The organism is Xenorhabdus sp. TS4 (assembly GCF_014467265.1).
Taxonomy (GTDB): domain Bacteria; phylum Pseudomonadota; class Gammaproteobacteria; order Enterobacterales; family Enterobacteriaceae; genus Xenorhabdus; species Xenorhabdus ehlersii.
In genome coordinates, this window is record NZ_NKHQ01000008.1 from 1 (window position 1) to 56,342 (window position 56,342).

Annotated in this window: 59 protein-coding genes; 31 read left to right on the top strand and 28 right to left on the bottom strand. The window is 45.4% G+C overall.

Going from position 1 to position 56,342, the window contains the following annotated elements:
* Positions 1-339 precede the first annotated feature (339 nt).
* From Xets_RS05775 to Xets_RS05830, 12 genes are all read left to right on the top strand, one after another.
* The gene (locus Xets_RS05775) at positions 340-2,742 is read left to right on the top strand and encodes a primase-like DNA-binding domain-containing protein (protein WP_187651314.1); all 2,403 of its coding nucleotides are present in this window, start codon (positions 340-342) and stop codon (positions 2,740-2,742) included.
* 509 nt (positions 2,743-3,251) lie between these two features.
* Positions 3,252-3,995 carry an Hcp family type VI secretion system effector gene (gene tssD, locus Xets_RS05780; protein WP_255430569.1) on the top strand — a complete coding sequence of 248 codons (744 nt, stop codon included), beginning with the start codon at positions 3,252-3,254 and terminating at the stop codon, positions 3,993-3,995.
* A 4-nt stretch (positions 3,996-3,999) separates the two neighbouring features.
* Entirely contained in the window at positions 4,000-5,202 is a 1,203-nt protein-coding gene (locus Xets_RS05785; RefSeq protein WP_187651315.1) for a hypothetical protein, read from the top strand.
* 2 nt (positions 5,203-5,204) lie between these two features.
* Positions 5,205-5,588 carry a hypothetical protein gene (locus tag Xets_RS05790; protein ID WP_051862875.1) on the top strand — a complete coding sequence of 128 codons (384 nt, stop codon included), beginning with the start codon at positions 5,205-5,207 and terminating at the stop codon, positions 5,586-5,588.
* A gap of 136 nt (positions 5,589-5,724) precedes the next feature.
* The gene (locus Xets_RS05795; protein ID WP_187651316.1) at positions 5,725-6,879 is read left to right on the top strand and encodes a phage major capsid protein; all 1,155 of its coding nucleotides are present in this window, start codon (positions 5,725-5,727) and stop codon (positions 6,877-6,879) included.
* 38 nt (positions 6,880-6,917) lie between these two features.
* Positions 6,918-7,466 carry an HK97 family phage prohead protease gene (locus Xets_RS05800; RefSeq protein WP_187651317.1) on the top strand — a complete coding sequence of 183 codons (549 nt, stop codon included), beginning with the start codon at positions 6,918-6,920 and terminating at the stop codon, positions 7,464-7,466.
* A gap of 2 nt (positions 7,467-7,468) precedes the next feature.
* Positions 7,469-8,686, top strand: coding sequence for a phage portal protein (locus tag Xets_RS05805; protein WP_187651318.1), 1,218 nt, complete (start codon positions 7,469-7,471; stop codon positions 8,684-8,686).
* Entirely contained in the window at positions 8,683-9,015 is a 333-nt protein-coding gene (locus tag Xets_RS05810; RefSeq protein ID WP_187651319.1) for a phage head closure protein, read from the top strand. The genes Xets_RS05805 and Xets_RS05810 overlap by 4 nt, the downstream gene beginning before the upstream one ends.
* A complete protein-coding gene (locus tag Xets_RS05815) occupies positions 9,015-9,311 on the top strand; it encodes a head-tail connector protein (RefSeq protein ID WP_187651320.1) in 297 nt (98 codons plus the stop codon). The genes Xets_RS05810 and Xets_RS05815 overlap by 1 nt, the downstream gene beginning before the upstream one ends.
* A complete protein-coding gene (locus Xets_RS05820; protein WP_187651321.1) occupies positions 9,311-9,745 on the top strand; it encodes an HNH endonuclease in 435 nt (144 codons plus the stop codon). Before Xets_RS05815 ends, Xets_RS05820 begins: the two co-directional genes overlap by 1 nt.
* Before the next feature lie 128 nt (positions 9,746-9,873).
* Positions 9,874-10,227: a phage terminase small subunit P27 family gene (locus tag Xets_RS05825; RefSeq protein WP_187651322.1), complete on the top strand. Its 354-nt coding sequence runs from the start codon at positions 9,874-9,876 to the stop codon at positions 10,225-10,227.
* Positions 10,224-11,885 (top strand): terminase large subunit, encoded by a 1,662-nt coding sequence (locus Xets_RS05830; RefSeq protein ID WP_187651323.1) that lies wholly within the window; start codon positions 10,224-10,226, stop codon positions 11,883-11,885. Before Xets_RS05825 ends, Xets_RS05830 begins: the two co-directional genes overlap by 4 nt.
* A gap of 601 nt (positions 11,886-12,486) precedes the next feature.
* On the opposite strand, the gene Xets_RS05835 is transcribed toward Xets_RS05830, so the two are convergent.
* A complete protein-coding gene (locus tag Xets_RS05835; RefSeq protein ID WP_187651324.1) occupies positions 12,487-13,395 on the bottom strand; it encodes an HNH endonuclease in 909 nt (302 codons plus the stop codon).
* A gap of 543 nt (positions 13,396-13,938) precedes the next feature.
* Here Xets_RS05835 and Xets_RS05840 point away from each other — a divergent pair.
* Positions 13,939-14,196, top strand: coding sequence for a helix-turn-helix transcriptional regulator (locus Xets_RS05840; RefSeq protein ID WP_187651325.1), 258 nt, complete (start codon positions 13,939-13,941; stop codon positions 14,194-14,196).
* 334 nt (positions 14,197-14,530) lie between these two features.
* Here the strand turns inward: Xets_RS05840 and fis are convergent, their stop codons facing one another.
* The 9 genes from fis to Xets_RS05885 all read right to left on the bottom strand — a co-directional run bounded on the left by fis (position 14,531) and on the right by Xets_RS05885 (position 22,220).
* Positions 14,531-14,827: a DNA-binding transcriptional regulator Fis gene (fis, locus tag Xets_RS05845; RefSeq protein ID WP_010847912.1), complete on the bottom strand. Its 297-nt coding sequence runs from the start codon at positions 14,825-14,827 to the stop codon at positions 14,531-14,533.
* Positions 14,828-14,834: 7 nt separating this feature from the next.
* Positions 14,835-15,818 (bottom strand): tRNA dihydrouridine synthase DusB, encoded by a 984-nt coding sequence (gene dusB, locus Xets_RS05850; RefSeq protein WP_099130858.1) that lies wholly within the window; start codon positions 15,816-15,818, stop codon positions 14,835-14,837.
* Positions 15,819-16,102: 284 nt separating this feature from the next.
* Entirely contained in the window at positions 16,103-16,984 is an 882-nt protein-coding gene (prmA, locus tag Xets_RS05855) for a 50S ribosomal protein L11 methyltransferase (protein ID WP_099130857.1), read from the bottom strand.
* Positions 16,985-17,010: 26 nt separating this feature from the next.
* The gene (panF, locus tag Xets_RS05860) at positions 17,011-18,456 is read right to left on the bottom strand and encodes a sodium/pantothenate symporter (RefSeq protein WP_099130856.1); all 1,446 of its coding nucleotides are present in this window, start codon (positions 18,454-18,456) and stop codon (positions 17,011-17,013) included.
* Positions 18,446-18,688 (bottom strand): YhdT family protein, encoded by a 243-nt coding sequence (locus Xets_RS05865; RefSeq protein ID WP_099130855.1) that lies wholly within the window; start codon positions 18,686-18,688, stop codon positions 18,446-18,448. The genes panF and Xets_RS05865 overlap by 11 nt, the downstream gene beginning before the upstream one ends.
* Positions 18,689-18,788: 100 nt before the next feature.
* Positions 18,789-20,138, bottom strand: a complete 1,350-nt coding sequence (gene accC / locus Xets_RS05870) for an acetyl-CoA carboxylase biotin carboxylase subunit (RefSeq protein ID WP_099130854.1) — start codon at positions 20,136-20,138, stop codon at positions 18,789-18,791.
* Between the two features lie 13 nt (positions 20,139-20,151).
* Positions 20,152-20,610, bottom strand: a complete 459-nt coding sequence (gene accB / locus Xets_RS05875) for an acetyl-CoA carboxylase biotin carboxyl carrier protein (RefSeq protein ID WP_099130853.1) — start codon at positions 20,608-20,610, stop codon at positions 20,152-20,154.
* A 27-nt stretch (positions 20,611-20,637) separates the two neighbouring features.
* Positions 20,638-21,090 carry a type II 3-dehydroquinate dehydratase gene (aroQ, locus tag Xets_RS05880; protein WP_099130852.1) on the bottom strand — a complete coding sequence of 151 codons (453 nt, stop codon included), beginning with the start codon at positions 21,088-21,090 and terminating at the stop codon, positions 20,638-20,640.
* A gap of 155 nt (positions 21,091-21,245) precedes the next feature.
* Entirely contained in the window at positions 21,246-22,220 is a 975-nt protein-coding gene (locus Xets_RS05885) for an MDR family oxidoreductase (protein ID WP_099130851.1), read from the bottom strand.
* A gap of 462 nt (positions 22,221-22,682) precedes the next feature.
* Here Xets_RS05885 and mreB point away from each other — a divergent pair, with 462 nt between their 5' ends.
* The 10 genes from mreB (at position 22,683) to Xets_RS05935 (ending at position 34,388) form a co-directional block, all read left to right on the top strand.
* Positions 22,683-23,726, top strand: a complete 1,044-nt coding sequence (gene mreB, locus Xets_RS05890) for a rod shape-determining protein MreB (protein ID WP_010847922.1) — start codon at positions 22,683-22,685, stop codon at positions 23,724-23,726.
* A 108-nt stretch (positions 23,727-23,834) separates the two neighbouring features.
* Positions 23,835-24,836 carry a rod shape-determining protein MreC gene (mreC, locus tag Xets_RS05895; protein WP_099130850.1) on the top strand — a complete coding sequence of 334 codons (1,002 nt, stop codon included), beginning with the start codon at positions 23,835-23,837 and terminating at the stop codon, positions 24,834-24,836.
* Entirely contained in the window at positions 24,833-25,321 is a 489-nt protein-coding gene (gene mreD / locus Xets_RS05900) for a rod shape-determining protein MreD (protein WP_099130849.1), read from the top strand. The genes mreC and mreD overlap by 4 nt, the downstream gene beginning before the upstream one ends.
* Positions 25,322-25,399: 78 nt before the next feature.
* Positions 25,400-25,987, top strand: a complete 588-nt coding sequence (locus Xets_RS05905) for a nucleoside triphosphate pyrophosphatase (RefSeq protein WP_099130848.1) — start codon at positions 25,400-25,402, stop codon at positions 25,985-25,987.
* Positions 25,984-27,453 (top strand): ribonuclease G, encoded by a 1,470-nt coding sequence (rng, locus tag Xets_RS05910; protein WP_099130847.1) that lies wholly within the window; start codon positions 25,984-25,986, stop codon positions 27,451-27,453. Before Xets_RS05905 ends, rng begins: the two co-directional genes overlap by 4 nt.
* Before the next feature lie 86 nt (positions 27,454-27,539).
* Positions 27,540-31,352 (top strand): AsmA2 domain-containing protein YhdP, encoded by a 3,813-nt coding sequence (yhdP, locus tag Xets_RS05915; protein ID WP_187651326.1) that lies wholly within the window; start codon positions 27,540-27,542, stop codon positions 31,350-31,352.
* Entirely contained in the window at positions 31,349-32,197 is an 849-nt protein-coding gene (gene nit1, locus Xets_RS05920) for a deaminated glutathione amidase (protein WP_099130845.1), read from the top strand. Before yhdP ends, nit1 begins: the two co-directional genes overlap by 4 nt.
* An 18-nt stretch (positions 32,198-32,215) precedes the next feature.
* Positions 32,216-33,661 (top strand): metalloprotease TldD, encoded by a 1,446-nt coding sequence (gene tldD, locus Xets_RS05925; protein ID WP_187651327.1) that lies wholly within the window; start codon positions 32,216-32,218, stop codon positions 33,659-33,661.
* A gap of 39 nt (positions 33,662-33,700) precedes the next feature.
* Complete coding sequence (locus Xets_RS05930) at positions 33,701-34,114, top strand: ribonuclease domain-containing protein (protein ID WP_099130843.1); 414 nt, start codon at positions 33,701-33,703, stop codon at positions 34,112-34,114.
* Positions 34,115-34,118: 4 nt separating this feature from the next.
* On the top strand, positions 34,119-34,388 hold the full coding sequence (locus Xets_RS05935) for a barstar family protein (RefSeq protein WP_099130842.1): 270 nt from the start codon (positions 34,119-34,121) through the stop codon (positions 34,386-34,388).
* 200 nt (positions 34,389-34,588) lie between these two features.
* On the opposite strand, the gene Xets_RS23660 is transcribed toward Xets_RS05935, so the two are convergent.
* A complete protein-coding gene (locus Xets_RS23660) occupies positions 34,589-34,927 on the bottom strand; it encodes a hypothetical protein (protein ID WP_370588208.1) in 339 nt (112 codons plus the stop codon).
* A 91-nt stretch (positions 34,928-35,018) separates the two neighbouring features.
* Positions 35,019-35,558, bottom strand: coding sequence for a ribosome biogenesis factor YjgA (yjgA, locus tag Xets_RS05945; protein WP_187651328.1), 540 nt, complete (start codon positions 35,556-35,558; stop codon positions 35,019-35,021).
* Between the two features lie 198 nt (positions 35,559-35,756).
* Between yjgA and pmbA the strand changes: the two genes are divergently transcribed.
* Entirely contained in the window at positions 35,757-37,100 is a 1,344-nt protein-coding gene (pmbA, locus tag Xets_RS05950; protein WP_187651329.1) for a metalloprotease PmbA, read from the top strand.
* Between the two features lie 50 nt (positions 37,101-37,150).
* On the opposite strand, the gene rnk is transcribed toward pmbA, so the two are convergent.
* The 13 genes from rnk to Xets_RS06015 all read right to left on the bottom strand — a co-directional run bounded on the left by rnk (position 37,151) and on the right by Xets_RS06015 (position 47,600).
* The gene (gene rnk / locus Xets_RS05955) at positions 37,151-37,561 is read right to left on the bottom strand and encodes a nucleoside diphosphate kinase regulator (RefSeq protein ID WP_187651330.1); all 411 of its coding nucleotides are present in this window, start codon (positions 37,559-37,561) and stop codon (positions 37,151-37,153) included.
* A gap of 205 nt (positions 37,562-37,766) precedes the next feature.
* Positions 37,767-38,999 carry an alanine racemase gene (gene alr / locus Xets_RS05960; RefSeq protein ID WP_099130838.1) on the bottom strand — a complete coding sequence of 411 codons (1,233 nt, stop codon included), beginning with the start codon at positions 38,997-38,999 and terminating at the stop codon, positions 37,767-37,769.
* Between the two features lie 449 nt (positions 39,000-39,448).
* Positions 39,449-39,721 (bottom strand): PTS phosphocarrier protein NPr, encoded by a 273-nt coding sequence (gene npr / locus Xets_RS05965; protein WP_074020590.1) that lies wholly within the window; start codon positions 39,719-39,721, stop codon positions 39,449-39,451.
* A 17-nt stretch (positions 39,722-39,738) separates the two neighbouring features.
* Positions 39,739-40,590: an RNase adapter RapZ gene (gene rapZ / locus Xets_RS05970; protein ID WP_099130837.1), complete on the bottom strand. Its 852-nt coding sequence runs from the start codon at positions 40,588-40,590 to the stop codon at positions 39,739-39,741.
* A 40-nt stretch (positions 40,591-40,630) separates the two neighbouring features.
* Complete coding sequence (ptsN, locus tag Xets_RS05975; protein WP_187651331.1) at positions 40,631-41,098, bottom strand: PTS IIA-like nitrogen regulatory protein PtsN; 468 nt, start codon at positions 41,096-41,098, stop codon at positions 40,631-40,633.
* A gap of 179 nt (positions 41,099-41,277) precedes the next feature.
* A complete protein-coding gene (gene hpf, locus Xets_RS05980; protein ID WP_099130964.1) occupies positions 41,278-41,565 on the bottom strand; it encodes a ribosome hibernation promoting factor in 288 nt (95 codons plus the stop codon).
* A gap of 38 nt (positions 41,566-41,603) precedes the next feature.
* Positions 41,604-43,043, bottom strand: a complete 1,440-nt coding sequence (rpoN, locus tag Xets_RS05985) for an RNA polymerase factor sigma-54 (protein ID WP_099130835.1) — start codon at positions 43,041-43,043, stop codon at positions 41,604-41,606.
* 69 nt (positions 43,044-43,112) lie between these two features.
* Positions 43,113-43,838, bottom strand: coding sequence for an LPS export ABC transporter ATP-binding protein (lptB, locus tag Xets_RS05990; protein ID WP_099130834.1), 726 nt, complete (start codon positions 43,836-43,838; stop codon positions 43,113-43,115).
* Between the two features lie 6 nt (positions 43,839-43,844).
* A complete protein-coding gene (lptA, locus tag Xets_RS05995) occupies positions 43,845-44,393 on the bottom strand; it encodes a lipopolysaccharide ABC transporter substrate-binding protein LptA (protein ID WP_099130833.1) in 549 nt (182 codons plus the stop codon).
* Complete coding sequence (lptC, locus tag Xets_RS06000; RefSeq protein ID WP_187651332.1) at positions 44,374-44,967, bottom strand: LPS export ABC transporter periplasmic protein LptC; 594 nt, start codon at positions 44,965-44,967, stop codon at positions 44,374-44,376. The genes lptA and lptC overlap by 20 nt, the downstream gene beginning before the upstream one ends.
* Positions 44,968-44,986: 19 nt before the next feature.
* Positions 44,987-45,550 carry a 3-deoxy-manno-octulosonate-8-phosphatase KdsC gene (gene kdsC, locus Xets_RS06005; protein WP_099130832.1) on the bottom strand — a complete coding sequence of 188 codons (564 nt, stop codon included), beginning with the start codon at positions 45,548-45,550 and terminating at the stop codon, positions 44,987-44,989.
* Positions 45,551-45,618: 68 nt separating this feature from the next.
* Positions 45,619-46,587: an arabinose-5-phosphate isomerase KdsD gene (gene kdsD, locus Xets_RS06010; protein WP_099130831.1), complete on the bottom strand. Its 969-nt coding sequence runs from the start codon at positions 46,585-46,587 to the stop codon at positions 45,619-45,621.
* A 35-nt stretch (positions 46,588-46,622) separates the two neighbouring features.
* Positions 46,623-47,600 carry a calcium/sodium antiporter gene (locus tag Xets_RS06015; RefSeq protein WP_187651333.1) on the bottom strand — a complete coding sequence of 326 codons (978 nt, stop codon included), beginning with the start codon at positions 47,598-47,600 and terminating at the stop codon, positions 46,623-46,625.
* Positions 47,601-47,831: 231 nt separating this feature from the next.
* Between Xets_RS06015 and mlaF the strand changes: the two genes are divergently transcribed.
* The 7 genes from mlaF to murA all read left to right on the top strand — a co-directional run bounded on the left by mlaF (position 47,832) and on the right by murA (position 52,693).
* The gene (gene mlaF, locus Xets_RS06020; RefSeq protein ID WP_099130829.1) at positions 47,832-48,635 is read left to right on the top strand and encodes a phospholipid ABC transporter ATP-binding protein MlaF; all 804 of its coding nucleotides are present in this window, start codon (positions 47,832-47,834) and stop codon (positions 48,633-48,635) included.
* Between the two features lie 10 nt (positions 48,636-48,645).
* Positions 48,646-49,428 (top strand): lipid asymmetry maintenance ABC transporter permease subunit MlaE, encoded by a 783-nt coding sequence (mlaE, locus tag Xets_RS06025; protein ID WP_099130962.1) that lies wholly within the window; start codon positions 48,646-48,648, stop codon positions 49,426-49,428.
* Positions 49,429-49,432: 4 nt separating this feature from the next.
* Positions 49,433-49,945, top strand: coding sequence for an outer membrane lipid asymmetry maintenance protein MlaD (gene mlaD, locus Xets_RS06030; RefSeq protein ID WP_099130828.1), 513 nt, complete (start codon positions 49,433-49,435; stop codon positions 49,943-49,945).
* A gap of 33 nt (positions 49,946-49,978) precedes the next feature.
* A complete protein-coding gene (mlaC, locus tag Xets_RS06035) occupies positions 49,979-50,608 on the top strand; it encodes a phospholipid-binding protein MlaC (protein WP_187651334.1) in 630 nt (209 codons plus the stop codon).
* A gap of 1 nt (position 50,609) precedes the next feature.
* Positions 50,610-50,963, top strand: a complete 354-nt coding sequence (gene mlaB, locus Xets_RS06040) for a lipid asymmetry maintenance protein MlaB (RefSeq protein WP_187651335.1) — start codon at positions 50,610-50,612, stop codon at positions 50,961-50,963.
* Between the two features lie 155 nt (positions 50,964-51,118).
* Positions 51,119-51,373 (top strand): BolA family iron metabolism protein IbaG, encoded by a 255-nt coding sequence (ibaG, locus tag Xets_RS06045; RefSeq protein WP_074020576.1) that lies wholly within the window; start codon positions 51,119-51,121, stop codon positions 51,371-51,373.
* 57 nt (positions 51,374-51,430) lie between these two features.
* Positions 51,431-52,693: a UDP-N-acetylglucosamine 1-carboxyvinyltransferase gene (gene murA, locus Xets_RS06050; protein ID WP_099130825.1), complete on the top strand. Its 1,263-nt coding sequence runs from the start codon at positions 51,431-51,433 to the stop codon at positions 52,691-52,693.
* Positions 52,694-52,771: 78 nt separating this feature from the next.
* Here murA and degS read toward each other — a convergent pair whose 3' ends face one another.
* The 3 genes from degS to zapG form a co-directional block, all read right to left on the bottom strand.
* Complete coding sequence (gene degS, locus Xets_RS06055) at positions 52,772-53,836, bottom strand: outer membrane-stress sensor serine endopeptidase DegS (RefSeq protein ID WP_187651336.1); 1,065 nt, start codon at positions 53,834-53,836, stop codon at positions 52,772-52,774.
* 89 nt (positions 53,837-53,925) lie between these two features.
* A complete protein-coding gene (locus Xets_RS06060; protein ID WP_099130823.1) occupies positions 53,926-55,305 on the bottom strand; it encodes a Do family serine endopeptidase in 1,380 nt (459 codons plus the stop codon).
* Positions 55,306-55,619: 314 nt separating this feature from the next.
* Positions 55,620-56,018, bottom strand: a complete 399-nt coding sequence (gene zapG, locus Xets_RS06065) for a Z-ring associated protein ZapG (protein WP_099130822.1) — start codon at positions 56,016-56,018, stop codon at positions 55,620-55,622.
* Positions 56,019-56,342: the final 324 nt, after the last annotated feature.

Here is a 56,342-nt window from a genome sequence, read left to right on the forward strand (position 1 = left end):
CGAATTGCTAGAAAACTTCTTTCTCACACGTTGGGTATTTTTGCCAATTTTAAACAAGGTAAAAGTCAACGCGACTGGCTTCAACAAGCCAACGTTATAAGATGTTAAAGTCGAGCATCGCGTTAAATTATTAAATTGCATTGTATACAGGAAATCCGACCCATTAGGTCAGGCTTCATTTCGTGCGGGATTATGTACCTCTTTATATGAGGTTATTCTTGAACAGGCCAGCCAACACTGTTCGGAAGAGTTACACGATTTGCTTTCACTGGCCTGTGATATTAATCAGGAAGTCTACTATTCGCTTTATGCAGCGGTTAATGGTGAGGACGAGTGATCATGAGTCAGGGAAATAATAATCAGAAAAGCCGCCCATTAGATGTTATTCGAACAGTGAAGACATCAGCCATCAATCGTTGGCAAAGCCTGTTGCCTGCTTGTGGTGTTGATATTCCGGCAAAAGGCAAACACGGCGCTTGCCCAATCTGCGGCGGCACAGACCGTTTTCACTTTATGGATGATAACCATCATGGCGATTGGCATTGTCGCCAGTGTGATGAGCCGAGTTACGGTGATGGGCTGGATTTGGTGGCAAGAACCAAAGGGATCACGGTCTTTGCAGCGGCTAAGCTGGTGGCGAATGTGTTGGTAATGCCTTTACCTGAACCAAAGCCCACCAAAGCACAACCACGAACAGTGAAATCTATTGCTGAACGCATCGCAACAATGCTCGCTACAGCTATTACGGGCGAATCTCAATATCTGGTGAAAAAGGGGCTGCAATGCCCCAATCAACGGTTATTGAAAGATGGTGCTTTATTGCTGGTGACTCAGATGCTGGACGGCACAATCACGGGTGCGCAGACCATCAAGCCAAACGGTGAAAAACGACTTGTTTCAGGGACTCAGAAGAAAGGCAGTTTTATTCCCGTGTCAGAGATTACCGGAACGCCCGATACCTTTATCATTGCTGAGGGTTATGCAACGGCGTTAACTGTCAGTCAGTTACATGAGGGCATGGTACTGGCGGCCATTGATGAAAGTAATTTACTCACGGTTGCCGGGCTGGTCAGAGCGCAGTGGCCAGACGCAAAAATTATTCTTGCCGCTGATAATGACTGGCATGAGCAAGGCGAACAGGACAAAAACGGTAGGCTAAAAAAGAATGTCGGCAAGATAGCGGCAGAAAAGACCGCTATAGCGATTAACGGCTGGGTAACACTACCGCCTACGGAATTAAAATCTGATTGGGACGATTATCGCCAGCATCACGGCATTAAGGCAGCAAAGCAGGCATTCAGTAACGGATTATATCAGGTTGGGGAGAAAAAACTCATGGAAGCAGAAGCGGTGGTTATTCACGAAACGAAGCCAAAGAAGACCAATAACAATCTGGCACAAATGGCAGCCAGCCAGCGCGGGGCACTGTTGGTTGAGTATTACGGAAAAATAGCGGTCAATCCTGAAAGTGAAATGGCCTATCGTTATAACGGTGCAACATGGGAAAGCGTGCCGGATAGCGAACTGCGCCGCGCAATGGTGGCAATCTTCGACCAGCACGAAACACCTTACAGCCCGAACGGCATTAATAACGCGATCAGTGCGATGAAATTACAAATTCCTGTCATTGGTGAACCGAAACGGGAGTTAATCGGATTCAGTAATGGTATGTATGATTTATCTGTACAGGCGTTTAAACCCCACGCCCCTGAGCATTGGCTCATGAACCATAATGGGATAGCATTCACAGAATCGGTAGCCGGGGAAAATATCCGGCAACATGCCCCACATTTCTATCAATGGCTGTCTCATGCGGCTGGAAATAATGATGAAAAAATGGCGCGTATCAATGCGGGTTTATTTATGATCCTGGCAAACCGTTATGACTGGCAGCTATTTATTGAAGTGACAGGCGAAGGTGGTAGCGGCAAAAGTATTTTTACGTATATCGCCACTTTATTAGCGGGCGAACACAATACCGCCAGTGGCAATATGAGAGCACTGGATGAAGCCAGAGGGCGTTATCAGTTTGTCGGGAAGAGCCTGATTACATTGCCTGATCAGGTTAAATATGTCGGTGAGGGCGCAGGCATCAAGGCAATTACAGGCGGCGATCTGATTGAAGTTGACGGGAAATATGAAAAACAATTTTCCACCATTATTAAAGCCGTGGTATTAGCCACCAATAACGAACCGATGAGCTTTACAGAACGTAATGGCGGGATTGCACGGCGGCGGGTGATATTCCCGTTTAATATTCCGGTCAAAGAATCAGAAAAAGACCCGGAATTATCGGAGAAAATCAGCCGGGAACTGCCTGTGATTATCCGTCATTTATTGAACAAATTTGCCGACCAGAATAAGGCTAAAAAGCTGCTACAGGCGCAACGCGATTCTAACGAAGCACTCTTGGTGAAAAGTAACTCCGACCCGCTGTACAATTTCTGTGCTTATTTGGTCTCATTGGGGAAAGAGTTAGGCATGAAGATGGGGAATAAAAACATTCATCCCAGAGCGCTCAGAATCTACCTTTACCATGCCTACTTGTCGTTTATGGAAGCCTATGGGTTTGACAGGCCACTCACATTAACGAAATTCGGGGATTCCCTGCCGAAAGTGATGCAGGAATATAAGAAGGATTACCGGAAATTCAAAACCAAAAAGGGCTATTATTACAATGTGGATTTAACGGATGAGGCGAATGAATGGCTTCCGGCTGTTCCTGAACAAACTGACAAATAACCTGCCTATATAAACTTTTTATGCTTAACTGTGCAACCTATGCACCAATAATCATAATTAATTGAATTTAAATATAAAAACAGGGTTAATAGTTATTTTTTAACTATGCACCAACTATTCACCCTGTTCATTTTTCTGAATAATTAAAGGAGCATAGTACGGATAGTAGATGGATACCGTCTCCACCGTAAAAAATCATTTATTTTCAATTTATTAACTGATTTTTGGATAGGGTGCACAGTTGAAGGGAGTAAAAAGATTTTCAGGGGACTACCTTTGGCAGGTAAATAAAAGCCAGACAAATCAGAGAAAGCATACGCAGTGCATCAGTTTTATTTTTTGGTACTACCTGAAATTTAAATGATGTAATTGTCTGATTTTGTTTAATAATAGATGTTAATCACAATTTCATTGATGGATTTTTGCTCACACTAGAATCTATAAACAATTCTGTTGTATCCTGTTTCATTCATTCGATATTTATCGGAAGTCAGATCACAGGAGACAAGATGTCACACGTTATCTACTTATCACTAAAAGGCAAGAAACAGGGATTAATTTCAGCGGGATGTTCAACGCCCGAATCCATCGGAAATCGCTATCAGACAGGCCGGGAAGACGAAATACAGGTACTGAGTGTCAGCCATTCAGTGAGCCGCGACCAGAATGCGCATCATCACCCGGTCAGCTTTACCAAACCCATTGATAAATCCTCACCGCTGTTAGCAATGGCAATCGACGGAAACGAATTGCTGGAAGCACGCTTTATGCACTACCGGACAAGCCCAATGGGACAACTGGAACTCTTTTACGAAATTAAACTAACAGGCGCAACGATTGTTGATCTTGCCTATAATTATCCCCATTCCATTAATGATAACGGTGCAATCCCCCATGAAGTGGTGATGCTCGATTACAAATCGATATCATGTAACCATATTGCCGCGGGGACTTCGGGTTACAGTATTACCCAATTAGCCGGGCGTGAAGAAGGCAGGCCGTTATTGTCTGGGTTCACGAGTGTGAAGCCGCTTAAACAGCCATTGGTTGAAGAAACATCCTCAAAACCCTCTAAACATCACGTCCGCTATCGTTTTACGGATGATAACGGCAATCTTTTAGCCGAACATAAGTATCGTGTTTGCCTGCCGGATGGTCAGGTAAAGGAAGGCAAGACTGATAAACAAGGTTATACTCAATGGCATCTCACTGATGACAAAAAGAATCTTGAATTTCATATTTTAAAGGATTAATACCATGCCAACTTATAGCGTTTACACTCAAATTAAATCGAATGTACCTGCTGAAAAATTGTTTTACGATTTAATTATTTTTCGTCAAGATGCAGAAGGAAATCATCATATATTACTGGATGTTGAAAAAGCGCAATTGCAGAGTAATTATGAAACTCAAAAACATATTACTCAGGAAACAGATGATGATCTTTCTGTAATTTATATTATGCAAATTATGCTTTACCGTAAACACGGTTCAAATACGATTCAGGCATTGCAAGCCCCTTTTAAAAAAATGTATACGCTGGGTGAATTTGTAGCAGGTAAAGCCTGTTCGGATAACAAACGAGAAAATGCCTGCTATTTTGAAAGTACGGCTGAAACAAAACCCGTCAGCGATGGCGATAATACGATTGAATTAAAAATTACTATCCCTGAAAGAGTATTTATTGCAAAAGAATATCCAGTTGGTCACGAAAAAGATCCATTTGAAAAAAGTAAAATTGAATCGGAAATTCAGGATAGAATTGCAAAAAAAACTTATCCAAGGCAAGGATGGGCTAGTTTATGTGGCCCAGCGGCATTTTTTTATTGCTTACAGAAGGATAGGCCAGATATTTATGAGCAATCTGCCCGTGAGCTATGGAAATATGGCAAGACTAAAATAGGTAGATTAGAAATTAAACCGGGTGATGGTTGCCGCCACCCTAGCGGTTCTTTCTATAATAATGGAGCACCAACAATTTCAGGTTTAGATTGGATAACATTAGCGAGCTTAAGAGACTCAGAAAATGCTATTTTTAGCTATAATCAAGTTGAAGCTGAAACAGCGGGAGTTACAATGTGGGGGAAATTAACCGAATGGTTTGAGAAAGCAGGTTATGAGAAAATTTTTGATAATATAAGTATTTTTTCCCATAGTAATATCAATGACATAATAACTTTAAACGATTATATAAGAAAAGAGTATATTGTTGTAAGTTTAATCTCGGTTGGAATGCTAAACGGATCAGCTGGTGAAACTTCAGGTAAAAATCATTGGATTGTATGGGAAGGTGAAGTTAGCTCAAAAGGAAAGTCAATAAACCTAGATAGTGAAAATGAAATAGTTAATTTAAATATGTTTACTTGGGGAGGGATTAGTGAGCGAGTTAAACCTAATAATAATTTAAATTATTTTTTAAAACATACATTTGGAGGGTTGGTTTTTAAACCAATAAAATAAAAATGAGAAATATTTTTTTCATTATATCCATCTTACTTGTTTCTGCTTGTACAAGACAAACTGTTTCCATTTATCCTAATGGAAACTATTTAAAAGATGCTCAGGTAGGAGTTCCATATAATGAAATAATAAACATACCGGGTGTTATAGATATGGGTTTTTCAGCCAAAATAACACCTTCAAACTCAGGTCTAACATGGAATCCTAGCGATTATACAACCCCTGTTCTGCCAGCAACAGAAAAAGACTATAGCCGTATTCAAATTCAAGGAATGCCTATACATGCTGGAGAAATAACTATAAAAATATCTGGTGGTGTTTATGGCAATATGTTTACAAAAGTAGGTAAATTTAATAAAACCTACACAATAAAAGTGAAAGAATGATTTTTATTATTAGAATGGCGATTTACATCGCCATTTCTATATTTGTATGCTTGCTCAACAGAATCATAATTCTTCCTTATTATTTTCATGATGTTAAAAGTTATTTACTGAAAAAATAACTATTCTGAAAAACACCATGAAAAAACTACTCGAATTACGTCAGCAAAAAACCGATTTAACCAACCAAATGCGCTCGCTGCTTACCAAAGCCGAAAACGAAAAGCGCTCTCTGACTGCCGATGAAACCAAACAGTTCGACGAGCTGCGCAATCAGTCTGATGCGCTCAGTGCGGAAATTACCCGTTATGAGGCATTATCTGACGAAGAACGCAGTCAGGCAGGTAAAACCCAGCCGACCAGCAAGAACCTCAGTAATGACGAATTGCGTCACTATATTCTGACCGGAGAAACCCGCACTTTGTCTACGGGCGTTCCGTCAGAGGGCGGCTATACCGTTATCCCTGAACTGAATAAGCAGATCATGCAGCAATTGGCTGATGAATCTGTCATGCGCCAAATCTGTACGATTAAAACCACACGCAGCAACGAATATAAGCAATTAGTTTCGGTCGGTGGTGCGGCGGTGGCACACGGCGAAGAAGGCAAGGCACGTGGCGAGACAACCACACCGAAGATGGAAGAAGTGAGCATCAAGCTGTTCCCTATTTACGCTTATCCCAAGACCACCCAAGAGATTATCGATTTTAGCGATGTAGATGTTCTGGGCTGGCTGACCTCAGAGATTGCCGATACGTTCGTGGATACCGAAGAAACGGATCTCGTGAGTGGTGACGGTAGCAAGAAAGCGAAAGGCTTCCTGTCCTATCCCCGTGACACCCAAGCCGACAAGGTGCGTGATTTTGGCACATTGCAAAAACTGGAAGCTACCACGCTTGAGGCTGATAGCCTGATTGATCTTAAGTTCCTGCTTAAGAATAAATACCGCAAGAATTCTGTATGGGTGATGAACTCCAATACTGCCGCCCAAGTACAGAAGCTGAAAAATGGCAATGGCGATTATATCTGGCGTGAGCGTCTGCAAGCGGGTGATCCCGATATGTTGTTGGGCTTGCCTGTCCATTACCTCGAATTTATGCCGGATGAGGTGATCGGTCTGGGTGACTTCAAACGCGGTTACTTCATCGTTGACCATCAAACGGGCATCCGTACCCGCCCTGACAATATCACTGAGCCGGGATTTTATAAGGTACACACCGATAAGTATCTGGGTGGCGGTCTGGTGAACTCCAACGCAATAAAGATCCTTGAAGTTAAAACCGCGTCGAAATAAGCGAAAGGGGCGAAAGTCCCTTTTTGGGAGTCCATAGGATGAATAACGATTTTGAAATTCGCACCGCGTCTCTGTCTGCTGCTGATAAAAAGCTGGTGGGCTATGTGATTAAGTGGAACAGCCGCTCCCATGTTTTATGGGATGAATTTGTGGAACAGTTTGCCCCAAATGCTTTTAGCGCCAGTTTAACTTCGGGGGCTGATGTCAGGGCACTGTATGAACATGATCATATGAACCTGTTAGGCCGCACCACGTCCGGTACGTTGCAGTTGACCAAAGATGCCACCGGATTACGCTTCGAGTTAACCCCGCCTGATACGCAGTTGGGGCGTGATGTACTGACTTTGGTTGAACGGGGTGATATTTCCGGTATGTCCTTTGGATTCAGGGCGCTGAAAGATCAGTGGGATGTTGGACAAGAGCCGTATCTGAGAACCGTTTTAGAGGCCGAACTGCGGGAAATCACTATCACCAGCTTACCCGCCTACCCTGAAAGCGGGGTGGAGATTGCCAAGCGTTCGCCGAATGGGGTTAAGCCCTGTGATGCTGATTTGCGTCATTACTGGCTGCAACTGTCCGAGGTGTGATTATGTGGCCTTTTAAGCGAAAAGACACGGAAACCCGCAGTATGAGCATGGATGAATTTCTTTTTCTGGCGGGCGCGTCTAACACCAAATCGGGCGAGCATGTTTCACCGTCTACGGCGGAGGGCTTACCTGCGGTAATGAATGCCGTTACGGTGATCAGTGAGGCGGTGGCGACTATGCCTTGTTACCTGTATCGGGTTCAGCACCAGAACGGCAAAGAATCCCGCGAATGGCTCAGTGATCACCCCGTAGATTATTTGCTGAATGAGTGCCCGAATGACTGCCAGACCCCGTTTCAGTTTAAGCGAACCCTGATGCGTCATTGCTTACTCAATGGTAATGCTTATGCGGTAATCGTCTGGGGACGGGACGGTCAGCCGCAATCTCTACACCCTTATTCGCCGTCGGCGGTTGTACCGCAACGGTTATCCGATCATCGGTTCGCCTACACCATCACCGAACCTTATAGCGGCAAGGTGAAAACTTGCCTACAGGAAGAAATCCTGCATTTACGCTATGCCACCGAAGACGGCTTTCTTGGACGCTCGCCTGTCACCATCTGCCGTGAAACTTTAGGTCTGGGACTGGCACAACAACGCCACGGCACCAGCATCATGAAAGACGGCATGATGGCGGCAGGGGTAATTAAATCCGCTGACTGGCTGGATGGCGCCAAGGGCGCTAAGGCACTGGAAGCGCTCGAACGTTATAAAGGCGCACGTAATGCAGGCAAAACACCTATCCTTGAAGGCGGGATGGACTACCAGCAATTAGGCATGAGTAACCAAGATGCCGAGTGGTTGGCTTCCCGTCGCTTCACGATTGACGATATCGCCCGTATGTTCAACGTCAGCCCGATCTTTCTGCAAGAGTATTCGAACAGTACCTACAGTAACTTTAGCGAAGCGTCCCGCGCCTTTCTGACCATGACCATGCGCCCGTGGCTTGCCAACTTTGAGCAACAAATCAAATCGGCTTTGCTGGTGGCGTCACCAAAAAGCGGCATCCGCTACCAAGTCGAATTTGATACCGCCGACCTGCTGCGAGCCAATCCGAAAGAACGCTTCCAGAGCTATGAGACAGCGATTAAGTCGGGGGTCATGTGCCCGAATGAAGCCCGTGAACGTGAGGGACTCTCTCCCCGTAAAGGTGGAGATGAATTTAGTCAGGCATGGAAGCAAACGGTAGAAATCAAGAAACAACCGGAGGGTAAGAAATGAGGGCAGGCAGATTGAGGCATCGGGTGACTATCCAGAAATCCGAGCAGTCACGCGCCCCGTCAGGGCAGGTTATTGACAAGTGGGTGGATGCCGCCACCGTCTGGGCAGAAGTGAGGGAGATTAGCGGGCGTGAGCGTTTGGCATCCGGTGCCGTGTTCTCTGAGGCCACTGTGCGTATCTGGATGCGTCACCGTGATGACGTGACCACCGCTAATATTATTCTCTATGACGGGGCTAACACCAGAGGAACCGCTTTTGACATTGTGGCGGTTATCCCTGATGCGAAACACACCCGCTTAGAGTTGCTTTGTAAAGGCGGTGTTTTCTAATGGCTGAAATCCCTTTAAATGAAATCAAACAGCATTGCCGGCTGGATGAAAGCGACACGCTTGATGATATCTTGTTAATGGGCTATGCCGAAGCCGCGCTGGAAGTTAGCCAGCAACATATCGGCAAACGGTTTGATAACGGGTTGGCTTTTACCCCTGCTATTAAGGTGGGCTGTCTGCTTTATATCGGTTTGCTGTATGAGAATCGGGAGATGGCAACGGATGCCGATCTTAAAGAGGTGCCTTTCACCATTAAATCATTGTGGTCTGTCTATCGTGATGTGGGAGTTTACTGATGCCGTGGCAACCTTTAAAGCGCTGTAGCTATCCTAATTGCCGTGAGCGTGTGAAGTCAGGCCGCTGTGAACAACACCAACGGGAAGCCAGACGGCAGCAGGACAAACAACGGGGAACCCGAACCCAACGAGGCTACAGTAACCGATGGGGACGCTACCGGCTGCAATATCTGAAAGCGAATCCGTTATGTGTCCACTGCCTACAGCAAGATATCTATGCCTCTGCAACGATTGTGGATCACATTGTCCCGATACAGGGTGAAGCTGATGTGTTGTTCTGGCCTGCATCCAACCATCAATCGTTATGCCAGCCCTGCCACAACCGCAAGACCGTCCAGACAGATCCTATCACCAAAGCGAAGCGCAAACAGGGTATCTATCAGGAACGGGCAGCAGAAGCGGCAAAGCGTCGCAGTTGGTTAGTCGCAGAATAATAACAAATGAAATAGTGGGTGGGGGTATCAAAAATGACAAACGCGCTTCTCAGCGGAACCGACCCCCTCCTCTAATTTTTACGCACGGCAATTTTTTTGAAAATAAATCACAAGGAACAGAGAACATTATGGCAAGAGCACCCAAACCGCCCACTTATTTAAATGATATCGCCGGCAGTCAATGGAAGGCCAAAGGTAAAATTTTAAGTGAGCGGGAAGACCTGAATGCCGCTGACTGGAACAATTTAGAACTCTACTGCGTGAACTATGCCATTTACCGAAAAGCCGTGGCAGACCTTGATATTAGGGGATTTAGCATCGTCAACAGTCAGGGCAGTGAAAGCCGTAATCCCTCATTGAGCGCCAAGGCTGATGCCGAAAAAATCATGATAAAAATGTCGTCGTTGCTTGGCTTTGATCCGGTTTCACGGCGTAAAAATCCGATAGAAACGGAGGAAGAAGACGAGTTAGACCGCTTATGAATGCATGGGAGCAGTATGCTTTTGATATCCAAAACGGTAAAATTTTGGCCTGTAACCGACTAAAACAAGCAGTGAAACGCTACTATAACGACCTGAATCACCCGCTTTATACGTTTGATTCTGAGGTTGTGGCGCGTTTTATTGCCTTCTCCCGTCTCTGTCCACATGTCAAAGGCCATTTACGCGGTAAACCGATAATCCTTGAGCCGTGGCAGCAATTCGCTTTTGCTAACCTGTTCGGCTTCAAGGTAAAGGCTACTGGCCGCAGGAAGTACCGCAGCGCTTATATTCAGGTGCCACGTAAAAATGCGAAATCCACCGTTGCCGCGATATTGGCGAATTGGTTCTTAGTGATGGAGTCAGGCCAGCAGGATATTTACACTGCCGCCGTGAGCCGTGATCAGGCGCGTATCGTGTTTGATGATGCCCGCCAGATGAGTTTGTTATCAAAGCCGCTGAAAAAGCGGCTATCTATCCAGCAACATAAAGTGACCTACCAGAAAACCAATAGCCTGTTAAAGCCACTGGCAGCCAAAGCCGCCACCATTGAAGGGACAAACCCCAGCCTTGCCATTGTCGATGAGTACCATTTGCACCCCGATAACGCGGTGTACTCTGCCCTTGAATTAGGCATGGGCGCACGCCCCGAAGGCATTCTGTTTGCCATTACGACAGCAGGCAGTAACGTTATCTCAGCCTGTAAACAGCACTATGATTATTGCTGTCAGATATTGGATGACGAAGAACAAAATGAATCCCTGTTTGCCCTGATCTACGAGCTGGACGACGAGAACGAGATTGATGATGAGCGGCTTTGGGTGAAGGCCAATCCCAATCTGAATATTTCCGTAGACACTGCCTCATTGCATGACACCATCCAAAAAGCCCGTGGCATACCCTCGCAATGGACAGAGATGTTAACCAAGCGCTTTAATATCTGGTGTCAGGGGGAAACGCCGTGGATGGGTGAGGGCGCTTGGAAAGCCTGTCAGACTGATTATAATGAAAGCGACCTGAAAGGACTGGAGTGCTACGCCGGACTGGATTTATCGTCAACGGGCGATATCACCAGTGTGTGTTACACCTTTCCTGTGGATAATGAACTGTTATTACTGACTCGTCATTACCTACCCGAAGCCCAGTTGCAGAATCCGGCCAATAAGAATCGGGCTGTTTATCGTCAATGGGCGCAAGCAGGCTGGATATGCACCACGCAAGGCGACTGCATTGATTATGACCGTATCCGTGATGATATTCTCAAAGACAGCCAGCACTTTGATATCAGGCTGGTGGGCTTTGACACATGGAACGCCACGCACCTACGCACCCAATTGCAGGGCGCGGGGCTGGATGTTGAGCCGTTCCCGCAAACTTATATGCGCTTTAGCCCTGTGGCTAAATCTGCCGAAGTGTTCGTTAACCGTAAAGTTATTCGTCACAACGGCGATCCGGTGCTGGCATGGGCAATGTCCAATGTGGTGATGGCAACCGACGCGAACGCTAATATCAAACCGAATAAGAAGAAATCAGCGAATAAAATCGACCCTGCTATTGCGTTTCTGATGAGCTTTGGTACATGGCAGAATGAGCATGAAGACTTTGCGTTTATATTAAATGAAGAACAGCAGCAAAGACTGGATATCTTTGATGGGGTTTAGATAACTAATTGATTTTTTAATTCCTGAGCAGTATAGGAATTAATGAAATCAAATGTTCAGAAGGTTAGATATCACACACCTTTTTGGGGTTAGTCGCTACTTTATCTGACCGCGTGTTCTGTAGAAAAGAGCGACTAAATCTGACAGTCAGCTTGAGCGAGGAGCAGACATTTACGTCTATCTTAGGGACTTCATTAAACACAACGTAATACACTCTTCGCGGCTACTTGTTACATTTTTTCTCTATCAAACAGCAGTTGCTCTATTGTTTTGTATATAGCTGCCCACGTACCGTCTAAATTGGCATAAGGAATCAATTTATATTCCTCTTTAGCCGATGATGCGGTCTTTGTTCCACTGTGAGATAATTATAACCAATCTCCTATAATGAGGGAGATTTAATCTCGAGGGTTTAATTACCCGTCGCTTGCGACGCATAAAATTAAGCTGAACGATGCGAAGCGGATGATTTCATATTAATACCCCGCTGATTGTGGCGGGGATGTTTATTTATGGCAGTCTTACTGAGAGATAGGTGGGCTTTAACTCGTGCTTTGTGAGAATTAGAGCGAATCGAATACTTGTCTCTAGCTACTCTTTGTTAGAGTCTTGCATAGAAAGCTTCGATAAATTCGTTGCTCGGCATGCCAACCACATATGGAGTAATATTTACTATCTTTGCTGTTATATCTACGCTATTAACGAATGCAATGCCTGCAAAATCATTTTGGCCAGAGCTAGGGCGAAACTGGCAGAATGCAGTGCTAGTAGTCACCCAACGCTTATCAATAAAAGCAACCACTTTGTAGTCTCCAATCTTAGTGTAAATATGGGGATCTTTTTTCAAGTCGCTTTTAAATATTGTTGTGTAATCGGATAAGCAGTTGGGCATGTGTATGTTTTTTGTCCTGAAACGGCGGTCAAAACTTATGTACATTCCTTTTATAAGGGAAGGCTGCGTGAGTGCAGTCTCAATTGGCACAGCTTTTAATTCCACCATGCTTAAAAGTTTACTAAAGCCACCCATTAGGCCATTTAGCTCCCAGCCTAACTCATGTAATGCTTTAATTCGGCCATAGCGCGAAAGATCTAGCGAATACCCATATCTAGAACATAACAAAGAAAGTCGTGGTACGTTTATGTAATACATCTGGTGGAGCTTGGTATCCCATACAGGATTACTGGCCAGATTTTCAGAAATCCAATTTTCATGTGATTTTTTTATTTCTAGTAATCTATCAACAGGGTAAGAACTTGGGTTATCATCAATTACCTTGTGATGCATAAGACAGAGCAGAAGCAAGTTTCTTTCAGAATTTCTTGCTGATAGGGTAAGATCGGATATTCCTCGTGGGCCGTCTTTTTTTTCTGCAACTATATGTGCAACTTCGCCAACTAAATGGGTCAGTTCTTTGGCTTCATCATTTAGCAATAAGTCTTCTCTGCAAATAGAGCACTTACCTGCAGCTTTAGACCAAATCACTTTTTTTAACTTCTCTGATACTGGCACACGGCCTCCATGCCTTTAACGTTGGTAACATATGTATTTTTGTAGTGACAGCGAAATTGTAATAAAACAATCTCCTAACCTAACTTGGTTATGTAATTCTACATTAAATAAATATTTGGATATGAAAAAGTAATAGGGTTGCTTTTTTCTCATTCACTTCTCTACAAGTTTCATCACAATTTCTCATAATGGCACTGAGCTGACTGTCATATTTGCTTGAATCCAGAGTAGCAAGGGTATCAGATCTCATCCGGACAGAACATAACGCAAAAAGTTAAGTGTTTATACTGATTCGCTTATTGAGTCCGATAAACCAATCAGTTAAAGTAGCCCCGCCATTGGCAAAATCCGATGGTCAAGGTTTCGCAGCCTTGTAAAGAGTCATCCACTGGTAGGAATTTTCTACCAGTGTGTCTGCTATCGTCCTTTCAATGGCGGTTCAGACAGGGGAGGCTTCGGTCTCGCCGGACGATGACTCCCGGTACTGCGAACCCTGTCTTGAATCGCCACCATCAATATTAATTAATGGAAGGGATAGCAGGAATGTTCAATACCAAAAACGACTGGCATCAAGCTGATATCATCGCTGCATTACGTAAACGCGGTACAACCTTAGCGGCTGTTTCTCGTGAATCTGGCCTCAGTTCATCTACACTAGCAAATACGCTCAGCAGACCGTGGCCTAAAGGCGAATGGATAATTGCTAACTATCTCGAAATACATCCCTCTGAAATCTGGCCTAGTCGGTATTTTGATATGTACGGGCAGCTTATTGAGCGCAAGGTTCGGGATAAATCATAAAAATAATCAGTTCCATTTGAAAGTCATCGGGAAGATAGCTGTAACGGGGTATCTTCTCACTGTAATAACATTCTCTTCTGACACTCCAATAACTTTTGACGAAACCCATCGAAATTTCTTCACAAGGTTGCCCGAGTCAAATGTACTGACCTAATCACTAGCAACGAGTTTCACCAATAGCGCTTCATATCAACATTATTGATGTTCTCATCTTATACAGCGCTTATAGATTCGTTCAGTGAACCATGTATAAACATTTGTATAAACAAAAACAAAAAAAGCACTTCCCCTAAAAGAGAAAGTGCTTTTATAACAACATGATCTAAGACTAGGATCAGTTCATGCCGTATTTTTTCAGTTTCTTACGCAGAGTACCACGGTTGATTCCCATCATCAGCGCTGCGCGAGTCTGGTTGCCACGGGTGTATTGCATCACCATGTCCAACAGTGGCTGTTCTACTTCAGCCAGTACCAGCTCATACAGGTCATTAACATCTTGACCGTTCAGTTGAGCAAAATAGTTCTTCAGTGCTTGTTTAACTGAATCACGCAGAGGTTTTTGAGTTACCTGATCTTGTGAATTTACAGTAGCAACGGTTAGTACATCAGAATTTACGCGTTGTTCGAACATAGTTCTGTCAGCTCTTTTCTTTATTTACGCAAAAATTTTCGAAGTATGCCTTCAACGCCTCCAGCTGTTCGCTGGCATCCTCTATGGCGTTGAATGTGCGCCGAAACTGGTCATCAGGGGCATGTTCCTTGAGATACCAAGATACATGCTTGCGTGCAATACGAACTCCTTTGCCTTGACCGTAAAAATCATGCAGTTCTCGTACATGCTCGCTCATGAAGCACTGCACTTCGCCAAGAGGCATCGGTGGCAGCAATTCTCCTGTTTCCAGATAATGCTGGATTTCCCGAAAGATCCAGGGTCTTCCCTGAGCAGCACGGCCTATCATCAGGGCATCAGCCCCGGTGTATTCAAGCACTGCTCTGGCTTTTAGCGGGTCAGTAATGTCGCCATTGGCAATAATTGGAATGGCAACAGTCTGCTTAACTGTCCGAATATTGTCGTACTCGGCCTCACCATTAAACAGGCAAGCTCGTGTCCTGCCATGTATCGTAAGAGCCTGAATACCACAACGTTCGGCCAATTGGGCAATTTCTACACAGTTACGTTCTTCCGGTGACCATCCTGTGCGGATCTTCAAAGTGACAGGCACATCAACTGCATTGACTACCGCAGAAAGGATTTTTTCAACCAGTTCTGGATAACGCAGTAATGCAGAGCCTGCCAGCTTACGATTCACCTTCTTAGCTGGGCACCCCATATTGATATCGATGATCTGAGCGCCATTAGCGACGTTAATTTTCGCTGCCGCCGCCATTTCATCGGGATCACTGCCGGCTATTTGTACAGAACGCACTCCGGGTTCATCGCTATGAACCATACGCAGCCGAGATTTATCCGTCTTCCAAACCTGGGGATTGGAAGAAAGCATTTCTGAGACTGTCATTCCTGCTCCCATCTGGTAGCAAAGAGATCGAAATGGGCGATCTGTTATGCCTGCCATAGGGGCTGCAATAAGACAGTTTTTCAACTGGTATTGTCCGATACGCATAGACGAAGAAAGAGTGGTCAACTGTGACTAAGGGCGCGTATATTACGCATTTTTCACAAGATATGAAAGGCCAAACTTTGAGCGAATCGACATTTATAACGGATTTTTTCCAGTTGATTTTTTTAAATTTGGTTAATTACTGTTAAATAACAGATGGTTACATGTTATTGCTGAAATTTGTTATTACTGATATTTCTAATCATAAAGAGAGCGGATTACCACTAATTGACCTCCTGGGTGATCATTTTAGTGGATAATCTCGCTTTTCAATAGGCATTGGTTGATTATTTTTTAATCCCTGTGATGCGACACCATTCTTCTTGTTCAGCTATTGGATCGATAATGAATTCATTGTCATAGGCTTGGGCTACCCCTTCAGCCTGACTGGCCAGAACACCGGACAAGCCCAATAATCCACCAGATTTAGGCAGTGAGCCGATGACAGGGGCAAGTTCGCGCAGAGGACCCGCCAGAATATTGGCAATCACGATATCGCATTCGAAGTCTTTAGGTTGATCTTTAGACAGGTAGAGGGTTAATTGGTCAGATACACCGTTGCGTTCGGCGTTATCCCGGCTGGCTTGAATAGCTTGTGGGTCAATATCAATACCGATGGCGTGTTTCGCGCCTAGTTTCAGGGCTGCGATAGCCAATATGCCTGAGCCACAACCAAAATCGATTACGGTTTTACCTGTCAGGTCAAGGCCATCCAGCCATTGCAGGCAAAGGGAGGTAGTTGGGTGAGTACCTGTCCCGAAGGCCAGACCAGGGTCAAGCATAACATTAACGGCGTCTGGTTCGGGCACTTCGCGCCAGCTAGGGCAGATCCACAGACGTTTACCGAAGCGCATAGGGTGGAAGTTATCCATCCATTCTCGCTCCCAATCTTTATCTTCCAGTTGTTCAATTTTGTGAATAAAACCTTTGCCTAGTTGTGGAAGTTGTTCCAATTGGCTAACAACCGCTTTCATATCCATTTCAGCGTCATACAGGCCGATAACATCGGTATCACCCCATAAACGCGTCTCGCCCGGCAGAGGCTCAAAAATAGGCGTATCATGGCTATCCTGAAAGGTGACTGATACTGCGCCACTTTCCATAAGCTCATCGCCTAACGCTTCCGCTTGTTGTCCCGTGGTGTTTAATCTTAATTGTATCCAAGGCATAAAAAATTCTCGTTTTGTAAATCACGTTATTGTGTGAAATGTAATCGTTTAGAGCAAGCCACGCCGAATTTATTTCCTATCCAAAATGCCAGTAAACTCAGTAATAGCGATGGCACGATAGGATGAAAACCAAGAAGCTGAATGTTGAAAGTTGCCAGCAAAGTATAACTTGCTGCCCCTGTCAGCATTGAGCTGATCGCTCCTTGGGCATTGGCTTTTTCCCAATATAATCCCAGAACCAGTGGCCAGAGGAAAACGGCTTGCAGTCCACCAAATGCCAGCAAGTTCAGCCAGATAATCATCTCTGGTGGGCGCCAGGCTGCCAGCAGCAGTAATGCCCCTAGAAATAGAGTGGAATAACTGGAGATGCGTGACAGTTTTTTCTCCTGGCTGATCTGGTGTGGAAACAGGTTTAAATAGAGATCTTTGACGATAGTGGCCGAAGATTGTAGCAGTTGGGCATTGATGGTGGACATAATCGCAGCCATTGGTGCAGCCAGAAAAATGCCGGCAGCAACAGGAGGCAGTACCGTGATCATTAAGGTTGGGATCACTTGATCGGGGATCGTCAGATCAGGAATGATGGCTCGGCCAAGGGCACCGGCAAGGTGCATACCGAACATCAGGAATGCCATCACGATCGTGCCAAGCACAATACCACGGTGAACGGCCTTACTGTCTTTATAAGAGATACAGCGCACTGCGGTGTGTGGCAGCCCAACGACACCAAAGCAAACCAGTACCCAGAAAGACGCCATAAATGGCCCTGTGAGGATATTATCGACGCCATAAGGAGAAACCAGGTTTGGGTCAATAGTGCGCAGTGTCGTCACTGCTGCTGATAATCCGCCAGCTTTATAGATAATGCCTGCCAGTAATAACGCCGTTCCCAGCAGCATCACCAATCCTTGTAAGGCATCATTGAGGACACTGGCCCTAAAACCGCCAAATGCGGTGTAGAGGGCAATGGAAACGCCAAAAATCAATAATCCCGTATCGTAAGGGATACCGGCGGCTGTTTCCAGTAAACGAGCACCGCCAATGAATTGTACTGTCATGGCCCCGATAAAGGCGACCAGCAAGCTTATACTGGCAAACCAGACCAGAAAGCGGCTCTGATAGCGTGCATATAGCATGTCATTGAGGGTGACTGCATTGTAACGGCGGGCTAGGATAGCAAATTTTTTCCCCAGTACGCTAAGCGAGAGCCATATCGCGGGCAATTGGATCAGTGATAATAACACCCAACCGATACCATACTTATAAGCGGCGCCAGGGCCACCAATAAAGGAACTGGCACTGATATAGGTTGCGGTAATGGTCATTGCCAGTACAAATCCCCCCATTGAGCGGTTGCCAAGAAAATACTCACTGAGGAATTCACCTGTTTGTCGGCGGCGATAAGCATAGATTGAGAGTATGAACACTAATGCCAGATATCCCACGAGAGGCAGAATGACTTCACTTTGCATCACTATCCTCCAGTGGAATATCTTTGAATATAAATTTCACCATCAAGTAGCAAAGGATGATAAATAAGGCAGGTAGCAGCAGGCAAGCCAGTTCAAACCAGCGAGGTAGTCCAGTTAAGCCAATGGCATCACTGGGTAAATACGCACACAGTAGCCAACCAACAAGATAAGCTAGCGTCAGGAATACTGCCCAACGTGCTTCTTTGTGGGATTGAACAAATCGTCCGTCCATCTGTTCTCCGGGTAATTTACATGGAACTATAAAAAATCCCACCTATAAAAGATGGGATTTTATTCAAAGCAACAAACGCTAAATAAGCGTCAAAGAAACCTTACTTATCATGTAAGCCCAATTTCTTTTCCAGATAGTGGATATTGGTTCCGCCTTTCTGGAAGTTCTCGTCATTCATAATTGCCAGTTGTAGATCGATATTGGTCTTGATGCCATCAATGATCAATTCGGCCAGTGCGTTCTTCATACGTGCAATTGCCTCTTCACGGGTTTCGCCGTAAGTGATCAGCTTACCGATCATGGAGTCATAGTAAGGCGGTACGGTATATCCCGCATAGATGTGGGATTCCCAACGCACACCAAATCCACCTGGTGAGTGGAAATGGGTGATCTTGCCCGGACTTGGCAGGAAGGTTTTCGGATCTTCTGCATTGATACGGCATTCGATCGCATGACCTTTGATTTCGACATCTTCTTGTTTGATGGACAGTGGCAAACCAGAGGCGATACGCAGCTGTTCCTTAATCAAGTCAACGCCAGTGATCATTTCAGTCACTGGATGTTCAACCTGAATACGGGTATTCATTTCAATAAAGTAGAATTCGCCGTTTTCGTACAGGAACTCAAATGTACCCGCTCCGCGATAGCCTATTTCGATACAGGCATTGGCACAACGTTCACCAATGCTGCGGCGCAGTTCTGGTGGAATACCGGGAGCTGGCGCTTCTTCCACCACTTTCTGGTGGCGGCGCTGCATGGAGCAGTCACGTTCAGCCAGATAGAGCGCATTGCCCTGACCATCAGCTAAGACCTGAATTTCAACGTGACGTGGGTTTTCAAGGAATTTCTCCATATATACCATGTCGTTGTTGAAAGCTGCCTTGGCTTCTGCACGGGTCATGGCGATGGATTGTTCCAGATCTTTGTCGCTGCGTACGACGCGCATACCACGACCGCCACCACCACCCGATGCCTTGATGATCACCGGATAACCGATGCGATTTGCAATGGTTTTGTTTTTCTCGGCATCGTCACCCAATGGGCCATCAGAGCCAGGAACGCAAGGTACGCCCGCTTTTTTCATGGCGTTGATAGCGGAAACCTTATCCCCCATCAAACGGATGGTGTCCGCTTTCGGGCCAATGAAAATAAAGCCAGAACGCTCGACCTGCTCGGCAAAGTCGGCGTTTTCAGACAGGAAGCCATAACCCGGATGGATTGCCTGTGCGCAAGTGATTTCCGCCGCAGAGATAATGGCAGGAATATTCAGGTAACTTTTTGCTGAGGCGGCCGGACCGATGCAGACGGTTTCATCCGCCAGCAGGACGTGCTTCAGGTCACGATCTGCCGCAGAGTGCACAGCTACGGTTTTGATCCCTAGTTCCTTACAGGCTCTCAGGATACGCAGTGCAATTTCACCGCGGTTAGCAATGACAATTTTTTCAAGCATGGGGTGCGCCTCGTTATTCGATGACGACCAGTGGCTCGTCGAATTCAACAGGTTGACCGTCTTGAACCAAAATCGCTTTCACTACGCCAGTTTTGTCAGCTTCGATCTGGTTCATCATTTTCATCGCTTCAACGATGCACAGGGTTTCACCCTGATTAACATGTTGGCCGACTTCAATGAAAGGTTTCGCATCTGGGCTTGGGGAACGGTAGAACGTACCAACCATCGGAGAGCGAACCGTGTGACCGCTGATTTCAGCAGGTTTGTCAGCGGCGACTGGCGCTGCTACTGGTGCAGCGGCCTGTACTGGCTGTTGAAAAGGAGCAGAAATATATTGCTGAGTCACAGGTATTGTCGTGGCTGTTGTTGCCCGGCTGATGCGTACTGACTCCTCACCTTCAGAAATTTCCAGTTCAGAAATGCCAGATTCTTCAACCAGCTCGATCAATTTTTTTATCTTACGAATATCCATGAGTGTGGTTCCGTACTTTTAAGTCAATTAGTTGGATGTTGACAAGCGGTTGACCGCTGCCTGTAATGCGAAACTATAACCATTCGCCCCCAATCCGCAGATGACGCCGACTGCAATATCTGAAAGATATGAGTGATGGCGGAATGGTTCGCGGGCATGCACGTTGGAAAGGTGAATCTCAATAAATGGGATACCTACCGCCAGAAGTGCGTCGCGCAATGCCACGCTGGTATGCGTGTATGCCGCAGGGTTGATTAAAATAAAATCTGTATTGCCCCGTGCAGAATGAATTCTCTCAATCAGTTCAGATTCTGCGTTGGATTGCAGATGGGATAATTCAGCCCCCGATTGCTGAGCTTCTTGTGACAGTTTGTTAACGATGTCATCAAGCGTTAACTTGCCGTAGGTCTCTGGCTCTCGTGTTCCCAACAGGTTCAGGTTAGGGCCATTCAAGAGTAAAATGCGAAACTTGTCTGCCATTGTGCGGGTATCTCCGGCAATCTGTCAACAATCGACCAAGATAACTCGATGTCAACGGTTTGTCATCTCTTTCTGATAGCTAGAATTGTAAATTTGACGATAAAGCCCGACATTATAAACATATCGTGGCATTTAGCAGCTAAATACTGGTCTTATCAGCGCACTTTCACGACCGTTCTGCCCGTAATTTGATTGTTTATCAACTTATTGGCGTGTTCGAGCACCTGGTCTAATGTAATTTCATTAGCTGCTTGCTGATAAAAGGAATCTGGTAGTAGCGCTTGCAAACGCTGCCAAATGGCAGGACGTTTCAAAGCAGGAACAGTGACAGATTCCACACCCTGTAAACGAACATTACGCAGAATAAACGGCATTACGCTGGTGAGTAGTTGACTGTCACTTGCCATGCCACAGGCGGCTACTGTACCGTTGTAACGCATTTGTGCCAGCAAGGTAGCCAATACTGTGCCACCAACGGTGTCTATCACACCGGCCCAGCGCTGTTTTTCTAATGGACGTGATGGCTGGTTGAAGTCACTGGCGGGCAATACCGCTTTCGCTCCCAGCGAGATCAGGTAATCTTGACTGTCGGGTTTGCTGCTAATTGCAGTGACGGAATAACCCAGTTGTGACAGTAAGGTGATCGCCGTACTGCCAACACCACCACTGGCTCCCGTCACGGCGATTTCTCCGCTTTCTGGTGTGATGCCCCCTTGTTCTAACGCCATGACACATAACATGGCAGTAAAACCCGCTGTGCCGATGATCATTGCTTGTCGGATACTTAATGCGTGCGGTAAGGGTGTTAGCCATTCACCAGAGACTCTCGCTTGTTCTGCCAGCCCACCCCAGTGCGTTTCTCCCACACCCCAGCCAGTCAGCAAAACATGTTGTCCGACGTGAAAACGGGGATCTTCGGAATGATGGACAACACCAGAAAAATCGATCCCTGGCACCATCGGAAATTGGCGGATAATTTTCCCTTTGCCGGTGATGGCAAGGGCATCTTTGTAATTGAGTGTTGACCAATGGATATCAACGACCACATTACCCGATGGTAATTGAGATACATCAATATCTTGAATAGATGCAGATAATGTTTCGTGTTGTTCCAGTAATAAAGCTTTCATGATTATCCTCTCTTGATAGGTATCTATCTGACATTATTACCTGTTTAGCATTACCACGATTCTGGTATTACCACAATTTTGCATCATTACAATTTTGCGTTACTACAATATAGATAAAACCTATATAGATAAAACCTGATGTACTGAAATGGGAGGGCAACAATGTTGTGATATTTCACCAAATTCATCTATTGTTTTTATAATTAATGAACTATTTCATCTTGGGACTTTCTTTGTCATGTTGTTTTTTGGTGTATTCGCTGAATTAACCCATTTTTATGCAGTTTTTTTCTGCTCCGTTAGAGAAAAGTAACGTAGAATATCGTATTTCTGATGTGAATAACGTGGCCACTTTTATTGAAGTAGTAAAAGTAGTTAATTATGCGCCTTGTCGCTGCTTCATGTGGTTGGTAGAGTAGACGGACAATCTCCGTCCCCAGCTTGCAGGATTATCCTTTCGTTATGTTAAAGAAATTTCGTGGCATGTTTTCCAACGATTTGTCCATTGACTTGGGTACTGCCAATACCCTTATTTATGTCAAAGGCCAAGGAATAGTATTGGATCAACCTTCTGTTGTTGCTATTCGCCAGGACAGAGCCGGTTCACCAAAAAGCGTTGCAGCAGTAGGGCTGGAAGCAAAACAGATGCTGGGACGTACTCCGGGTAATATTGCCGCTATCCGTCCCATGAAGGATGGGGTCATTGCTGATTTTTATGTTACCGAAAAGATGCTACAGCATTTTATCAAGCAGGTTCACAATAACAGTTTCATGCGTCCAAGTCCGCGCGTGTTGGTTTGTGTGCCTGTGGGTGCGACGCAAGTTGAGCGTCGTGCTATCCGTGAATCCGCCCAAAGTGCAGGAGCGCGGGAGGTATTTTTAATTGAAGAACCTATGGCGGCTGCTATCGGTGCTGGTTTGCCGGTTTCCGAAGCAACGGGTTCAATGGTCGTTGATATTGGTGGGGGAACCACTGAAGTTGCTGTTATTTCCCTTAATGGGGTTGTTTATTCTTCTTCTGTACGTATTGGTGGTGACCGTTTTGATGAAGCCATCATTAACTATGTTCGCCGCAATTATGGTTCCCTGATTGGGGAAGCAACGGCAGAGCGCATCAAACATGAAATTGGTTCTGCCTATCCAACGGATGAAGTACGTGAAATCGAAGTGCGTGGTCGTAACCTGGCCGAAGGTGTACCGCGCAGCTTTACTTTGAATTCCAATGAAATTCTTGAAGCTCTGCAAGAACCATTAACGGGTATTGTGAGTGCAGTGATGGTCGCTCTGGAACAGTGCCCACCAGAATTGGCCTCCGATATTTCTGAACGAGGCATGGTGTTGACTGGCGGTGGTGCTTTGCTGCGTAATCTTGATCGTCTGCTGATGGAAGAAACCGGTATTCCTGTCATTGTTGCTGAAGATCCACTGACCTGTGTTGCCCGTGGTGGTGGCAAGGCACTGGAGATGATCGACATGCATGGTGGCGATCTGTTCAGCGAAGACTAAAAGTCATTCTGCGAGCTGGGAGGTGGACGTGTTTTATTGGGGCCTCCTTGCTGATTGTGCCGGAGTTTTATCATTTATGAGACAACACAGCTCGACAATACGCCATTTATGAAGCCGATTTTTAGCAGAGGGCCTTCTCTGCAACTACGACTCTTTTTTGCTATCATTATTGCCATTATTTTGATGGTGGTAGACAGTCGCCTTGGTATTTTCAATAAAGTCCGTAGCTACATGGATACGGCTGTGAGTCCTTTTTATTTTCTTGCCAACGGGCCGCGTCAGTTTTTGGACAGCATCTCAGAATCTTTTGTTAGCCGCAATCATCTGGAGCTGGAAAATAGAACCCTGCGTAATGAATTGCGTTTACAGGACAGCAAATTGCTGCTGTTGGGGCAACTGAAACAAGAAAATTCCCGTTTACGTGAATTGCTGGGATCGCCGCTGCGTCATGATGAACATATGATGGTATCGCAGGTGATTTCCGGGGGGATGGACCCATACCGCGATCAAATTGTCATTGATAAAGGGGCGAAGGATGGCGTGTACGAAGGGCAGCCGGTTATCAGTGATCGAGGTGTCGTGGGTCAAGTAACTGCCGTGAGCCAGTTGAGCAGCCGGATATTGTTGATTTGCGATCCCTCTCATGCAATTCCTGTGCAGGTACTGCGTAATGACACTCGTGTTATCGCGGGTGGAGCAGGGTGTACGGATGATCTCCTGCTGGAACCTTTACCAAGTGATACAGACATTCGCGTAGGTGATGTATTGGTGACATCGGGGTTGGGAGGGCGTTTTCCTGAAGGTTATCCTGTGGCTGTAGTCTCTTCTGTCAAAATTGATAACCAGCGGGCTCATGCGGTAATTCGTGCCCGTCCATTGGCTGAACTGCGGCGCTTGCGCTATTTACTCCTATTGTGGGGAGTTGATAACGATCCCTCTGAACCATTGCCACCTTCGGAAGTATACCGCGCTGCCAATGAGCGTTTGATGCAGATGTTACCGCAAGTGTTGCCAAATCCATCAAATGAGTCGCCGCAGTTGCTGGCACCAAAATCGGCAGAAGTGTCAGCGGAAAAACCGACATTACCAGCTACAGGAAATCGTCAATGAGTCAATACCATAGCCAAGGACTCTGGGTTATTTGGTTATCTTTCCTGATTGCAATAGTGCTACAAATTATGCCGTGGCCGGAGCAGTTTTTTATGTTTCGGCCAACCTTACTGATGCTGTGTTTAGTTTATTGGTTGCTTGCGCTTCCCCATCGTGTCAGCGTTGGTACTGGCTTTGTCTTGGGGATTATTACTGATCTGTTGCACGGAAGTATTTTGGGAGCATATGCTCTGGCATTTAGCATTATCAGTTTTCTGGTCGCATTCAAATTCCAGCTTATCCGCAATATGGCGCTTTGGCAGCAAGCTCTGGTTGTGGTCGGACTTTCGACATTGATGAACCTCTGCGTTTTTCTGATCCATACCCTGTTACTCAAGACACTCTTTCATCCAGAAGTATTCTGGAATGGGGTGGTCAATGGTATTCTCTGGCCTTGGCTATTCTTATTAATGCGGAAAATCCGTCGTCAATTTTCAGTCCGTTAAAGTGGGTTTGTGTATTTAAAAAGCAAAGGTATATAACAAAAAATAGCTGATGGGATAGACTCCTAAGGATTATTCGCGATGAAAACCATTTATTTAGCTTCTGGCTCCCCAAGACGGCATGAGCTGGTGGAATTATTGGATTTTAATTTTGAAATCCTGGCACCTCAGGTCGAAGAAAAATGGCGTGAAGGAGAGTCTCCTCAGCAATATGTTACTCGATTAGCCAGAGAGAAAGCACAGGCTGGTGTAGCCATTGCATCACACGATTACCCCGTTCTGGGGGCTGATACCCTTGTTGTATTGAACAACCGAATTTTGGAAAAACCGCGAAATCAGCAACACGCTGTGGAAATGCTTAACAGTTTGTCTGGTCAGTGCCATCAGGTCATGACGGCTGTTGCTTTATCGAACAATCAACATACCTTGAGTGAGATAGTCATTACAGATGTGATATTCCGCCAGTTGTCCCAACGGGAAATACAGGAATATATTGCAACTGGGGAGCCAATGGATAAAGCCGGTGCTTATGGCATTCAAGGTAAAGGCGGTTGTTTTGTCAGAAAAATTAATGGCAGTTACCACGCTGTTGTCGGCTTACCACTGGTGGAAACGTATGAATTAATCACACGATTTTTAGCGTTAGCTGATGGGAAGGACTATTCATGACAGCAGAGTTATTAGTCAATATAACACCATCCGAAACGCGGGTTGCTTATATTGATGGCGGTATCTTACAAGAAATTCATATTGAGCGGGAAGCCAAAAGGGGCATTGTCGGAAACATTTACAAAGGGCGTGTGAGCCGGGTTTTACCGGGTATGCAAGCGGCTTTTGTCGATATTGGGCTGGAAAAAGCGGCTTTTTTGCATGCTTCGGATATCGTGCCTCATACTGAGTGTATTGCCGGCGAAGAGCGGAAGAATTTCCATGTCAGGGACATTGCTGAATTGGTGCGTCAGGGGCAGGATTTACTTGTTCAGGTAGTGAAAGATCCTCTGGGGACAAAAGGTGCCCGTTTGACAACGGATATTACTTTACCGTCACGTTATTTGGTGTTTATGCCTGGCGCATCGCATGTTGGTGTTTCACAGCGCATAGAGAGTGAAGAAGAACGTGAGCGCCTAAAAAGCATCGTCATGGGGTACTGTGATGAGTATGGGGGTTTTATTATCCGCACGGCCGCTGAAGGCGTGGGAAAAGAAGAACTGGCACAGGATGCCGAATTTTTGAAGCGCCTGTGGAGTAAAGTGATTGAACGTAAGAAACGCAATATCACCAAAAACAAGGTCTATGGTGAATTAGCGCTGGCGCAGCGTGTTTTACGTGATTTTGTTGGTGCTTCCCTTGATCGCATCCGGGTCGATTCCCGCCAAACATTTCTCCAATTGCAGGAATTTATTGATGAATATATTCCTGAAATGAACGCTAAACTGGAACATTATCAGGGAAATCAACCGATATTTGATCTGTACGATGTGGAAAATGAAATTCAACGGGCGCTGGAACGTAAGGTGGAATTAAAGTCTGGTGGCTATCTGATCATTGATCAGACAGAAGCCATGACAACAATTGATATTAATACCGGTGCTTTTGTTGGGCATCGCAATTTAGAAGAGACTATCTTTAATACTAATATTGAAGCAACACAGGCGATCGCCCGACAATTAAGGCTCCGTAATTTGGGCGGTATCATTATCATTGATTTTATTGATATGGGTAATGAAGAACACCGTCGCCGTGTATTAGCTTCCCTGGAACAGGCATTAAACAAAGATAGGGTGAAAACCACCATCAATGGTTTTTCACAATTGGGTTTGGTTGAGATGACGCGCAAGCGTACACGGGAAAGTATCGAACATATCTTGTGTGATAATTGTCCAACCTGTCAGGGACGTGGAACGGTAAAATCCGTCGAAACCGTCTGTTATGAAATCTTGCGTGAAATTGTTCGGGTCAATCGCGCAATTAATGCTGATCGTTTTCTGGTTTATGCCTCTCCAGCCGTAAGTGAATCCCTGAAAGGGGATGAGTCTCACGCATTGGCCGAGGTGGAAATTTTTGTGGGTAAACAGGTCAAAGTGCAGACAGAACAGCGTTACAGCCAGGAGCAATTTGACGTCATTATGATGTAATACAAGCCGTTAGTTTGTGAGGGCTTATCTGTAGTCTGTAGAAGACGGTTTGCAAAGAAATAGCGCTGGCAACCAAGGAGAAATGCGTGAAGCGACTGCCGGGGATACTATTAGCGACAGCCGCAATAGTCATTATCATTGTGGCTTTGCTTGTCAGCGGGTTGCGTTTCTTCCTGCCACACATCAATGAATATCGTCAGCAATTAGTCGAAAAAATTGCTGACGTGACAAACATTCCTGTCAATATTGGTTACATAAAAGGTCATTGGGAACCTTTTGGTCCTAGTCTGGAAATCCGTGATATCAGCGCGAAAACGGCAGATGCCGATATTCATGCTAAAAAGGTCATACTTTCTTTGGATGTCTGGCGTTCACTGTTACAACGGCGCTGGCATTTTCGTGATCTGTCCTTTTACCAGCTTCAGGTAAATTACGATAAGTCTCTGTTTGGAGCAGAGGGCGAAAACAGGTTTTCTCAGCCGGATAGCCTCTCTGCCTTGTTTCTTGAACAATTCAATCATTTTGATTTGCATGACAGCCGATTGACCTTTTTGACGCCATCGGGTGAAAAAGCGGATTTGCTATTACCGCAGCTAACCTGGTTGAATAAAGATAATCGCCATCGGGCACAAGGCAGCGTAAGCCTCTCTTCGATCAATGGGCAAGAAGGTATTGTTCAGGTGAAGCTTGACCTGAAAGATAGTGATGGGGTTCTGGATAATGGCACAATTTATTTGCAGGCCGATGACATCGACATGCGACTGTGGTTAAGCCATTGGTTGAGGGATAACACAGGGTTGGATAATGCCCATTTCAGTTTAGCCAGTTGGATTACCTTGCAGAATGGGCGAGTTGATAGTGGACGTTTGCAGTTTAGGCACGGTGGAGCTAATTGGCATGTCGAAAATGAAAAACATCAGCTTGACGTGCATGACTTCCTTGTGCAAATGCGTCGCCAGGGTGAAGGGTGGTTGTTTGAAGTCCCAAATCTGGCACGCCTGAAAACTGACGAGCAACAGTGGCCTGAAGGGAAGCTCGCGACACTGTATGTTAAGCAGTCACAGCAATATCAGGGTAATGATCACTGGCGTATTCGTGCTGAAAATATCCAGCTTGAATATTTAAACGGGATATTACCGATACTCTCTTTTGTGACACCGGATATTGTTAAGGATTGGCAGCATCGGCAGCCGAAGGGGGTGATTGACGATTTTGCTCTCGATATCACACCAGCGCTTCCCGATGATATGGGAATTCGCCTGAAATGGCGGGATGTAAGCTGGTTACGTTGGAAGGAACTGCCTTCAATTAACCATTTCAGTGGCAGGTTAGAGGGAAATAAGCAGCGGGGAAAGCTCAATCTTGCACTGAAAAACAGCACCATTGATTATGGCAATATGTTTCAGGCTCCGCTTGAGATTACCAGCAGCGAAGGGCAGGTATCTTGGGAAAATGATCAAAATGGCATGAAAGTCTGGAGTCAGGGGTTGGATTTGCAGGCCAAGTCGCTGTGGCTCAATGGAAATTTCCATTACCTAAAACCTCACAACAAACCACCTGTTTTGGCCATGTTAGCGGGAATTCGCGCCAATGACCTGGGTGAAGCATGGCGTTATTTCCCCACGCCACTGATGGGGGAATCTCTGACAAACTATTTGACCGCTTCCTTGATTAAGGGAAAGGTCGATAATGCGACCCTGATTTTTCAGGGTGATCCTCATGATTTCCCGTTTAGACAGAACAATGGTCAATTTCAGGTATTTGTACCGCTGCGCCATGCCACCTTTCAATATCAACCCGATTGGCCGGCTTTGTTTGATTTGAATATCGATCTGAATTTCCAGAATAACGGATTGTGGATGCTGGCACCGAAAACGCATTTGGGAAAAGTGGAGGCGACTGACGTCTCAGCAGTGATCCCAGATTACGGTAAGCACAAGCTGTTTATTGATGCGGCACTCTCTGGAGACGGAAAGAGTATCCACGATTATTTCAACCACAGCCCGATGGCAGATACGATTGGCAGCGCACTAGATAACTTACAACTTAATGGCAGGGTGGATGGAAAACTCCATATGGATATTCCCTTGCAGCATGGGAAAGTTGTGGCAAGCGGAGAAGTGGTGCTGAAAGATACCCATCTGTTCATCAAACCATTAAATAGCGAAATGGCGCATCTCAATGGCAAATTTCGCTTTGACAATGGTAACTTAAAAAGTGAGACATTATCTGCTAATTGGCTAGGAAATCCCTTGTCTCTGAAGTTTTCTACCCAGGATTTACCAAAACATTATCAGGTTGATGTGAAACTGGATTCACATTGGGCGGCGAAGACATTACCGGAACTTCCGACGGAGATTCGCAACCAACTATCTGGAACGCTGAATTGGCAGGGGGACGTCAATGTAACTCTACCTTCTGGTGAGACAAAGAGTGATGTTAAATATCGTATTGCAGTTAATGCAGATTTGTCACATTTGTACAGTAAATTACCCATATTGGACACAAAATCTCTGCGGGAATGGAATAAGATTAATCTCCATGCTGAAGGTGATATGAACCAACTCCAGATCAAAGGATTAATGGGCAAGCGATATGCTTTCAATACCCAGTGGAGGCTGGAAGAAGCTCATGCCAAATTGCAGCGAGGTATTTTGCAGACCGATAATATGGGTATTCCTGCTCTGCCGAAAAAATCATTGTTGGCCTTAAACTTGCCTGCCATTGATGGTGAAAAGTTATTGGCGCTGCTTGAACTTCTGCATTGGAAGCCCTCGAAAGATAATGGTTCGCTGTGGCCAAGCTTATTTGCAATTTCATTGCCTGCATTGGATCTTGCCGGACAGCGTTGGAATCAACTCACATTCAATGTTATGCAACAAAACGGTGAAGTAACCGTGAATGCACAGGGGAAAGAGATTAATGGCAACCTTCTGATTGAAAAGCATAAACCGATGCGGGCATCAATCAATTATCTTTATTACGATCCTCTGTTTGCGACAGATTTGTCGGTTGATGACAAAAGGCTAATGTCAGATAAGGTGCCAGTGCCCCATTATGCTTTGAACAATTGGCCTGCATTGGATGTCAAATGCGCAGAGTGCTGGGTTGCTGGATTAAAACTCGGCAAAGTATCTGGATCGATCAGGCCAGAAGGCGATTCTCTGATTTTGACCAATGGGCAAATGGAAAACAGTGCTGGAAATCTGACATTATCTGGGCGTTGGTATGAAAACCATACCGGCAGTTATAGCCATATCAAGGGACAGTTATCGGGAGAAAAATTCGATGATATGGCCGCTTATTTGGGCTTTATCGTTCCGATTGTGGATGCGCCTTTCAAATTTGATTTCAATTTGAAATGGCAAAATGTCCCGTGGCAGCCAGATCTCAAAACGCTGAACGGCACGCTGATTGGAGACATGAAAAAAGGTGCCATCGCCAAATTGGGCGGTGGCAGGGCTGGGCAATTATTCAGACTTATCAGTTTTGATGCGTTGTTGCGTAAATTACAGTTGGATTTTAGTGACACATTCAGTGATGATTTCAACTTTGATTCCATTCGTGGTGACGCAACGGTAAAAAATGGGGTCGTGTATACCGATAACTTTCTTATTGATGGATTGGCAGCGGACATCAATGCTACAGGGCGGACAGATTTAGTTCATCGCCAGATCAATATGGCACTGGTCATTACGCCAGAAATTTCGACAACGGTGGGAGTCGCAACGGCCTTTGCCGTCAATCCTGTGGCTGGCGCGGCAATTTTTGCCGCAACAAAAGTACTGAGGCCCCTTTGGAGCAAGATATCGGTGATTCGCTATCGGTTAACGGGCAGCCTCGAACAGCCTAAAATTGATGAAGTTATACGTCAGCTTAAGGAGAATAAAGGGCCATGAAAAACGCCAATGTTGCACTTTTACAATTATGCAGTGGAACGAATGTCAAACACAATTTAGCGCAAATTGAACAGCAGATTAAGCAATTACCAGAGACAGTAAAACTGGTTCTAACACCAGAAAATGCGCTGTTATTCGCTGATGCCGATACCTACCGCGCACATGCAGAAACGCAGGGTAGTGGACCATTGCAACAGGCGGTGAGTGAAATAGCACAACGTTACGGTGTTTGGCTGTTGATTGGCTCTATGCCGTTGATCAGTCGGGAAGATCCCACTCGTATCACTAGCAGTAGTTTGCTGTTTGATGATCAAGGCGAAATCCAGGCACGTTACGACAAAATCCACATGTTTGATGTCAATATCAACGATGAACACGGTGCCTATAATGAATCCACGATTTACCAGCGTGGGGAACATATAACTGTTGTTGATACACCTGTTGGTCGCCTGGGGATGACTATCTGTTATGATCTGCGTTTTCCTGGACTTTTTCAGGCATTGCGTGAACAGGGCGCAGAGCTTATCTCCGTCCCTGCTGCTTTCACCCGCTTGACGGGTAAGGCGCATTGGGAACCCTTGCTGAGAGCCCGTGCTATCGAGAATCAATGTATTATTTTGGCACCGGCACAGGTTGGTGTGCATGGTACTCGCAGGACATGGGGACACACAATGGCGGTAAATGGCTGGGGCGAAATTATCAAGAAAAATCCTCTGACTGTCAGCGCATTACAGCTTAATATCCGTCGGGATAGTTTGGCTCACATGCGTGAGCAGATAAAAGTGGTGAAACACAATCGCTTCCGTCCACAACTGACTTCTTTGATAAAAAAGAATACAAATTAAGATAAAAGAGTAATCAATATGAGTTTAACTTATGTCAGTGAACATTTACTGGCTGCGAATAATTTGAATCATCAAGACTTATTTTCGGTACTGGGTCAATTGTCGGAGCGTCGTCTGGACTATGCCGATCTCTATTTCCAAGCCAGTTATCATGAAACATGGGTATTGGAAGACCGCATCATCAAAGATGGCTCCTATAATATCGATCAAGGTGTGGGAGTTCGCGCGATCAGTGGAGAAAAAACAGGTTTTGCTTATGCAGATCAAATCACATTGAATGCGTTACAGCAAAGCGCTCAGGCTGCGCGCAGTATCGTACGGGAAGCGGGTAATGGTATCTCGCATACGTTAGGTGCTGTGACGCATAAGGCACTTTATCCGGCAGCTGATCCTTTGCAGAGCATGAGTCGGGAAGAAAAAATTGCTTTGTTGCATCGTGTTGATCAAATTGCACGGGCGGAAGATCCCCGTGTACAAGAAGTGAATGCCAGCCTGACAGGTGTCTATGAACAAGTGCTGGTGGCGGCGACAGACGGTACATTGGCAGCAGACATTCGCCCATTGGTACGCCTTTCTGTCAGTGTATTGGTGGAAGAAGATGGTAAGCGTGAGCGTGGCGGCAGTGGTGGTGGAGCGCGTTATGGTTACGAATATTTCCTGCGTACCGAAGATGGTCAGATTCTGGCAGAGCAGTTTGCTCGTGAAGCGGTTCGCATGGCACTGATCAACTTGTCAGCGGTTGCAGCGCCTGCGGGCACTATGCCTGTCGTATTGGGTGCTGGATGGCCGGGGGTTCTACTACATGAAGCGGTGGGACACGGTCTGGAAGGAGACTTTAACCGCCGTGGGACTTCTGTTTTCTCTGGACAGGTTGGGCAAAAAGTGGCTTCAGCGCTTTGTACCGTAGTGGATGACGGCACACTTGAAGGGCGTCGTGGTTCACTGGCTATTGATGATGAAGGTGTTCCGGGGCAATACAATGTGCTTATCGAAAATGGCATTTTGAAAGGCTACATGCAGGATAAACTCAACGCTCGCTTGATGGGTGTGGCTCCGACGGGCAACGGTCGCCGTGAGTCCTATGCACATTTGCCAATGCCACGTATGACCAATACTTACATGCTGGCGGGAAATTCTACACCAGAAGAAATTATCGCCAGTGTGGATCGCGGGCTGTATGCACCCAATTTCGGGGGCGGTCAGGTAGATATCACATCGGGTAAATTTGTTTTCTCAACCTCGGAAGCCTATTTGATTGAAAACGGCAAAATCACCAAGCCAGTAAAAGGTGCGACCTTGATTGGTTCTGGTATTGAAGCCATGCAGCAAATTTCAATGGTTGGAAATGATTTGGCTCTCGACAAAGGTGTGGGTGTCTGCGGTAAGGAAGGCCAAAGTGTACCAGTGGGTGTTGGGCAACCAACTTTGAAACTGGATAACCTGACCGTAGGTGGAACAGCCTGATAATTTCTTGAGCAATAGAACACATAGCTTGAGGTCATCATGAAAAAGAGCATCCTGGCGGCGGTACTATTGGCTCTGGCTGTCATATATACCGCCTTTGCCAACTCAGAGAAAGAACAGATTGATGTTCTGACTGAACAAAACCGTGTTGCGGACTACCTGCGCCAGCATCACACATTGCCAGACTATTACATTACGAAGAAACAGGCCCGTCGCCTTGGCTGGAACGCTCGTGCAGGTAATTTATGTGAAGTATTGCCGGGCAGGGCGATTGGTGGTGATAAATTTTCCAACCGTGAGAATGAATTACCGACAAAATCCGGCCGCCACTGGTTTGAAGCGGATGTAAATTATCGGTGTGGGCACAGAGGAAGTGACAGGTTGCTTTATTCTAATGATGGCCTTATTTATCTGACGGTTGATCACTACAACAGTTTTACCCGACTGGAGTAATGACATGAAAAAGGTGGAATTCGACTTTAACCAACTCCCTGATTTGAGCGCTTTCTATGATGAATTCGAACAGCGCTTCGATCTTGGCGATGATTTTGGTGCCAACTTAGACGCACTGTGGGATGCAGTGACTGGCTATATTCAGTTACCCGTTGAGATTAATTTTATCCACTTAACCCCGCAAAAAAGGACGTTCTTTGCGGCATTAATATTGTTGTTAGAAGAAGCCGAAGAGGAGCTGGAAGGGGAATTGCGGTTTAATGTGTTAGATTGAGTTTTCTCTTCTGTTGGTATTCTTAAGCCGCTTGCGATGATGCAGGCGGTTTTTTACTTCTTAATCACATGTATTAATCACATGGCTCTTATCGCCAGAAAAATATCGCTCAATGTTTTTAAATGAACTTTCGAAATAAATGCCATAACAGCTTTTAGTAACATAACCGATATGTGGGCTGCAAAGTACGTTATTTCGTTTTAACAAAGGGTGATTGGTATCCCATATCGCCATTCAGTTTGCCAGTGACCTTTTTTCATCATTTCTACAGACGGCACAAACCGGCGTATAGCACTTTGAATTAACAGCCAGGTTAATTCTGCTGCGGCAATGGGTGAGCCACTACCTTCAACAACAGCGATGCCCCGTTGTTTGCACAATTCCAGATCGATATTGTAAGCCACCTTTCCTGTCTGACTGATGAGTTTTAAATTGGGTGTTTTAGACAAAAATTTCTCATCAATCAAAGTTCTTTCACGGATCAATATTAGGGCATCAGCTTTAGATAATAGCGCTTCTGCTTTATAACATTTTATCAAATTTGTTAACTTAATTCAGTTAATGTCACGAAGATAAGGGGATGGAAGGAAATATACCGCCAATTCTTGACGAAATGGCGGTGAAGATGGACTAAGCGGATTCCGATAACTCTTTCAAATATTGGAAAATTTGACGGTAGGATTTAGGTGGCTTGTTAGTTGCCTTCTCCTTTTTCGCATTACGAACCAATGAGCGAAGTTGCTGGCGATCAGTATGTGGATACAGTGCGATGACTTCTTCAAAGGCATCATCATTTTCAAGCAATTTGTCACGCAGTTCTTCCAGCTTGTGTAAAACAACGACTTGCTGGTTGTGACGGTTTTTCAGTTTATCCAACGCAGTGGTGATTGGCTCAGGATCGCGGGCACGCAACAGTTTGCCAATGAGCTGCAATTGACGGCGACGTCCTTCACGTTTGATTTTCTGGGCCAACTCAATAGCTGCCCGCAAATCTTCATCCAGTGGAATTCGCTCCAGTTGGCTTTTACTCAGTTCAACCAGTTCCGTTCCCAACTTTTTCAGGATTTCAGCATCCCGCTTGATTTCACTTTTACTGACCCAGATTATCTCTTCTTCTTCTTCCTCTTCAGCAGGATAATTGTCGAGCCAATCTTCAGGCTGCTTTGCCATAATTGTTTTCCTTCTAAAAAGGCCGGATAAGGTACGTTTTGGAGCATGACCTATCGTCCGGTGGGTGTTAACATCCTAATATTGTGTATTGTAACTGGGAAAATTGCCTGATTACCACTCGGCATTCGTGCCATAAGCCGGAAGCGGGCATTTTTTATGACGAATTCTCTTTTTAATTCATTGGATTATGGTTAATTAATGATAGTTACCAATCAACAAATCGCGGAGCAGCGTAAGCTGCTGGAAGATGCGGTTGCCCATGCGCTGGAATTAGCAAAAGCCGGTTGTGATGCTGCGGAAGTTGCGGTCAATAAGACCACGGGGATTAGCGTCAGCACCCGTTTTAGTGAAGTCGAAAATGTTGAGTTTAATAGCGATGGTGCATTGGGGATCACAGTTTATCACCAACAGCGCAAAGGCAGCGCTTCTTCAACGGATCTCAGCCCTGAGGCGATTGCCTGTACTGTGCAGGCCGCTATTGATATTGCGCGTTATACTTCGCCTGATCCTTATGCCGGCCCGGCCGATAAAGCGTTATTAGCATTTGAAGCTCCTGAGTTGGATCTTTTCCATCCCGCTGATCTGGATGCGGATAAGGCCATTGAATTGGCAGCCCGCGCTGAACAAGCGTCATTGCAGGCAGATGAGCGTATTACTAATACTGAAGGCGGTAGTTTCAACAGCCATTATGGTATTCGGGTATTTGGTAATAGTCATGGGATGCTGCAAAGCTACTGCTCCAGCCGTCATTCTATGTCAAGCTGTGTGATTGCCGAGCAAGATGGCAACATGGAACGCGATTATGCCTATACCGTGAGCCGCCATTTAGACGAGTTGAAATCGCCTGAGTGGGTAGGGCAGGAGTGTGCTCGCCGGACGCTTTCTCGTCTGGGCGCGCGTAAATTATCAACCATGAAAGCGCCGGTTATCTTTGCTGCAGAGGTGGCGACGGGGTTGTTCGGTCATTTGGTTGGCGCGATCAGCGGTAGCAGCATTTATCGTAAATCTTCTTTCTTGTTGGATAGCCTGGGCAAACCGATCTTGCCTTCATGGCTGACGATTGAAGAACAGCCGCATTTATTGCGTGGGTTGGCTTCAACGCCATTTGACAGTGAAGGTGTGCGTACAACAACACGTGATATTGTTAAAGATGGTGTTTTGCAGACTTGGTTGCTGACTTCCTATTCTGCCCGTAAGTTGGGAATGGTGAACACGGGTCATGCCGGTGGAATTCATAACTGGCGTATTGCAGGCCAAGGCCTGGACTTTGCTGGCTTGTTGCGTGAAATGGGCACTGGCCTGATCGTCACTGAGTTGATGGGGCAGGGCGTTAGCGCGGTGACCGGTGATTATTCTCGCGGCGCATCCGGCTTTTGGGTTGAGAATGGCGAGATCCAATATCCTGTCAGTGAGATCACTATCGCGGGCAATTTGAAAGATATGTGGGCAAATATGGTGACAATTGGTAATGATATCGAAACACGTAGCAATATTCAGTGCGGTTCGGTGTTGTTGCCGGAAATGAGTATCGCCGGTCAGTAGGGATACTCAATTAACAGCAGCCAGTTCAATGTCACTGAGCTGGCTGGAAATTAACGGTGATATTCGCCTGCGGCTTCTGGCTGATAAAGTATTTCTAATACTTTTATTCGGGTTGTTTCACCGTTTGGCAACTTCCATGTTATTTCATCATTCACCCGTAAACCCAGAAGAGCAGCACCCAAAGGCGCCATGACGGACAGATGTTTGGTGCTGTCTTGCAGGGCAGCAGGGTAGACCAGTGTACGAACACGCTCTTCATCACTGCCCAGATCAATAAAACGAACTTCACTGTTCATGGTGACAACATCGGCTGGGATATCTACCGGAGCCACTATTTCGGCTCTATCCAGCTCTTCATTCAAGGCATCTGCGATACTGGTATTAGCAAAAGCAGGTTGTTCCAACAGAGAATCTAAACGTTCAGCATCTAATTCATTGATAATGATTTTAGGTTTTTTCATACCACACTCCAAATTAAGCTCAATACAAAATAACACCCCACATCGCAAGGAGGGGGGTGTTATTTTCAAAGTAATTGAAATGATATTAGGCTGTTCTGCCGCGAAAATAAAGAGATCATGATCACGAACTGTTTTGCCTTGCTAATGAAACAAGGCTTATCCACAATGGAGGAAAAGAACAGTCTGCTATCATTTGAACCGCAAATTATAAGCCGGTGGTTACGATACGTGGGTTGGTTTCACCCCAAATGGAAGAAAGCTCAACAACATGCATTCCCCCCCATTTCTGAATATCAGACTGGGTGATTTCGTCGTTACCTTGTTTACCGAAAATGACCACTTCATCGCCACTTTTTACTTCTGGTAAATCAGTCACATCGACCATCACGGTGTTCATAGAAACGCTACCGACAACGGGTACACGGTGACCGTTGATCAGGACATAAGCTTTGTTTGACATGGCAGAGCTAAAGCCATCAGAGAAACCTACTGGCAAGTTAGCGAGCTTGGAATCGCGTTTCAGAATATAGGTGTTGTCATAACCGACTCCATTACCTTTAGGATATGTTTTAACAGAAGCAACACGAGTTTTCATTTGAATCAATGGCTTGAATTCTGGGTGGCTGGTGGTCAGGATGCCGTACAGCGCACTGCCAACGCGAGCCATGTCGAATTGGGCTTCAGGAATGCTAAGTGAGGCAAAAGAGCTTGATGCGTGCAGAGTGATTTCGTCTCTGTTCAGATTTGCCGTTTTGATCAACCAAGAAGTTTGTTCTTTGAAGTTCTTAATGCTGTCACGGATGGCATCCATATTAGTGAATGCATGGTGACTCATCATGCCGACCAGTTTCAGGTCAGGCAACTGGGTAATTTTCAGAGCGTCTTGTTTGCCCTGCTCAGTCTTCATTTCCAATCCATTGCGGCTCATAAGACCTGTGTTCAGCATCAGGTGGACACGAATTTCTTTACCGTGTTTTTTTGCCAGCGTATTGATGGCTTGGGCATGATCTAGATCGCCGATTATCTCTTCCATGTCATAGCCCAGTGTGCTTTCGATTTCAGTGATGTCAGCTGTACGGACACGTATCAGTTGTCCTTTAAAGCCGCTTTCACGCACGAGGCGGGCTTCTTCATTACTGGTAACACCTACACAAGGCACATCAGTTTTGATGATGGATGGCATCAGCAGGTCGATGCCATGACCGTAAGCATCGCCTTTCAAAATCGCACACATTTTGGTGCCTTTATTCAGTTTTTTTTGCAGGGTGTGAATATTATTTTCGAAAGTCGTGGTATTGATTTCAACCCAAGCGTTATTGGTTGCGGCGATGCTTTCTGCATGAGTGTTATCTAAAGAGAGCACAGGTGCTGCTTGGGCAACACCTTGAAACAAACTCAAACCAAGAAAAATTGCCAGTGTAGTTTTATTAAAACGCATGAAGTAAATCTCCAGTGTAGGGACTGTATGTATACTGTTCCGCATATAATTGCGTTTTAATAATAAGTTTTTTTGAATTTAATTTCACATGGTTAACTTATTGAAAGCTAACATTTATTATCTGTATCACACTATTTATAAATAGTTAGATTAATTAACTAAGTTAATGATTATAATATTTTATTTTTACGCATTGTGAATGTTTAATGAGCAGATTATATTAATGATTTTTTATCTTTAGTTAGTTTTAATCACTGATTTTGCGTTTACCTTGAAAATAGGTTCAATGGCACACCACACCGAAGCGCTCTCTAATTGTCTGCTCTGTATCAAGAAATAAATCAGGATTCAAGTTAAATCCGTCTGTTGCGTCGTTAGATTTTTGGTTAGGTGGGAGTTATTGTCCACAATAAGAAGCCATTCGAGACAATATCTTTAGAAGGAACGTGTTACTCTTCGTCAAATCCTGCATTGAAGAGTTCGATAATGGCCGCCAGCGCTTGCTGTTCATCCGGTCCGTTGACTTCAACGTCAATATGGCTGCCTTGTTCAGAGTCCAGCATCAGCATGGCAATGACGCTGCGGGCCTCGGCCTGTAAGTTACTGCTGTTACGCAGAATCACTTCTGATTGAAACTGTTGTACCAGATCATGCAGTTTCATCGCAGGCCGGGCATGCATTCCGAGCCGATTTTTAATTTCAAGTCTTTGTCTGACTGTCATGGCTTGTGTTATTCATATTATTTACGTTTTTCCAGTGTGCGGTGGCGTGATTGCACATTCTTGCCACGGGAACGAAAATAATCAGCCAACTGTTCTGCCACATAGACTGAGCGGTGTTTACCGCCTGTGCAACCAATAGCGACCGTCAGATAGCTGCGGTTATTGGTTTCCAGCATGGGTAGCCAAAGCTCAAGATAGCTACGCGTCTGATAAATAAAATTATGAACTTCTGTATGGCGATCCAAAAATGCTGCCACAGGGCGATCCAAACCGGTCATTGGGCGTAATTTCGGATCCCAATGCGGATTTGGTAGGAAACGCACATCGAAAACATAGTCTGCGTCGATAGGAATACCATGTTTGAATCCAAAGGATTCAAACACCATAGTCAATTCTCGCTCCCGTTTGCCTAATAGACGTGTCCTGAGCATTTCCGCCAGTTCATGAACGGACATTTCAGATGTATCAATGATCAAGTCAGCGCGTGAGCGCAGGGGTTCAAGTAAATCGCTTTCTTGGTCAATGGCACTTTCCAGTGACAGGTTCTTGCTGGAGAGTGGATGCAGACGGCGCGTGTCACTGTAGCGGCGGATCAGAGTATTACGATCCGCATCAAGAAACAGTAACTGTGGTGAAAAACTGTCAGGCAATTGCGTTAGCGCTGCTTCAAAAATTTCTGGCGACTCCGGCATGTTTCTGACATCAATGCTAACCGCAGCCGAGATATCACGTTCGGCCAGTGTGTTTGCCAATTCTGGCAGTAACACAACGGGCAGGTTATCCACGCAATAGAAGCCCATATCTTCCAGTGCACGCAAAGCAACGGATTTCCCAGAACCTGAACGACCACTGACTATCATCAGCACCATGAGGTGACTCCCCCTAAATGTTTATAATTATAATCGCTATTTATTCAGTAATAATTTTATAGAGTTCTTCATCACTCTGCGCTGAGCGCAGGCGACGGCAGAGATTTTTATCTGCAAGGCGCTTTGCAATCAATGATAGTGAGTGTAAATGGGTTTGACACTGGTCTGATGGCACCAATAAAGCAAACAGCAAGTCAACAGGTTGATTATCGATGGCGTCAAAGGTAATGGGTTGTTCCAGGTGTAAAAATACCCCAACGGCATTATCCGAACGCTCTTTATCCAATTTGCCGTGAGGGATCGCAATCCCGTTGCCAATTCCTGTTGTGCCTACTTTTTCGCGCGAAAGAATAGCCTCAAATACGGTATTTTCCGGCACTTCAAGCTGTTTTGATGCCAGCTCACTGATAATCTCTAAGGCGCGCTTTTTACTCGAACAAAGTACGTTGTTGCGTGTACATGCGGGTGAAAGCACAGAGCTTAGTGGTAAATCTGTTTCGTTGTTCATTTCTTTATTCACTTAGGGCCTTGTTATACCAGATGCCTGATGAGGCATCCGGTATTAATGCACTGCGCTCTAAAACCGATCTACAGATCGCACTAAGTACATAGCACTATAGGGCGTTATAGACGGTGTTATAGATAGAACAGTGATAATTTTATGACAGCCCCGTTGCCTAAAAGCGATTAATGTTGTCTCAATTTACTTTTGTGTTTGGTCAATTGACGCGCTAGCTTATCTACCAGTACATCAATTGCCGCATACATGTCTTCATGTTCTGAGGTTGCATGCAACTCACCTCCATTAACATACACTGTAGCTTCGGCGATCCGTTGCACCTTTTCTACTCGAAGGATGACCTGAATGAGGTTAATTTTATCGAAATATTGATTCAATTTGCCGCATTTGGTGTTCACAACGTTGCGAAGTGCATCGGTGATTTCAATATTGTGGCCTGTAACATTGAGTTGCATGGTTTTGAGTTGCATAGTGTTTTCCTTCTCTGTGTTGTTCAAACCAATTTTTTACGTTGGTTTGAAGGCGGGATGGATAACGACTCTCTATATTTTGCGACAGTCCGGCGAGCCACTTGAATACCTTGCGCAGTAAGTATGCTGGTCAATTTACTGTCACTCAGTGGCTTGACCGGATTTTCTGCCGCGACCAGTTTTTTCACCAGGGCACGTATCGCGGTAGAAGAGGCTTCACCACCACTGTCGGTGTTGACGTGACTGGAGAAAAAATATTTAAGTTCAAAGATCCCTCGTGGGCTATACAGGTATTTCTGGGTCGTCACGCGGGAAATGGTGGACTCATGCATGTCAATCTGATAGGCGATATCAGCCAATACCAGTGGTTTCATGTGTTCCTCACCATATTCAAAAAAATCTTGTTGCCGTTCAACAATACAGCAGGCGACTTTTAGTAATGTTTCATTACGGCTTTCGAGGCTCTTGAGCAGCCATTTAGCCTCTTGCAAGTTGTTGCGTATAAACAGGCTGTCACTCTCATTGTTGGCCCGTTGTCCCAGTGCTGCGTAGTGTTGGTTGATGCGCAGACGGGGGATACTATCGGTATTTAGCCTGACTTGCCAGCTTCCATTTTCTCTCTGTACCAAGACATCTGGAACAACATATTCGGATTCACCCGTATTGACTACCAGGCCAGGTTTTGGTTCCAGTGATTGGATGATATCAATTGCCCCCTTCAGGGTACTCTCTTTTAATTTGCTCTGACGTAATAAATTACGGAAGTCTCGGTTACCCAGTAGTTCCAGATAGTTGCTGACAATAAGTCTGGCATCCTTCAGATAAGGTGTCTCTGGCGGCAGCATGGAAAGCTGAATAAGCAAGCATTCGCGTAAGTCACGGGCAGCAACGCCGATTGGGTCAAAATGTTGTATGCGTTTGAGGACGGTTTCGACTTCTGCCAACGTCAGTTCATCATCACCAATACTGGCAAGGATCTCTTCGATAGAAATGGTCAGATATCCGGTGTCATCAATGGCGTCAATGATTGAAGTGGCAATGGCAGCGTCCGTTTCGGTAAATGGCGTTAATCCTGCCTGCCACATGAGATAGTCTTGCAAAGTTTGGGTGGTTTCTCCCTGATATATGGGGAAATCGTCAGCGCTATAGTCACTGTGAGTTCCTGAAGGCGTGCCAGCGGTGTAAATGTCATCCCAACTGGCATCTAACGGTAGCTCTTCAGGCATATCCCTCTGCTCAAGTGCTTCACGGGTATCCATGACTTCAGTGTTGGTATCAGAAAGTGCCTGATTCTCCACTTCCTGATGCAGGTCATCCTGTTCAAGCAGCGGATTGGTTTCCAAAGCTTGCTGAATCTCCTGCTGAAGCTCAAGCGTAGATAGTTGCAACAAACGGATGGCCTGTTGGAGTTGTGGCGTCATCGTCAATTGCTGACTGAGCCTGAGTTGCAAACTTTGCTTCATAGCGTTACCACTTTCTCCTTAACCTAGCTTGAATAGTTCCTTGAATCGCGCCTGACAGAAGGATAAAAGTTAAAGGCGGAAACCTTCACCCAAATAGACGCGTTTGACCTGCTCGTTATTCAGGATGTCATTCGGAGTACCGTGGGCAATCAAATGACCCTGGCTGACGATGTAGGCACGTTCACAGACATCCAGTGTTTCACGCACATTGTGGTCAGTAATCAGTACTCCTAATCCGTAATCCCGCAGATGTTGAATGATCTTTTTAATATCCAGTACGGAAATGGGGTCAACACCGGCAAAAGGTTCATCTAACAGAATGAATTTGGGATTGGCTGCCAATGCACGGGCAATCTCCACCCGACGGCGTTCACCACCGGAAAGTGATTGCCCAAGGTTATCACGCAGGTGAGCGATGTGAAATTCTTCCATCAATTCTTCTGCACGCGCTTTTCTCTGCTCTTGAGTCAGGTCTTTGCGAATCTCCAGTACCGCCATCAAATTGTCGAATACACTCAAACGACGGAAGATAGAAGCTTCCTGAGGCAAGTAACCTATCCCACGGCGTGCACGCTCATGCAGGGGCAGCAGGCTGATATCTTCTTCATCAATGGTGATAGAACCAGCATCACGTGGAACAATGCCAACCACCATATAGAAAGTAGTGGTTTTACCTGCTCCATTGGGACCAAGTAAACCAACAATCTCCCCTGATTTCACGTTTAGGCTGACGTTCTCAACGACCTTACGGCCTTTATAGGCTTTTGCCAGATTTTCTGCGTTTAGTATTGCCATCAGTCGTTATTTACCCTTTTTCTGAGCGTCAGCGCCGTTAACACCTGGGCCTTTTTCTTGTAGCTGGGCAGGTAACAAGACGGTAGTGACATGTTTACCTTTATCGCTAAAGGCTTCCATTTGTTGTGTCGGTACGAGATAAGTGATTTTATCGCCTTTGATATTACTGTCTAGCTGTTCAAGATAGGCGTTCCCTGTCAGGGTGACCAGCTCTTTATCCATCTCATAGCGCATCTTTGATGCATGACCTTTGATGGGCTTACCATCATCTTGCAATTGGTAAAAAGTGGCAGGATTACCGAATGCTTCAATAACTGTCTTGTCAGAATTTCCTTCCGGGCGGGTAACAACGACCTTATCTGCATGAATGTCGATCGAGCCTTGTTTTACGCTAACATTATCCGTAAATGTGGCAATGTTTCCCGTTAAATCCAGCGACTGTCTTGCTGAATCGATGGTAATGGGCTTTTTTGTATCATCTTTTAAGGCCAGTACGGGTAGGCTGACGGCAAAAAGAGTACCGGCAATAATGGAATTACGGATTAGGTTGTTCATGTGGAATCTCATATTGAGTGGTCACCTTTTCAATCAGTTCAGCAGTTTTGTTTCGCAGATTGCCACGCATTTTCATGCCAACAGATTTCAGACCGACACCAATAAGAGTGACTCGGTCATCGGATGCGACATCTTGGGTTGTCAGATTGACGATCGCATTGTCTGTTGTGATCCGCTGCAATTGTGACGCATCGTTCAGGCTATCCACTTGGACATCCCCGTACAGATAGAGCATCTTATCTTGGGTCATTTTGGCCTTGTTGGCGCGTACTGTCCATGTTGCTATCGGGGTGCCAGGGGTGCCATTGGGGGCAAATGTTATCAATACGGGGTTGGTAAACCAGGTCAACTTGGTTTCCGTATAGTTTTTAACATCGTCAGCGACCAGCTTGTAAGTCAGCTTACCTTCCGGATCATAGACAAAAGTAATAGCTTCCTGTGTTTGATAAGTCGGATAACCATCATCCACAATGGCTGATGAGGTATTATCATTTACATTCGAGAAATTCCAGCCAATCAGCGCAAGCGCGATCAGTGCCAGTATTGCGATCAGCCAGGATTGAATTTTGCTCATTCTTTTTTTCAATTTTAATTTATATGGATAATCCTTTGGCATCTTCGAGCTTATTCTGAGCGAAGAGTACCAAATCACAAAGTTCCCTGACTGCACCGCGACCGCCGGCAATCTGAGTCACATAATCTGCTTTTGGCAACAGTAAAGGATGGGCATCAGCAACTGCAACAGATAATCCAACTTGTGCCATGACAGGCCAGTCAATAAGGTCATCACCAATATAGGCGACTTGCTCTGGCTGCAACGCTAGTTTATCCAACAGTTCCTTATACGCCAAAACCTTATCGTTTTGTCCTTGGTAAAGATGTGTAATACCTAGGGTTTCTGCCCGATTTTCCAGCAGTTTTGCTTTGCGGCCAGTGATGATGGCAACCTCAATATCGGAGGTGATTAAACAACGGATGCCATAACCATCACGAACGTTAAAGGCTTTCAGCTCTTCGCCTTCATTGCCCATGTAGATAAGCCCATCAGACATCACGCCATCAACATCACAAATCAACAAACGGATTTGGCGGGCTTTTTCGATAATTACTTGATTAACTGGGCCATAACAGGTGTCCAGGTACTCTTTTTGACTCATTAAGAAATTCTCTTAAGATTTATATCATGCTTGTTTGTATCAGTTTACTTGCTTTATAGAAGACCGGTCTACACAACACCGGCCTGCAAAAGATCGTGCATGTGTAGTACACCAAGTAATTTGTCACCTTCTGTGACCAATAGTGAGGTGATATGGCGTGATTGCATCAGGTTTAGTGCATCAACCGCCAGTGCATTGGGTTTAATACGAATGCCACCGGCAGTCATGACATCAGAGATTTTTGCATTGTTTAAATCAATGCCCATGTCGAAAACACGGCGTAAATCGCCATCGGTAAAGATACCACTGATCTGCATGTTATCATCACAAATAACCGTGATGCCCAATTTTTTGCGGGTGATTTCCACCAAAGCCTCACGCAAAGTCGCTGTACGGGGAACACGGGGAATGTCATTACCCGTGGTCATTAAATCACTGACCAGCAGCAGAAGTTTGCGTCCGAGTGCTCCACCAGGATGGGAAAGGGCGAAGTCTTCAGCCGTAAAGCCACGGGCCTGCAAGAGTGCAAGGGCTAATGCATCGCCCATGACGAGTGTGGCGGTGGTGCTGGTCGTGGGGGCCAATCCCAATGGACAGGCTTCCTGTGGGACTTTGATGCACAAGTGGATGTCTGCGGCTTTGCCCATGTTACTGTTGCGATTATTTGTCATGCAGATGAGCGGGACTTTTTGTCGCTTGAGTACGGGAATTAACGCCAGAATTTCATTTGATTCACCGGAATTGGAAATCGCCAGTACGATGTCTTTTGCTGTTACCATGCCGAGATCGCCATGGCTGGCTTCGCCAGGATGGACAAAGAACGAAGGTGTACCGGTGCTGGCAAATGTCGCAGCGATTTTTCGTCCAATATGACCGGATTTACCCATCCCCATCACAATGACTTTTCCTTCACAACTAAACATTAGTTCACAGGCTTGGCTGAAATCGTCATTAATGTATTGTTCCAGGCCAACCAGCCCTTCAAGTTCAATATGTAATACTTGCTTACCTGCTTGCTGAAAATCGATTTTAGGCATTTTTACTTCCCACTCTTTTCCCATTCAATCGGCAATTACTTAGTACCGTAATAATTAGAAACAAAAAGTACGACAAAATAAGTGATAAAACAGCTCAGTAGCAAGATGCCGTTCAATCGGTTCAATCGATGCTTTCTTCCCAGACAAAATACCGTGAATAGTATACTCGCTGCCATCATGACCCAAAAATCGCGGGAAAATGCTTGAGGTGAAAAGGCACTAGGGGAAAGTATGGCAGGGACACCCAGAACAAGGGTGGCGTTGAATACGTTTGAGCCAACAATATTGCCCATTGCCATGTCATTCTCACCTTTTATGGCCGCAGCAATAGCGGTGGCAAGCTCAGGCAAACTGGTTCCCACGGCAAGTATTGTGAGGCCAATCACCAGTTCGTTAACACCATAAATACGTGCAATAACGGTTGCATTATCAATCACCATGCGGGTAGAAATGGGAAGAATCATTAACCCCAGAACCACCCAAAGAAGCGCAATTCCTTTGTTGCCTTCGACCGGCAATTCGGCATTTCGTTCCTGGGTATAGCTATCAACCCTATTGTGTTGGGAGAAAGCGGTCATCTTTATCATCAGAGAGATAAAGAAGAGGGCTGCAAGCACTAAAAGAATACCATCCAGCCGGCTCAGGTATCCATTGGACAGCAAATACCCTGCAAATACGGTGATCGCCAACATTAGGGGCACTTCTTGTCGCAAAATTTCTGATTTTACCCTGATTGGCCGAATGAAAGCCGCAGCTCCCGTAATGAGCAACAGGTTAGTAATATTGGAGCCAATGGCATTGCCTATGGCCATGTCTGGCTGTCCGTCTAAAAATGCTGTGACAGAGACCATCAGTTCTGGCAGCGAGGTTCCTATTCCCATAATAACCAGGCCGACAATAAAAGGGGGAATTTTCATGGCACGGGCAAAAACGGCCGCACCATAAACTAATCTATCGGAACCATACACCAGTAAAATCAACCCGGTAATGAGCAGTACAATTGTCAGAAACATGGAGTGTCCCTTAAATAAGTTTTATTCCGAGCATAATGCTAATAATGGTTGATTTTTAAACATGGAATGTTTATTCAGCTAGACTTATACATTCTGACGATCAAGCGATAAAAAGTAAAATTTGTCACAACTTTGCTAACGCAAAATTGGGCAATTTTTTGTAGTATGCATTATTAATTATTTAAATACAGTCATGAAGACAGTTCTATTAACGGTTAGGGGCTATCAATAATGAGTCAACAAACAGCAAATCTTATTGAGATCTGTGGAATGCATTTCACCCGGGGCCAACGCCCGATTTTTGCTGATATTAATCTGACCGTTCCGAAAGGAAAAATTACCGCCATTATGGGACCTTCTGGTATCGGAAAAACCACGTTGCTGCGTCTGATCGGGGGACAAATTCGCCCTGAACGTGGTGAAATTTGGTTTGATGGCGATAATATTCCGGCATTATCCCGCCCACGTCTGTATGCTGCCCGTAAGAAAATGAGCATGTTATTTCAGTCAGGTGCTTTGTTCACCGATCTGAATGTTTTTGACAATGTGGCTTTTCCCCTGCGTGAGCATACCCAACTGCCTGAAGCGTTGATTCACACAACCGTGATGATGAAGCTGGAAGCGGTAGGGTTGCGTGGCGCTGCGCACTTGATGCCATCGGAACTCTCTGGCGGTATGGCAAGGCGAGCTGCATTAGCAAGGGCGATTGCACTCGATCCCGACTTGATCATGTTTGATGAACCTTTTGTCGGTCAAGATCCCATCACGATGGGCGTTTTGGTGAAGCTGATCGATGAGCTGAATCATGCGCTTGGTGTTACGTGTGTCGTGGTTTCCCACGATGTGCCTGAAGTACTGAGTATTGCCGATTATGCTTATATTGTGGCTGAGAAGAAAGTGATTGCAGAAGGTACTCCAGATCAACTGAGAATGAATCAGGATCAACGGGTTCGGCAGTTTCTTGATGGTATTGCTGATGGGCCTGTACCTTTCCGTTTCCCTGCTGGGGATTACAAAACTGAGTTATTAGGATGATGGAATGTTGATGTTAACACGGGCATTAGCAGCAATGGGCCGGCGTGCGATTGAGGTTACGGCTTCATTCGGTCGTGCGGGCTTTATGCTGTTTACTGCAATCATTGGTAAGCCAGAGCCAGCCAAACAATGGACACTATTGCGTCAGCAACTGTATAGCGTAGGTGTTCAATCTCTTCTGATCATTGTGGTTTCAGGTCTGTTTATTGGTATGGTGTTGGCCTTGCAAGGTTATTTGGTTTTAACCACATTTAGTGCGGAAGGCAGCCTTGGCATGATGGTGGCGTTATCACTACTGCGTGAATTGGGGCCTGTGGTGACTGCACTACTGTTTGCCGGGCGAGCGGGTTCAGCTTTGACTGCAGAAATTGGTTTGATGAAAGCCACTGAACAGATTTCCAGTCTGGAAATGATGGCGGTTGATCCGCTGCGCCGCGTTATTGCCCCGCGTTTTTGGGCTGGTTTTATCAGTATGCCCTTACTCTCCCTAATCTTTGTCGCTGTGGGGATCTTGGGAGGTGCAATAGTGGGTGTTGATTGGAAAGGCATTGATGGTGGCTTCTTCTGGTCATCGATGCAATCTACGGTTGAATGGCAAAAAGATTTGCTCAACTGTTTTCTCAAGAGTGTCGTTTTTGCTATTACGGTAACTTGGATTGCACTGTTCAATGGTTATGACGCTATCCCAACATCGGAAGGGATCAGCAGGGCAACGACGCGCACAGTAGTTCATGCGTCGTTGGCGGTATTGGGTTTGGATTTTGTGCTGACAGCACTGATGTTTGGGAACTAAGTCGATGCGAAGCAAGAAAAATGAAATTTGGGTGGGAATTTTTGTCTTGATTGCGTTGGCAGCAATCATTTTTTTATGCCTCAAAGTTGCAGATATCCGATCTTTCGGCAGCCAGCCAACTTATCGTGTATATGCCGCGTTTGATAATATTGGTGGCCTGAAAGTACGTTCACCGGTGAAAGTTGGCGGAGTAGTTGTTGGCCGCGTGGAGAAAATCTGGCTGGATCACAAAACCTATACACCACAAGTTGAATTGGATATTTTCACGCAATACGACAATATTCCAAATACCAGTTCGCTTTCTATCCGAACGTCAGGGTTACTGGGAGAGCAATATATTTCTCTCAATATTGGGTTTGATGACCCTGATTTAGGCACTGCCATGTTGAAAGATGGCGATCGTATTGAAGATACCAAGCCTGCGATGGTACTTGAAGATTTGATTGGTCAGTTCTTGTATAAGAGTAGTGGCGGAAGTCAGGGAAAATCCGCTTCGGCACCTGAACAAGCACACTAACCAGCAATCCACTGCTTAGGAGAAATAACACTTATGTTTAAGCGATTACTTATGGTTGCGTTGCTGGTGGTTGCGCCATTGGCCAGCGCTACAGATCAAACCAACCCCTACGCATTGATGAAAGATGCAGCGGCAAAAACGTTTATCCGTTTGAAGAACGATCAACCGCAGATTCAGGCCAATCCAGAAGTCTTGCGTCAGATTGTGCGTCAAGAATTACTGCCTTATGTGCAGATAAAATATGCAGGAGCACTGGTTCTGGGGCCTTACTACAAACAAGCGACACCGGAGCAGCGTGATGCTTATTTCAAGGCGTTTGAATCCTATCTGGAGCAGGCATATGGTCAGGCCTTGGCGATGTATCACGGACAAGCTTATCAGATTGCACCAGAACAGCCGTTGGGTGATAAGACGATAGTGGCCATTCGTGTCACGATCATCGATTCTAATGGACAGCCGCCTGTTCGTTTAGATTTCCAATGGCGTAAAAACAGTAAGACAGGTTATTGGCAAGCTTACGATATGATCGCAGAAGGTGTGAGCATGATCACGACCAAGCAGAACGAATGGGCGGATATCCTGCGTCAGAAAGGTATTGATGGCCTGACTGAACAGTTAGCCATCAGCGCGAAAGCACCAATCACTTTAGAAAAGAAAAAGTGATATGGAAAAAGCGACTTTTGATAACGATATGATGATTAACGAAAATGTCAATCAGGGAACTGTTAACTGGGAAAAGGCCGGTAATACATTGTTTCTGCAAGGCACATTGGATCGTGATAGTTTGTTACCCCTTTGGCAACAAAAAGAGCACGTTCTGGAGGACATTGGCAATATTGATGTCTCTCAACTAAGCCGTGTGGATTCTACGGGGTTGGCCCTGTTTGTCCAATTAAAGGGGGAATGCCAGAAACGTGGCAGGACACTGACTTTTTCAGGCGTAGGTGAACGCCTGAGTACGTTGATAACGTTGTATGGTCTGCAAGCCCTTCTTGACGATAACCAGCCGAAGACGTAATTCCTTTTTTTGATCATCAGCGCCCTTGTAAGCTATCAACTTACAGGGGCGTTTTTCTTGGTTTAAGAGTTGCCTTTATTCCATTAGGATAAGCATCTACTATTATTTTTTTAATTTAACGACACTATTTTCTAACGACGAGTGTGAGCAGATTTATGGATACGAATGAAATCAAAAAAGTGCTGATGGAAAAATTGGCACTTGATGAAGTTATCGTCAGCGGTGACGGCAGCCACTTTCAGGTTATTGCTGTTGGCGCATTTTTTGATGGCCTGAGTCGGGTTAAACAACAGCAGGCTGTTTATGCTCCTTTGATGGAATACATCGCTGATAACCGCATTCACGCGTTGTCAATCAAAGCCTATACGCCGGCACAATGGCAGCGTGACCGTAAGCTTCAGGGACTTTGAAGCTGTTTGCCTCACCGCGAACAGCACACTTTGAATTAAATAAGAGAATCATGACAGATGGATAAATTTCGCGTGAAAGGGCCTACCTGCCTGTCGGGAGAGGTGATTATTTCCGGGGCAAAAAATGCCGCCTTACCAATTATGTTCGCAGCGTTACTGGCAGAAGAACCGGTTGAATTACAGAATGTTCCTGAATTGAGAGATATTGATACCACGATCAAATTGCTTAATCGTTTGGGTACAAAAGTGGAACGTAATGGTTCTGTTTTTATTGATGCCAGTGAAGTCAATGAATATTGTGCCCCTTATGAACTGGTTAAAACCATGCGAGCGTCCATCTGGGCATTGGGACCGTTGGTGGCACGTTTCGGTCAGGGGCAGGTCTCTTTGCCAGGCGGCTGCGCTATTGGAGCTCGCCCTGTTGATCTCCATATTTCTGGCCTGGAGCAGCTTGGTGCGAAAATCGTGCTGGATGAGGGATATGTCAGAGCCACTGTGGATGGCCGTTTGAAAGGTGCCAGCATTGTGATGGATAAAGTCAGTGTTGGGGCAACGGTTACGATCATGACTGCGGCAACATTGGCAGAAGGAACAACCACCATTGAAAACGCTGCGCGTGAACCTGAAATTGAAGATACAGCTAATTTTCTCAATATGCTGGGAGCAAAAATCAAAGGTGCAGGTACTGATCGCATTGTGATTGAGGGAGTTGAGCGTTTGGGTGGTGGTGTTCATCGTATACTGCCTGATCGTATCGAAACTGGCACCTTCTTGGTCGCGGCGGCGGTTTCACGTGGTAAGGTAGTTTGTCGTCATGCGAAACCTGATACTTTAGATGCTGTTTTAGCCAAGTTGCGTGAAGCTGGGGCGGATATCAAAGTGGGAGAGGATTGGGTTAGCCTTGATATGCATGGTCAGCGGCCAAAAGCAGTGACATTCCGCACGGCACCTCATCCGGGCTTTCCAACTGATATGCAGGCGCAATTTAGCCTATTGAATATGGTTGCAGATGGTGCAGGTATGATCACTGAAACCATTTTTGAAAATCGCTTCATGCATATCCCTGAGTTGATTCGTATGGGCGCACGGGCTGAAATTGAGAGTAATACAGTGTTGTGTCATGGTGTTGAAAAGCTATCTGGTGCTCAGGTTATGGCGACTGATTTGCGTGCTTCTGCGAGTTTAGTATTAGCTGGTTGCATTGCCGAAGGAACGACAGTCGTAGACCGTATTTATCATATTGACCGTGGTTACGAACATATTGAAGATAAGCTGCGTGGTCTTGGCGCAAATATTGAGCGCATTAAGACAACTGGCTAAACGGAATTAAATATTCTTTCTCGTCCACCTTGCCCACATTATGGGTGAGTGGACGAGAAAATAGCTGGCGAGAAAAGATTAATAGCCATCAAACTCATCGATTGTGACGTTAAGTGTGAGGGAAGCTCCATCGCGTAGCACCGTTACAGGAACAACACTGCCCGGACGAATTTCCGCAACTTTATCCATTGTTTCCACAGGTGAGATGGCTGGCTGGTGATTAACGCTGGTAATGATATCTCCCACTTTGATCCCCGCTTTTTCAGCCGGACCATTAGGTGCGATCTGGAAAACGCGTAACCCCTGAATTTGATTGATATTACTGCCTGATGAGCGAATATAGGGTAATTCTCTGGCGGTGATGCCTACATATCCCCTGATAACTCGGCCATCACGGATCAATTTCTGCATAATGGTAGTCGCCAGTTTTGTTGGAATGGCAAATCCCAGCCCTTCCGGTGTTGAACCAAACTCAGACTTATCGAACGTTAACGTATTGATACCAACTAATTCTCCTAGCGTATTGACCAAAGCACCACCGGAGTTGCCTTGGTTAATTGACGCATCTGTTTGCAGGAAATTCTGGCGACGCGTTGGACTAAGGCCGACACGCCCGGTTGCACTGATAATGCCTTGTGTGATGGTTTGTCCCAAATTGTACGGATTGCCGATAGCCAACACGATATCCCCTACGTGGGCCACACGTTTAGGATTAATTGGGATCACAGGCAGGTTTGTGGCGTTGATTTTTAAAACTGCCAGATCCGTTGGGCTATCTGAGCCGACTAACAGTGCTTCATAAAAGCGCCCATCTTGCAAGGCGACAATAATGGAAGCTGCCTTATTGATAACATGCCGATTAGTGAGGATATAGCCTTGTTCACTCATAATGACACCGGAACCTAAAGGAAGAAGTTCCCGGCTTTCATGGGAAAAACTGCCCATGCTGCTGCTGTAAATATTGACTACCGCAGGAGCAGCCCGGCGGACAGCTTTGCTGAAACTGGATACTGTATCGCTGCTGTTGTTGTTATCGCTCAGGAAATTTTTTAAGCCACTAGGACGCAGAGAGGGGATAGCGACCAGCAAAATAGCGGCAATCAATAAGCCTATGAGTATAGAGCGTAATAACTTGATCAGCATGACATTATTCAGAGTAGTAATTGATTGAAAGAAGAATAGCATAGAAGCGGACAGACACAGTATTATACTGTGTCTGTCGTGGGTATAGATTAATTACGCAGTAAGAGATAAATATTATCGTCACCACGTAAGACGTTCAATGCGATAATGGTCGGCTTCTCCTCAGTGATCTTGCGTAATTCACTGATATTTCGTACACGCACATTATTGGCACCAACAATCAAGTCATCCTTCTGCAAACCCGATATTGCAGCAGGTGAGTTCGGAATAATCGAATCCACTTTGATGCCTTGGGTATTTTTTATGGCGGCATTACTCAGGGTTGCGCCTTGCAGGGCAATACTCAAGTTTTCTGCTTTCGTTGGCTCTCCATCACTGTTATCCAGTGTAACGGTGACTTCAAGTGGCTTCCCTTTGCGCAGCAGACCAATTGTGACTTCTTTACCTGGAACTGTTGTACCAACCTTCGCACGTAGCTCAGCAAAGCTATTAATTTTTTTGCCATCAAAGGAGATTAGTACATCCCCTGGTTTGATACCCGCTTTAGCCGCAGCCGATTTAGGCAGGACTTCGCTGACAAATGTCCCTTGTTGTGCTTCAACATTGAGTGCTTTGGCGATGTCTGCCGTCATCTCGGTTCCTTTGATACCGAGTATGCCGCGTTTGATTTCTCCATGGGAAATAAGCTGGGCAGAAAGAGCCTTAGCCATATTACTTGGGATGGCAAAACCGATACCGACGTTACCACCGCTTGGTGCGAGGATGGCGGTGTTAATACCGATCAGTTCTCCTTTCAGATTAATCAATGCACCACCAGAGTTACCGCGGTTAATAGGGGCATCGGTCTGGATAAAGTTTTCCAAACCTTCCAGATTCAGGCCGCTGCGGCCAAGAGCAGAAATGATCCCGGATGTGACGGTTTGCCCCAAGCCAAATGGGTTACCGATGGCAATAGCATAATCTCCGACGCGCAGTTGGTCGGAGTCAGCGAACTTGATGGCAGTCAGGTTTTTGGCATCTTTCAATTGCAAAAGAGCAATGTCGGTTTGTGGATCACGTCCAAGGAGTTTTGCTGAGTATTCACGACCATCATTTAATTGAACGCGTATTTTATTTGCATTATTAATGACATGACTATTGGTCAATACATAACCTTTATTGGCATCAATAATTACCCCAGAGCCTAACCCCGTGAATGGACGTTTTCTTGGTTCTTGCGGAGGAAATGCAGGACCGAAGAAGAACTGGAAATCGTCAGGTAACTGGAGTTGTTGGCTTTGTACTTCTGTACCTGAAACATGAACAGTGACAACAGAAGGCAGCACTTTTTCCAGCATGGGAGCGAGACTGGCTGATTCTTGAGCGACCGCAGCAGCAGGTAGGGCTGCATTACTTACCATTGGAACTGAAGCTAAAGATAGTCCGATACTAATAGCGAGTGCGCTGAGCAATGTATTTTTTCTTTTCATGAATACGTTCTCTTAATACCTAAGCTAGAAAAGGAAATTGTGCTTAAGAGATCTATCCTGTCAAGGCTTTGCTACCTTGGAAATCACTTATTCCTGAGGATTAGATAGGCCTTAAGCATCATTGTTTCAATGCTGTTATGACTCTCAATTATTCAGCAAAGTTCACTAATAAAGTCGTTTTAATGCGTTTCTTTACAGGTATTTACGTGAATCAAAAATCAAAAATCAAAAATAAAAAACAAAAATCTTTCCATTGGATGAAGGGCACGAAAGGGAGCCGTGGTAGCGATTGTTACCACGGCAAAGTGTATTAATTATTTATCTTGGAGCGGACGGAACAGGCCAGATGCACCTTCAGAATAATCCCGTGGAGGCGTGTTAGCAGTCACTTTATTTGTCTCAGTTTCGGATTCGCTTAGACGATAATTGAAAGGATTATCCTGTACTGGCATGTTGGGCATCAGTTCATTGGAACTTTTCGCCATGTGCTGATACAACTGACGGTAATCGCGTGCCATATTGTCAAGTAATTCAGCGCTACGGGCGAAATGGCTGACCAGCTCTTTGCGGTATTCTTCCAATTCAGCCCGATTTTTCTCCAATTCAGCCTGTAGGGCATTTTGTTGGCGTAGCTTTGAGCTGCCAAAGCGGACAGCCAGCGCGCCGACGATAAAACCGATGATTAATCCGATCAGGGCATATTCCCAAGTCATGGCAACTCCTTTAGTAACATCGTTATTCTGCAATATTGTTTCTGCAATGTTCTTAGAGCCTTATCCCATTAGGCAGTTCTGTTTGCAAGGATATACAACTATTGGGATAGGTTCTTGGTTCATGATGACCACTATAACCGTTAATTTAGTCAGAGTGGAATATTGATTATTAATTAATTCATTTATCTGTAATCTAATATAACGCGATGCTCGACTTTAACATCTTATAACGTTGGCTTGTTGAAGCCAGTCGCGTTGACTTTTACCTTGTTTAAAATTGGCAAAAATACCCAACGTGTGAGAAAGAAGTTTTCTAGCAATTCG

Excerpts from the sequence above, each read along its gene's own strand:
- Xets_RS05775 (WP_187651314.1), top strand. The coding sequence starts at position 340 with ATGAGTCAGGGAAATAATAATCAGAAAAGCCGCCCATTAGATGTTATT.
- tssD (WP_255430569.1), top strand. The coding sequence starts at position 3,252 with ATGTCACACGTTATCTACTTATCACTAAAAGGCAAGAAACAGGGATTA.
- Xets_RS05785 (WP_187651315.1), top strand. The coding sequence starts at position 4,000 with ATGCCAACTTATAGCGTTTACACTCAAATTAAATCGAATGTACCTGCT.
- Xets_RS05790 (WP_051862875.1), top strand. The coding sequence starts at position 5,205 with ATGAGAAATATTTTTTTCATTATATCCATCTTACTTGTTTCTGCTTGT.
- Xets_RS05795 (WP_187651316.1), top strand. The coding sequence starts at position 5,725 with ATGAAAAAACTACTCGAATTACGTCAGCAAAAAACCGATTTAACCAAC.
- Xets_RS05800 (WP_187651317.1), top strand. The coding sequence starts at position 6,918 with ATGAATAACGATTTTGAAATTCGCACCGCGTCTCTGTCTGCTGCTGAT.
- Xets_RS05805 (WP_187651318.1), top strand. The coding sequence starts at position 7,469 with ATGTGGCCTTTTAAGCGAAAAGACACGGAAACCCGCAGTATGAGCATG.
- Xets_RS05810 (WP_187651319.1), top strand. The coding sequence starts at position 8,683 with ATGAGGGCAGGCAGATTGAGGCATCGGGTGACTATCCAGAAATCCGAG.
- Xets_RS05815 (WP_187651320.1), top strand. The coding sequence starts at position 9,015 with ATGGCTGAAATCCCTTTAAATGAAATCAAACAGCATTGCCGGCTGGAT.
- Xets_RS05820 (WP_187651321.1), top strand. The coding sequence starts at position 9,311 with ATGCCGTGGCAACCTTTAAAGCGCTGTAGCTATCCTAATTGCCGTGAG.
- Xets_RS05825 (WP_187651322.1), top strand. The coding sequence starts at position 9,874 with ATGGCAAGAGCACCCAAACCGCCCACTTATTTAAATGATATCGCCGGC.
- Xets_RS05830 (WP_187651323.1), top strand. The coding sequence starts at position 10,224 with ATGAATGCATGGGAGCAGTATGCTTTTGATATCCAAAACGGTAAAATT.
- Xets_RS05840 (WP_187651325.1), top strand. The coding sequence starts at position 13,939 with ATGTTCAATACCAAAAACGACTGGCATCAAGCTGATATCATCGCTGCA.
- fis (WP_010847912.1), bottom strand. The coding sequence starts at position 14,827 with ATGTTCGAACAACGCGTAAATTCTGATGTACTAACCGTTGCTACTGTA.
- dusB (WP_099130858.1), bottom strand. The coding sequence starts at position 15,818 with ATGCGTATCGGACAATACCAGTTGAAAAACTGTCTTATTGCAGCCCCT.
- prmA (WP_099130857.1), bottom strand. The coding sequence starts at position 16,984 with ATGCCTTGGATACAATTAAGATTAAACACCACGGGACAACAAGCGGAA.
- panF (WP_099130856.1), bottom strand. The coding sequence starts at position 18,456 with ATGCAAAGTGAAGTCATTCTGCCTCTCGTGGGATATCTGGCATTAGTG.
- Xets_RS05865 (WP_099130855.1), bottom strand. The coding sequence starts at position 18,688 with ATGGACGGACGATTTGTTCAATCCCACAAAGAAGCACGTTGGGCAGTA.
- accC (WP_099130854.1), bottom strand. The coding sequence starts at position 20,138 with ATGCTTGAAAAAATTGTCATTGCTAACCGCGGTGAAATTGCACTGCGT.
- accB (WP_099130853.1), bottom strand. The coding sequence starts at position 20,610 with ATGGATATTCGTAAGATAAAAAAATTGATCGAGCTGGTTGAAGAATCT.
- aroQ (WP_099130852.1), bottom strand. The coding sequence starts at position 21,090 with ATGGCAGACAAGTTTCGCATTTTACTCTTGAATGGCCCTAACCTGAAC.
- Xets_RS05885 (WP_099130851.1), bottom strand. The coding sequence starts at position 22,220 with ATGAAAGCTTTATTACTGGAACAACACGAAACATTATCTGCATCTATT.
- mreB (WP_010847922.1), top strand. The coding sequence starts at position 22,683 with ATGTTAAAGAAATTTCGTGGCATGTTTTCCAACGATTTGTCCATTGAC.
- mreC (WP_099130850.1), top strand. The coding sequence starts at position 23,835 with ATGAAGCCGATTTTTAGCAGAGGGCCTTCTCTGCAACTACGACTCTTT.
- mreD (WP_099130849.1), top strand. The coding sequence starts at position 24,833 with ATGAGTCAATACCATAGCCAAGGACTCTGGGTTATTTGGTTATCTTTC.
- Xets_RS05905 (WP_099130848.1), top strand. The coding sequence starts at position 25,400 with ATGAAAACCATTTATTTAGCTTCTGGCTCCCCAAGACGGCATGAGCTG.
- rng (WP_099130847.1), top strand. The coding sequence starts at position 25,984 with ATGACAGCAGAGTTATTAGTCAATATAACACCATCCGAAACGCGGGTT.
- nit1 (WP_099130845.1), top strand. The coding sequence starts at position 31,349 with ATGAAAAACGCCAATGTTGCACTTTTACAATTATGCAGTGGAACGAAT.
- tldD (WP_187651327.1), top strand. The coding sequence starts at position 32,216 with ATGAGTTTAACTTATGTCAGTGAACATTTACTGGCTGCGAATAATTTG.
- Xets_RS05930 (WP_099130843.1), top strand. The coding sequence starts at position 33,701 with ATGAAAAAGAGCATCCTGGCGGCGGTACTATTGGCTCTGGCTGTCATA.
- Xets_RS05935 (WP_099130842.1), top strand. The coding sequence starts at position 34,119 with ATGAAAAAGGTGGAATTCGACTTTAACCAACTCCCTGATTTGAGCGCT.
- yjgA (WP_187651328.1), bottom strand. The coding sequence starts at position 35,558 with ATGGCAAAGCAGCCTGAAGATTGGCTCGACAATTATCCTGCTGAAGAG.
- pmbA (WP_187651329.1), top strand. The coding sequence starts at position 35,757 with ATGATAGTTACCAATCAACAAATCGCGGAGCAGCGTAAGCTGCTGGAA.
- rnk (WP_187651330.1), bottom strand. The coding sequence starts at position 37,561 with ATGAAAAAACCTAAAATCATTATCAATGAATTAGATGCTGAACGTTTA.
- alr (WP_099130838.1), bottom strand. The coding sequence starts at position 38,999 with ATGCGTTTTAATAAAACTACACTGGCAATTTTTCTTGGTTTGAGTTTG.
- npr (WP_074020590.1), bottom strand. The coding sequence starts at position 39,721 with ATGACAGTCAGACAAAGACTTGAAATTAAAAATCGGCTCGGAATGCAT.
- rapZ (WP_099130837.1), bottom strand. The coding sequence starts at position 40,590 with ATGGTGCTGATGATAGTCAGTGGTCGTTCAGGTTCTGGGAAATCCGTT.
- ptsN (WP_187651331.1), bottom strand. The coding sequence starts at position 41,098 with ATGAACAACGAAACAGATTTACCACTAAGCTCTGTGCTTTCACCCGCA.
- hpf (WP_099130964.1), bottom strand. The coding sequence starts at position 41,565 with ATGCAACTCAATGTTACAGGCCACAATATTGAAATCACCGATGCACTT.
- rpoN (WP_099130835.1), bottom strand. The coding sequence starts at position 43,043 with ATGAAGCAAAGTTTGCAACTCAGGCTCAGTCAGCAATTGACGATGACG.
- lptB (WP_099130834.1), bottom strand. The coding sequence starts at position 43,838 with ATGGCAATACTAAACGCAGAAAATCTGGCAAAAGCCTATAAAGGCCGT.
- lptA (WP_099130833.1), bottom strand. The coding sequence starts at position 44,393 with ATGAACAACCTAATCCGTAATTCCATTATTGCCGGTACTCTTTTTGCC.
- lptC (WP_187651332.1), bottom strand. The coding sequence starts at position 44,967 with ATGAGCAAAATTCAATCCTGGCTGATCGCAATACTGGCACTGATCGCG.
- kdsC (WP_099130832.1), bottom strand. The coding sequence starts at position 45,550 with ATGAGTCAAAAAGAGTACCTGGACACCTGTTATGGCCCAGTTAATCAA.
- kdsD (WP_099130831.1), bottom strand. The coding sequence starts at position 46,587 with ATGCCTAAAATCGATTTTCAGCAAGCAGGTAAGCAAGTATTACATATT.
- Xets_RS06015 (WP_187651333.1), bottom strand. The coding sequence starts at position 47,600 with ATGTTTCTGACAATTGTACTGCTCATTACCGGGTTGATTTTACTGGTG.
- mlaF (WP_099130829.1), top strand. The coding sequence starts at position 47,832 with ATGAGTCAACAAACAGCAAATCTTATTGAGATCTGTGGAATGCATTTC.
- mlaE (WP_099130962.1), top strand. The coding sequence starts at position 48,646 with ATGTTAACACGGGCATTAGCAGCAATGGGCCGGCGTGCGATTGAGGTT.
- mlaD (WP_099130828.1), top strand. The coding sequence starts at position 49,433 with ATGCGAAGCAAGAAAAATGAAATTTGGGTGGGAATTTTTGTCTTGATT.
- mlaC (WP_187651334.1), top strand. The coding sequence starts at position 49,979 with ATGTTTAAGCGATTACTTATGGTTGCGTTGCTGGTGGTTGCGCCATTG.
- mlaB (WP_187651335.1), top strand. The coding sequence starts at position 50,610 with ATGGAAAAAGCGACTTTTGATAACGATATGATGATTAACGAAAATGTC.
- ibaG (WP_074020576.1), top strand. The coding sequence starts at position 51,119 with ATGGATACGAATGAAATCAAAAAAGTGCTGATGGAAAAATTGGCACTT.
- murA (WP_099130825.1), top strand. The coding sequence starts at position 51,431 with ATGGATAAATTTCGCGTGAAAGGGCCTACCTGCCTGTCGGGAGAGGTG.
- degS (WP_187651336.1), bottom strand. The coding sequence starts at position 53,836 with ATGCTGATCAAGTTATTACGCTCTATACTCATAGGCTTATTGATTGCC.
- Xets_RS06060 (WP_099130823.1), bottom strand. The coding sequence starts at position 55,305 with ATGAAAAGAAAAAATACATTGCTCAGCGCACTCGCTATTAGTATCGGA.
- zapG (WP_099130822.1), bottom strand. The coding sequence starts at position 56,018 with ATGACTTGGGAATATGCCCTGATCGGATTAATCATCGGTTTTATCGTC.